48 protein-coding genes and 1 pseudogene (2 of these 49 cut by a window edge) are annotated in these 57671 nt (G+C 69.7%); 20 read left to right on the top strand and 29 right to left on the bottom strand.

Annotation, left to right across the window (positions count from 1 at the left end; translation table 11 throughout):
- A protein-coding gene (locus tag FMP39_RS03320; protein WP_141588561.1) for a class I SAM-dependent methyltransferase crosses the window boundary here: on the bottom strand, positions 1–199 show its beginning. Its footprint begins 545 nt before the window's first position; 199 of the gene's 744 nt are visible here — the first part of the coding sequence; its start codon is at positions 197–199; its stop codon lies beyond the left edge, outside the window.
- Positions 200–406: 207 nt separating this feature from the next.
- The gene (locus tag FMP39_RS03315) at positions 407–1252 is read right to left on the bottom strand and encodes a DUF1963 domain-containing protein (RefSeq protein ID WP_141588560.1); all 846 of its coding nucleotides are present in this window, start codon (positions 1250–1252) and stop codon (positions 407–409) included.
- A 126-nt stretch (positions 1253–1378) separates the two neighbouring features.
- Between FMP39_RS03315 and FMP39_RS03310 the strand changes: the two genes are divergently transcribed.
- Complete coding sequence (locus tag FMP39_RS03310) at positions 1379–2719, top strand: AHH domain-containing protein (protein WP_141588559.1); 1341 nt, start codon at positions 1379–1381, stop codon at positions 2717–2719.
- Positions 2720–2731: 12 nt separating this feature from the next.
- The gene (locus FMP39_RS03305; RefSeq protein WP_141588558.1) at positions 2732–3298 is read left to right on the top strand and encodes a DUF1629 domain-containing protein; all 567 of its coding nucleotides are present in this window, start codon (positions 2732–2734) and stop codon (positions 3296–3298) included.
- Between the two features lie 9 nt (positions 3299–3307).
- Here FMP39_RS03305 and epsA read toward each other — a convergent pair whose 3' ends face one another.
- The 5 genes from epsA to FMP39_RS03280 form a co-directional block, all read right to left on the bottom strand.
- Entirely contained in the window at positions 3308–4123 is an 816-nt protein-coding gene (gene epsA, locus FMP39_RS03300; protein WP_141588557.1) for an exopolysaccharide biosynthesis glycosyltransferase EpsA, read from the bottom strand.
- A complete protein-coding gene (gene epsB, locus FMP39_RS03295; RefSeq protein ID WP_141588556.1) occupies positions 4120–6300 on the bottom strand; it encodes a GH44 family glycoside hydrolase EpsB in 2181 nt (726 codons plus the stop codon). Before epsB ends, epsA begins: the two co-directional genes overlap by 4 nt.
- Before the next feature lie 102 nt (positions 6301–6402).
- Positions 6403–6960, bottom strand: coding sequence for a serine O-acetyltransferase EpsC (gene epsC, locus FMP39_RS03290; protein WP_020478618.1), 558 nt, complete (start codon positions 6958–6960; stop codon positions 6403–6405).
- Positions 6961–6969: 9 nt separating this feature from the next.
- Positions 6970–7983, bottom strand: coding sequence for an exopolysaccharide biosynthesis glycosyltransferase EpsD (epsD, locus tag FMP39_RS03285; RefSeq protein WP_011557356.1), 1014 nt, complete (start codon positions 7981–7983; stop codon positions 6970–6972).
- Positions 7980–8498: a hypothetical protein gene (locus FMP39_RS03280; protein WP_225888386.1), complete on the bottom strand. Its 519-nt coding sequence runs from the start codon at positions 8496–8498 to the stop codon at positions 7980–7982. Before FMP39_RS03280 ends, epsD begins: the two co-directional genes overlap by 4 nt.
- A gap of 274 nt (positions 8499–8772) precedes the next feature.
- On the opposite strand from FMP39_RS03280, the gene epsE reads away from it, so the two are divergent.
- The 3 genes from epsE to mgtE all read left to right on the top strand — a co-directional run bounded on the left by epsE (position 8773) and on the right by mgtE (position 13180).
- The gene (epsE, locus tag FMP39_RS03275) at positions 8773–9999 is read left to right on the top strand and encodes an exopolysaccharide biosynthesis GT4 family glycosyltransferase EpsE (RefSeq protein ID WP_228557613.1); all 1227 of its coding nucleotides are present in this window, start codon (positions 8773–8775) and stop codon (positions 9997–9999) included.
- A gap of 249 nt (positions 10000–10248) precedes the next feature.
- A complete protein-coding gene (gene epsF, locus FMP39_RS03270) occupies positions 10249–11814 on the top strand; it encodes a response regulator EpsF (RefSeq protein WP_141588615.1) in 1566 nt (521 codons plus the stop codon).
- 46 nt (positions 11815–11860) lie between these two features.
- Positions 11861–13180, top strand: a complete 1320-nt coding sequence (gene mgtE, locus FMP39_RS03265; RefSeq protein WP_141588554.1) for a magnesium transporter — start codon at positions 11861–11863, stop codon at positions 13178–13180.
- A gap of 9 nt (positions 13181–13189) precedes the next feature.
- Here mgtE and wzy read toward each other — a convergent pair whose 3' ends face one another.
- Positions 13190–14773 (bottom strand): exopolysaccharide repeat unit polymerase, encoded by a 1584-nt coding sequence (gene wzy, locus FMP39_RS03260; RefSeq protein WP_194858218.1) that lies wholly within the window; start codon positions 14771–14773, stop codon positions 13190–13192.
- Between the two features lie 57 nt (positions 14774–14830).
- Here wzy and epsH point away from each other — a divergent pair, with 57 nt between their 5' ends.
- The gene (gene epsH, locus FMP39_RS03255) at positions 14831–16138 is read left to right on the top strand and encodes an exopolysaccharide biosynthesis glycosyltransferase EpsH (RefSeq protein ID WP_141588553.1); all 1308 of its coding nucleotides are present in this window, start codon (positions 14831–14833) and stop codon (positions 16136–16138) included.
- 9 nt (positions 16139–16147) lie between these two features.
- Here the strand turns inward: epsH and FMP39_RS03250 are convergent, their stop codons facing one another.
- Both FMP39_RS03250 and FMP39_RS03245 read right to left on the bottom strand, forming a co-directional pair.
- Positions 16148–17500: a sigma-54 dependent transcriptional regulator gene (locus tag FMP39_RS03250; RefSeq protein WP_141588552.1), complete on the bottom strand. Its 1353-nt coding sequence runs from the start codon at positions 17498–17500 to the stop codon at positions 16148–16150.
- On the bottom strand, positions 17497–18993 hold the full coding sequence (locus FMP39_RS03245) for an ATP-binding protein (protein WP_228557612.1): 1497 nt from the start codon (positions 18991–18993) through the stop codon (positions 17497–17499). The genes FMP39_RS03250 and FMP39_RS03245 overlap by 4 nt, the downstream gene beginning before the upstream one ends.
- Positions 18994–19131: 138 nt before the next feature.
- Here FMP39_RS03245 and FMP39_RS03240 point away from each other — a divergent pair, with 138 nt between their 5' ends.
- The 3 genes from FMP39_RS03240 (at position 19132) to FMP39_RS03225 (ending at position 25326) form a co-directional block, all read left to right on the top strand.
- Positions 19132–20235, top strand: a complete 1104-nt coding sequence (locus FMP39_RS03240) for an efflux RND transporter periplasmic adaptor subunit (protein ID WP_141588551.1) — start codon at positions 19132–19134, stop codon at positions 20233–20235.
- A 21-nt stretch (positions 20236–20256) separates the two neighbouring features.
- Entirely contained in the window at positions 20257–23430 is a 3174-nt protein-coding gene (locus FMP39_RS03235) for an efflux RND transporter permease subunit (RefSeq protein ID WP_141588550.1), read from the top strand.
- Positions 23431–23856: 426 nt separating this feature from the next.
- Positions 23857–25326, top strand: coding sequence for a TolC family protein (locus FMP39_RS03225; RefSeq protein WP_228557611.1), 1470 nt, complete (start codon positions 23857–23859; stop codon positions 25324–25326).
- Between the two features lie 453 nt (positions 25327–25779).
- On the opposite strand, the gene FMP39_RS03215 is transcribed toward FMP39_RS03225, so the two are convergent.
- The 15 genes and pseudogenes from FMP39_RS03215 to glp form a co-directional block, all read right to left on the bottom strand.
- Positions 25780–26577, bottom strand: coding sequence for an alpha/beta fold hydrolase (locus tag FMP39_RS03215; protein ID WP_141588549.1), 798 nt, complete (start codon positions 26575–26577; stop codon positions 25780–25782).
- Between the two features lie 168 nt (positions 26578–26745).
- Positions 26746–28854 carry a von Willebrand factor type A domain-containing protein gene (locus FMP39_RS03210; RefSeq protein WP_141588548.1) on the bottom strand — a complete coding sequence of 703 codons (2109 nt, stop codon included), beginning with the start codon at positions 28852–28854 and terminating at the stop codon, positions 26746–26748.
- 347 nt (positions 28855–29201) lie between these two features.
- Positions 29202–29573 carry a hypothetical protein gene (locus tag FMP39_RS03205; protein WP_141588547.1) on the bottom strand — a complete coding sequence of 124 codons (372 nt, stop codon included), beginning with the start codon at positions 29571–29573 and terminating at the stop codon, positions 29202–29204.
- Positions 29574–29839: 266 nt separating this feature from the next.
- Positions 29840–30214: a DUSAM domain-containing protein gene (locus FMP39_RS03200; RefSeq protein ID WP_141588546.1), complete on the bottom strand. Its 375-nt coding sequence runs from the start codon at positions 30212–30214 to the stop codon at positions 29840–29842.
- A pseudogene (locus tag FMP39_RS03195) lies at positions 30214–30629 on the bottom strand (hypothetical protein). The gene FMP39_RS03200 and the pseudogene FMP39_RS03195 overlap by 1 nt, the downstream one beginning before the upstream one ends.
- A 209-nt stretch (positions 30630–30838) precedes the next feature.
- The gene (gene epsU / locus FMP39_RS03190) at positions 30839–32083 is read right to left on the bottom strand and encodes an exopolysaccharide biosynthesis GT2 family glycosyltransferase EpsU (protein ID WP_141588545.1); all 1245 of its coding nucleotides are present in this window, start codon (positions 32081–32083) and stop codon (positions 30839–30841) included.
- Positions 32084–32098: 15 nt separating this feature from the next.
- A complete protein-coding gene (gene epsV / locus FMP39_RS03185) occupies positions 32099–33622 on the bottom strand; it encodes a PCP family exopolysaccharide biosynthesis protein EpsV (protein WP_141588544.1) in 1524 nt (507 codons plus the stop codon).
- Positions 33619–34023 (bottom strand): exopolysaccharide biosynthesis response regulator EpsW, encoded by a 405-nt coding sequence (gene epsW / locus FMP39_RS03180; RefSeq protein WP_090491206.1) that lies wholly within the window; start codon positions 34021–34023, stop codon positions 33619–33621. Before epsW ends, epsV begins: the two co-directional genes overlap by 4 nt.
- Positions 34024–34049: 26 nt before the next feature.
- Complete coding sequence (locus FMP39_RS37315; protein WP_011557330.1) at positions 34050–34226, bottom strand: hypothetical protein; 177 nt, start codon at positions 34224–34226, stop codon at positions 34050–34052.
- 11 nt (positions 34227–34237) lie between these two features.
- Positions 34238–35488 (bottom strand): exopolysaccharide export protein EpsX, encoded by a 1251-nt coding sequence (epsX, locus tag FMP39_RS03175; protein WP_141588543.1) that lies wholly within the window; start codon positions 35486–35488, stop codon positions 34238–34240.
- A 3-nt stretch (positions 35489–35491) separates the two neighbouring features.
- Positions 35492–36133, bottom strand: a complete 642-nt coding sequence (gene epsY / locus FMP39_RS03170) for an exopolysaccharide export protein EpsY (RefSeq protein WP_194858217.1) — start codon at positions 36131–36133, stop codon at positions 35492–35494.
- Between the two features lie 17 nt (positions 36134–36150).
- Entirely contained in the window at positions 36151–37686 is a 1536-nt protein-coding gene (gene wzx, locus FMP39_RS03165) for an exopolysaccharide biosynthesis flippase (RefSeq protein WP_141588541.1), read from the bottom strand.
- A 111-nt stretch (positions 37687–37797) separates the two neighbouring features.
- Positions 37798–39282, bottom strand: coding sequence for an exopolysaccharide biosynthesis polyisoprenyl-phosphate hexose-1-phosphate transferase EpsZ (gene epsZ, locus FMP39_RS03160; protein WP_141588540.1), 1485 nt, complete (start codon positions 39280–39282; stop codon positions 37798–37800).
- 327 nt (positions 39283–39609) lie between these two features.
- Positions 39610–41103, bottom strand: coding sequence for a formate dehydrogenase accessory sulfurtransferase FdhD (gene fdhD / locus FMP39_RS03155; RefSeq protein ID WP_368667056.1), 1494 nt, complete (start codon positions 41101–41103; stop codon positions 39610–39612).
- Entirely contained in the window at positions 40998–42248 is a 1251-nt protein-coding gene (glp, locus tag FMP39_RS03150) for a gephyrin-like molybdotransferase Glp (RefSeq protein WP_141588538.1), read from the bottom strand. The genes fdhD and glp overlap by 106 nt, the downstream gene beginning before the upstream one ends.
- A 126-nt stretch (positions 42249–42374) precedes the next feature.
- Here glp and FMP39_RS03145 point away from each other — a divergent pair, with 126 nt between their 5' ends.
- The 6 genes from FMP39_RS03145 to FMP39_RS03120 all read left to right on the top strand — a co-directional run bounded on the left by FMP39_RS03145 (position 42375) and on the right by FMP39_RS03120 (position 46455).
- A complete protein-coding gene (locus FMP39_RS03145) occupies positions 42375–42995 on the top strand; it encodes a molybdenum cofactor guanylyltransferase (protein ID WP_141588537.1) in 621 nt (206 codons plus the stop codon).
- 71 nt (positions 42996–43066) lie between these two features.
- Positions 43067–43738, top strand: coding sequence for a TIGR02269 family lipoprotein (locus tag FMP39_RS03140; protein ID WP_141588536.1), 672 nt, complete (start codon positions 43067–43069; stop codon positions 43736–43738).
- Positions 43739–43744: 6 nt separating this feature from the next.
- Positions 43745–44467 (top strand): double-CXXCG motif protein, encoded by a 723-nt coding sequence (locus FMP39_RS03135; RefSeq protein WP_141588535.1) that lies wholly within the window; start codon positions 43745–43747, stop codon positions 44465–44467.
- A gap of 112 nt (positions 44468–44579) precedes the next feature.
- Positions 44580–44897 (top strand): DUF3817 domain-containing protein, encoded by a 318-nt coding sequence (locus tag FMP39_RS03130; RefSeq protein WP_140870138.1) that lies wholly within the window; start codon positions 44580–44582, stop codon positions 44895–44897.
- A gap of 115 nt (positions 44898–45012) precedes the next feature.
- Entirely contained in the window at positions 45013–45627 is a 615-nt protein-coding gene (locus FMP39_RS03125) for a DUF2378 family protein (protein ID WP_216612114.1), read from the top strand.
- Between the two features lie 270 nt (positions 45628–45897).
- Entirely contained in the window at positions 45898–46455 is a 558-nt protein-coding gene (locus FMP39_RS03120) for a hypothetical protein (RefSeq protein WP_171445032.1), read from the top strand.
- A gap of 140 nt (positions 46456–46595) precedes the next feature.
- On the opposite strand, the gene FMP39_RS03115 is transcribed toward FMP39_RS03120, so the two are convergent.
- The 4 genes from FMP39_RS03115 to FMP39_RS03100 all read right to left on the bottom strand — a co-directional run bounded on the left by FMP39_RS03115 (position 46596) and on the right by FMP39_RS03100 (position 51295).
- Positions 46596–48389 (bottom strand): glycoside hydrolase family 15 protein, encoded by a 1794-nt coding sequence (locus FMP39_RS03115; protein ID WP_141588532.1) that lies wholly within the window; start codon positions 48387–48389, stop codon positions 46596–46598.
- 355 nt (positions 48390–48744) lie between these two features.
- Positions 48745–49683, bottom strand: a complete 939-nt coding sequence (locus tag FMP39_RS03110) for a proline dehydrogenase family protein (RefSeq protein ID WP_141588531.1) — start codon at positions 49681–49683, stop codon at positions 48745–48747.
- A gap of 15 nt (positions 49684–49698) precedes the next feature.
- A complete protein-coding gene (locus tag FMP39_RS03105) occupies positions 49699–50580 on the bottom strand; it encodes an alpha/beta fold hydrolase (protein ID WP_141588530.1) in 882 nt (293 codons plus the stop codon).
- Positions 50573–51295 (bottom strand): lysophospholipid acyltransferase family protein, encoded by a 723-nt coding sequence (locus FMP39_RS03100; RefSeq protein WP_141588529.1) that lies wholly within the window; start codon positions 51293–51295, stop codon positions 50573–50575. Before FMP39_RS03100 ends, FMP39_RS03105 begins: the two co-directional genes overlap by 8 nt.
- Before the next feature lie 125 nt (positions 51296–51420).
- Here FMP39_RS03100 and FMP39_RS03095 point away from each other — a divergent pair, with 125 nt between their 5' ends.
- The 5 genes from FMP39_RS03095 to FMP39_RS03075 all read left to right on the top strand — a co-directional run.
- Positions 51421–51978 carry a hemerythrin domain-containing protein gene (locus tag FMP39_RS03095; RefSeq protein WP_141588528.1) on the top strand — a complete coding sequence of 186 codons (558 nt, stop codon included), beginning with the start codon at positions 51421–51423 and terminating at the stop codon, positions 51976–51978.
- A gap of 198 nt (positions 51979–52176) precedes the next feature.
- A complete protein-coding gene (locus FMP39_RS03090) occupies positions 52177–52713 on the top strand; it encodes a cell wall protein (protein ID WP_090491221.1) in 537 nt (178 codons plus the stop codon).
- 129 nt (positions 52714–52842) lie between these two features.
- Positions 52843–53718, top strand: coding sequence for a tryptophan 2,3-dioxygenase (locus FMP39_RS03085; protein ID WP_011557312.1), 876 nt, complete (start codon positions 52843–52845; stop codon positions 53716–53718).
- A 141-nt stretch (positions 53719–53859) separates the two neighbouring features.
- On the top strand, positions 53860–54981 hold the full coding sequence (locus FMP39_RS03080) for a hypothetical protein (protein WP_141588527.1): 1122 nt from the start codon (positions 53860–53862) through the stop codon (positions 54979–54981).
- 122 nt (positions 54982–55103) lie between these two features.
- A protein-coding gene (locus FMP39_RS03075; RefSeq protein WP_228557608.1) for a GAF domain-containing protein crosses the window boundary here: on the top strand, positions 55104–57671 show its 5' portion. Its footprint extends 348 nt past the window's final position; the window shows 2568 of its 2916 coding nt (coding positions 1–2568); its start codon is at positions 55104–55106; the stop codon falls past the right edge of the window.

The following is a 57671-nucleotide window of genomic DNA, read 5'->3' as shown; positions in this document are numbered from 1 at the left end:
AGGGCGAGACGCGCACCTCGCGCAGCCACAGGCCCAGGTAGGGCGGAAGCAACCGGGGCCGGCGCAGCAGCACCAGGACGTCACCGAGCCGGGTGAACAGCTCGATGAACACGATGCTGATGCGCAGGACGACCAGCGCCGGCAGGGACATGCCGTAGTCGTCTTCCTGCTCGGGCGGGCTGGAGGAGGGCTCCGTCATGTCCGTGGAGTCCGTGAGGATAGCACCCAGAGGAACAGCGCCTGTTGCTTCGCCTCAGTGGATGCGCAGCAGCGCCGGGGGCACCGCTCCCGCCACGCGGTTCCATGAGAACATGGGGGGCAGATATTGCACGTTCAGCGGGGGAGGTGGGAGGACCTGGCTGGCAGGTCGAACTCGCCTGACGTGCGAGCGTGCTTCCAAATCCACTCAGGCATTGGCCCAGGTCACCACCGCGCGCTCCAGCCGGCTCGCGGCGAGGTCCTCGGGGTGAATCAGCACGTAGGCCTGGTTCGTGCCCCAGTGGAATTCCGAGGCGTTGTCGAAGTCGATGGGCAAGAGTTGCGCATACGCACGAAGGGAACTGTCACGCCCGGGAGGCGGTACGAAGGAGTAGGGCTCGTCGAGCCCCGCGCTTCGGTGGCCGGACAGTCGGTGGAGGCCAGGGCGCTGCTCATCCTCCAGGTAGCCTGAAGGCGTCCACGCGTTCCATGCATCGTGGAGTTGCGTGGCCCCAGCAGGTAGCGGCGCTTCCCACTCAGCACCCCCAGGGAGTGACCAGCCGGGGATGAACTGCATCCGCGTTTCCCAGCGGCCGACGCATCGCGGCGGCGAGATAGAGCGGGCGCGCGCTTCGGTGGGGTCCGGATACCAGCGCACACGGAACGAGTTGGCGGTGCAGTCCGGTGCACGAAGATTGCGGTCGAGGGCGAAGAGGCCTCGGCGCGGCAATGTGGCAGGTGCGTCACTCAGTTGGGCGAAGTTGAGCTGCCCGAGGAAGTGGAAGCCATCCCACGTCAGGTCCACCTCTTCGACGTAGGGGATACCGCCGAACTTGCTGTCGAGCGCGGAGAGCACGGGCTTCGCGCCCCTGTGGCCCATCAGCCTGTGGAGGATGGAGGGCCGGAGGGGCGAGCGAGAGACGCGCTCCGAGCGGATGTACAGACACGGGGAAGGTGCCGTTTCGAGGAACCGCTCGATGTCGGACTCGAGTCCCGGTGCGTGGGAACGGAGCATCCGCCGGAGGTCCTCGGGGATTTCGAGTGGAGGTTTCATGGCATCGAGTCTCCCGTGGGGACGGCGCACGTGTTGATGCCTGGGGGAGCTTGCCCGATTCGAGTCAGCCACCGCCGCTAGTTTGACGGGGCGCCTCGCATGGCATCGAGGCCACGGGGGATGCCCATGCGGCTGTCTTGGATACTCTTGTTGCTGCTCATCGGGCCAGCGTGCTCGACGGTGCGTGTGGTCCGTCTGGACACGGGAGACGTGGCGCCCATCATACACACACCACGTGATGCGGAAGGCGCCAACTCCGTGGAACTGGACGATGAGGTGTTCGAGGCCGCCGTGGTGTCATTGGCCCGGGACGTGCGGCCCTCCCTGCATCCACTGCGCGATGCGCGACACCGCTTCGGTGTGCCGGACAGGAGCGGCGTCTATGTGTACGAGCGCCGAGGCCAAAGGCTGATTCCCGTGGAGGAGCGCGCGGACGGTCCGCGCCTGTTGATGGCTTATGCGGACGAGAGACTGACGCGCGACTACGGTCAATGGTGCGCGCGGAAGCGGCAACCGGGTGACTGCCTTCGGCTGCTGGATGAAGGCCCTCTGCTGGCCAGCGATGGAAAGTACACGCTGGCGATGGCCATCGCCATGGACTCGGTCTGGGACGAGACGGTTGAGGCTCTGCGCGACATGGCAGACCCACAAGCCGTGATGGCGACGGTGACAGCGGCCGTCAGCATGTACTTGCTGCTGTGGGCCTTGCCGGAGCCGGTGAGCAAGGGCGTTGCCGCCCTCGTGACGGCCACCGCGATTGCGCACCTCGGCGTGGACACGGTGTGGCGATTGCTGGATGGGTGGGTTGCGCTGGTGCGTCAGGTGGACCGGGCCACGACCTTCGCGCAGCTCAGCGATGCGGGTGAGGCTTATGGAGAGGTGCTCGGGGAGAACGCCGCGCGCATCTTCGTCATGCTGGCCACGGCGGCCATCGGAAACACGGCGGGCCTGGCGGCGAAAGCGCCCGGGCTCCCAGGTTCCTCGCAGGCGGCGCTGACCGTCGAGGCGCAGGCGGGCTATCGCTACGCGGCCCTGGGACGCGTGGAATTTGTGGCGATGACGGCCGATGGCTTCACCGTCGCGCTGGCGCCGCATGCCGTGGCGATGACGGCCGGTGGCGCGGACGGCGCGAGCCGCACGCAGCGGCATCACATCGCCACGAACAAGAACGAGGTTTCGACTGCACGTGGTGGGCCGTGGACGCCGAGATTCAAGGCCATCTTCAGACGGGCTGGGATGGAGCTGAAGGACCCCGAGAACATCGTCCCCGTCCCAGCGCACCGCGGACCACATCCACGCGAGTACCATGAGCAGGTCCTCTTCACGCTCGAAGAGGCCACGAGCACCTGTCGTGGCGTCGTCCAATGCCGCGAGGCATTGACCCGGGCCCTGAACCGCTTGGCGCGTGAAGTCTCGACACCCGGCACGCGGCTCAACACACTGGTGACTTCGGGCTCGCGGCGCTAGGAGCGTTCCATCATGCCGACGCGGTACTTCCAGCTCACGGATGACATGTATCTGCCCAGTCGCTGGGAGTTGGGAACCCTCGACGGACCGGATGGAGTCCCGGTGCAGCCGGCGCTGCTCAGGAGCGGAACACCTCTATCGCTGAAGGGCCGCTTGAAGGTTGCCATCGAGGAACCCGGAGGCCCGCTCGATTTCACCCACGCGCCGTACAGCATTCCCATCGTGCATGTTCGGGTGGCATCCCTGCTCACGGAGCAGAGCCCAGACGAGGTCCAGTTCCTGCCGGTCGACATTCCCTCGCAGCCCGACCAGTACCTTGTGCTGAACGCTCTTCGGCTCATCCGGTGCATCGATGACGCCCGCTCCTCCGAGGTCCGCTACTGGGAACCGGAGGACGGCATGCCCGAGAAGCTCGGGACCTACTTTTCCATCGCGGGTCTGCGCATCGACCCCACGAAGGCCGGAGATGCTCGGATGTTTCGCACCTGGGGTTGGACGGGCGCCCTCATCATCTCCGAGGACCTCAAGGCCGCCCTGGAACAGTCCGGCGCCACGGGGATGAAGTTCACCCCCGTGTGACGCGGTTGGCTACTCCGGCTTCTTCGCGCCTGTCCGCTGCCAGAACTCGCGCAGCAGAATCGTGGCGAAGCGGGAGTCATTCAGGATGTACCGCCGCCATAGGCGCTTGGGCTCGTTCACCAGGCGGTACAGCCATTCGAAGCCCGCGCGCGAAATCCACACGGGCGCGCGCTTCGCCGTCCCGGCGATGAAGTCCAACCCCGCGCCAATGCCAATGGCCACCGTGGGGCCCAGCTTGGAGGCCACCTGCGAAATCCACACCTCCTGCTTCGGGCTGCCCAGCGCCACCAGGAGCAGGTGCGGGTCCTTCTCGCGAATCTTCGCGACAATCGGGTCGTTCTGCGCGTCGCCGCCGTCCACGCGCACCATGGGCGAATCCCAGCCCACCACCTCCACGCCGTACTGCTCGCTGACGATGCGGCCTACCTTCTCCGCCACGCCGGGGCCCGCGCCCAGCAGGAACACGCGCCACTTGCGCTCCGCCCCCAGCTTCATCAGCGGGAGGATGAGGTCCGAACCGGCGATGCGCTCGGGCAGCGGCACGTCCATGGCGCGCGAGGCCCAGACGATGGGCATCCCGTCCACCACCGAAATCGTGGCGCGTGAGTACGCCTCGCGGAACTGCGCGTGGTCCTCGGCCAGCACCACGTGGTCCACGTTGGCGGTGAACACGTAGCCGCCCTGGCGCGAGTCCACCAGCCGGCCAATCTCCGTCACCGCCTCCTCGAAGGTGAGCTGGTCGATGGCGAGCTGGCCGATGTTCAGGCGCGCTCGGCCAGTGGTGAACGGGGTCTGCGGGGGGACGGGCGTCGCGGCGGAGCTCATGGCTTCTTCACCGTCAGGTCGAGCACGGTCATGGAATAGGGCGGCAGCCGCTGGGTCAGGGAACCCGCGGCCTTCGCACCGGGAGTCTGCTCGGTGAACCCCCCAGGTGCGCCCGAGTAGCCCAGCACGCGCACGCTGTCGAGTGTCCCGCAGCCCTTGAGTTGAATCTGCGCCTGGGCGGCCTGGTCCGGGTCGAAGTTGAGCACCACCGCCACCATCTTCCCGCCCGCCTCGTCGCGCGAGGCGAACACGCTGGTGCCCTCGGCGGCCTTCGCGGGCACCCACCAGTCCTGGAAGCGACTCCCCTTGCCGTCGAAGTTCCGGAACGCGCGGAACGCCCAGAACACCGGCGAGCCCTCGGTGGGGTACTGCCAGAAGTAGGCGGAGTAGATGTTCTCCTGCGCGAAGCGGCCCAGCGCCTCGGCCTGGGCCAGTCCGCCGCTCATGTGCCGGAAGGCGCCGAAGTTGTACTCGCCAATGGAGATGCGCAGGCCCGGGTAGTGGTCGGCGATCCACTCCTTCATGCGCGGGATGAGGCGCACGGGCTCGCCAATCCAGGACTCGTCCTTGTACGTGGGGTCCCACAGCCCGCGCGTGGAGCGGATGCGGCGCGCGTTGGTGGCCGGGTCCGTGTTGCCCTCCAGGCCGACACCGACGTTCGTCTGTGGATAGAAGTGCAGGTCCACGATGTCGAGCAGCCGCACGCCCGTCTTCTTCTCGTGCTCGCGAAGCTGTCGCAGGTACCAGGGCAGCAGCGGCATGTTGCCGTGCGCGCGCCGGTCGGAGTGCGGCATCTTCCCCGGCGCGAAGTCCGCCGCGGACCACAGGTAGTTCGTCCAGCCCCACTCGGCCGGGCCCGCGATGAGGCCCTCCGGGTCTTCCTTCCGCACCACCGTGCCGTAGGCAATCGTGCGCTCCAGCAGCCCGTCATACGACAGCGGCTCCGGGTGCACGTCGCGGTGCGTGGAGTTCCAGAGCATGGGCTCGTTGTCCAGGATGTACGTCTGGACGCTGCGCTGGCCCCGCTCCTGGTCCTTCTTCCGGATGGCGCGGATCCACTCGGCGATGAACTCCGGTGGGGCCTCGGTGCTGGTGAGCGTCGGCGCGCCGGGCTTCAGCGGCGTGCCATCCCGGGCGAGCCCGTTGCCCGAGCCGTTGTCCTCCTGCTGCTGCGGGCCGAAGCGCGACACGGGGAAGCCCACCGACTTCGCGTCCTTGGCCACCCAGCCCAGGATGGGCACCGTCAGCGCGGACGTCATGCCGTGCTTGCGGTTGGACTCCAGGAAGTCGTCGTAGCTCAGGCCGATGTCGACGTTCTGGTAGAACCAGTCGTTCGCGGTGTTCCACGCGCCGCCCAGCTTCCAGTTGTAGCGGGACGTGGGGTTGCCGCCCCAGCGGCGCGTGGTGGCGCCCACCTCGTACTGGTGCTTGTCGCGCTTCTCCGTCAACCCGTCGAAGGCGATGCCGTAGATGAGCGGGCTGATGCGGTGGCTCGGCGCGGTGCAGTCGATGGTCATGGGCGCTTCGCGGCCACTGCCCTGGCCCGTGCGTCCGCCCCCCGCGGCCAGCGCGGCGGCGAGGTCCGGTGGCAGCGGCACCAGCGCCACCTTGTCGAACAGCACCCATTCACGGCCCACGCTCTTGGACGCGCGCAGCACCACGCGGTCGAACGGCTGGCCGCGCGGGTTGAGCTGCTCCATGGGGATGACAATCTCCGACCACTCGCCGTCCTTGCGGACCTGGAGCTCGGGGATGATGGGGACGCGTGGGAAGCTGGCGGCGCCCGGAGCGTCCAGGCGGACCTCCAGGAACTCGCCGAAGGACTCTGGCGCGCTGAACCGGAACGTCAGCGCGCCGAAGGTGCCCTCCAGCTTGGGCCGGTAGAGAATCCACCCGGCGTAGTTGAACAGGCGCATGCGCGCCGGCGCGCCCTTGGGGAGCTTGCGCTGCGCCCAGCCGAGGTCCTTCCAATCGGGGGACAGGCCTCCGTCGTACAGCATCACCGGCGCGGTCTGTTCGGTGCCGGTGCCTGGCGTCGTGGCCGCGGCGCCGCTCGCATCCGCCGCGTTGCTCGTGCCCGGCGCTTCCGCGCCGACGGCCCGCGCCACCGTCACGGTGCCACCGGCCAGCAGCGCACCTGCCAGTACAGCGGCGCCAACCATCGTCCGCGAACGCATCACTCCGTCCTCCCTGTGGGCGCCGCCGTCACCGCGGCACAACGCGCCTTCGTCCGCGAACGCATCACTTCATCCTCCAGGGGCGGCGCCCGCCCCGCCGCGCTAGAGCGCGACTTCGTCCGTGTCCTTGCGCGGGAAGATGCGGGCGGGAATCCCCACGGCCACGCTGTCCGGCGGCACGTCCTGGAGCACCACCGCGTTGGCGCCGATGCGCGAGCGCGCGCCGATGCGCACCGGTCCCAGGATGCGGGCCCCCGCGCCAATCCAGACGTCATCCTCGATGACGGGATAGCCGTTGTCCTTCGCGGTGCCCACGGTGTTGTTCCCGTAGAAGCGCACGCGGTCGCCAATGCGCGCGTCGCCGCCGATGACGACGCCCAGGCTGTGCACGAAGTACACGCCCTTGCCGAGCGTGACGTCCTTGCCAATCTCAATCCCCATCACCGCCGTCTGCGCCACGCGCAGCACGTGGTTGACCAGGGGGATGCGGTAGGCCAGCGCGGCCTCGCGGGCGCGGTTGAGCGCGGTGATGCGGTACGAATCACTGGTCAGCACCACCTTGGCGATGGACTTCGCGTCCGAGTTGCCATTGGCGGCCTTCGCCAGCTCCAGCGCATCCGTGACGAGCGAGCCAATCATCGATTCCCTGGCCTTCAGCATGGTGTGTGACTACTCCCCCCGGCCCTGCAGGTAGCGGGCGACCTCGCGGGCAATGCCCGTCCAGCCGCCGGCCTCGCCGCGCGCGCCGCGCAGATACTCCATCCCGTACACCACGGAGGTGCCGGCGAAGGCGGCCTTCTCCAGACCCAGCTTGTCCGCGGCGTTGGCGGCGTGCATCACCGCGCGCGTCAGCACGCGTGACGCGTCCGGCGCCACCAGGGTGGCGGCCAGCAGCGGGCGGGTCAGGGGGTTGGTCTGGAAGAGCAGCCGCCACGGATTGACGTCACGCACGTCCGGGTGCTTCCGGGCCACCTGCGTGTCGAACATGCCGTAGCGGTGCGCGCGCTTCAGCCAGCGCTCGAAGGACACGTGGTCACTGCCGTGCAGCACGTACGCGTCACGCGCGAAGACGAAGGCGCAGCCGGCCTTCTCCAGCCGCACGCCCAGCTCCACGTCCTCCGACTGTCCCAATGACTTGTCGAAGCCGCCCACGCCCACGTAGTCCGCGCGGGGGAAGGACACGTTGCCGGTGAACAGGTGGACGCCGCGGGCGCGGGCGCCGGGCGTGGAGAGCTCCTCGGCCATGCGGTTGTTGAGGTACGCGTACCAACGCTCGAACAACGGCATGTCGCCAATGGACGGGTCCGGCCGGATGCGGCCCAGCACCACGGTGCGCGAGCCCTCCGGATGGTGCGCCAGGTGCCGCTCCAGGAAGTCCGGGGCCACCTGCATGTCGTCATCCGTGACGAGCACCACGTCGCCCCGGGCGGCCATGACGCCCCGGTGCCGGGCGGCGGCGGCGCCCGCGTTCTGCTGCACCTCCACGCGCAGGGTGTAGGGCAGGGCCAGGGCCTGCAGCGGCTCGCGGGTGGGCTCCTTGGAGCCGTCGTCCACCACCACGACTTCGAACTGCTCGGGCGGCAGCGTCTGCCCGGCCAACTGCCACAGCAGCCGGGTGATGAGGGGCAGCCGGTTGTACGTGGCGATGACGACGCTGAGCCGGGGCGCGGAGGTGGAGCTCATGCCTTCTTCTTCTGGGACGCCGCCCGGCGCTGCTTCTTCGTCAGCCGGGGAAAGGTGACGCTGCCGAGGAAGCGCTCGCGGCCCACGAACTCCAGGGTCTTGCTGGCGGCGCCGAAGTCCGTCTCGCCCAGGGTGACGCAGAGGAGGCAGCCGTCGGCGGCCAGCGCCAGTGGCAGGCTGGCCGGATGGGTCATCAACGAGTCGATGACGGCGACGACACGCTCGCCCCGGGACACGCGCTCGCGCAGCTCCAGCACCTTCTGCGCGGCGGCCGTGGGCGATAGGCCGGTGGCGTCTTCCAGGTGGACCTTCTGCGTGTAGGCGTAGGGCGCGCCCGCCTCCAGCACCGCCGTGGCGGCTTCCAACGCCGGAGCACCCGGGTGGGCCGGCACCACCGTGAGGAAGCTCCACGCGTGGCGCTCCAAGGCGAACCACAGCCGTTGCAACGCCGGGGACGGAATGGCGCTGTCGGTCGAGGTGGCGTCGGCGGGAGGTGCGCTGGAATCGGCTGCCATGGGGAGGGGCTCGGTATAGCGCAACGCGTGGCGCCGGCCCAACGGCCTCTCCGGGCAGTCCGGGGCGCGGCGGCCCGCCTGGCTGCCGCGGAGCGCGCCGGTGACGCGCGACAGTCACCGCCTCCCAAACCGTGCGTTCCGCCGCGCGCTCCCCAAGCGGTCCGGCGGGGTTCGCGAAGCCCTCTCCACCGCGAGCGTGAAGGGCGTGTGACGGGCTGGGTACGCGCCTACCCACGCCGTGGCAGGGGCAGGCAGGCGTGTTATGCCATCCAGTGTGCAGAAGATTGGCTATTTGATTCCCGAGTTCCCCGGACAGACTCACATCTTCTTCTGGCGCGAGCTGCAGGCGCTCCAGGGGAAGGGCGTGACGCCGGAGCTGGTGTCCACGCGTCCGCCTCCCGCGCGCATCATCTCGCACAGCTGGGCGCGCGAGGCCATGTCGCGCACGGAGTACCTGACGCCGCCGGGGCCGCTGGGGGTCGCCAAGGCCGCCGCGGAGGTGGCCCGCGCCATGCCCACGGGCTGGGCCCGGTGCCTGGCCTCCATCGCCCGAGCGGAGGGGCTGGACGCGAAGGGCCGCGCGCAGTTGTTGGCCTTCGCCGTCATGGGCGGCCGGCTGGCGTCGCTGGCGCGGGAGCGGGGCTGGACGCACGTCCACGTCCATTCATGCGCCAACGCCGCGCACGTGGCGCTCTTCGCGAACCTCCTGTCCGGGTTGCCCTACAGCCTGACGTTGCACGGGCCGCTGGACGATTACGGCCCCAACCAGCGCGAGAAGTGGCGGCACGCGCGGTTCGCCTTCGTGATTACGAAGAAGCTGCTCAAGGAAGTGAATGACGAACTGGCCGGCGCGCTGCCGTCGCGCATCGAGCTGGCGCCCATGGGCGTGGAGCTGCGCAAGTTCAACCGCTCCGTGCCCTACGCGGCGTGGACGGGTGAAGGCCCGCTGCGCATCTTCTCCTGCGGCCGCCTCAACCCCTGCAAGGGCCACGCGGACCTCATCGACGCGGTGGGGATGTTGCGCGCGAAGGGAATGGACGCGCGGCTGTCCATCGCGGGCGAGGACGAGGCCGGCGGCACCACGTACCGCAAGGTGCTGGAGGCCAAAATCCAGGAGACGGGCCTGGGCGACGCGGTGACGTTGCTGGGCGCGGTGAGCGAGGACACGGTGCGGGGTGAAATCGAGCGCGCGCACATCTTCGCGCTGGCCAGCCTCCAGGAGCCGTTGGGTGTGGCCATCATGGAGGCCATGGCCATGCGCGTGCCCGTGGTGGTGACGGGCGCGGGTGGGGTGCCGGAGTTGGTGGATGACGGTGTGGATGGAATCCTCGTGCCCCCGCAGCAGCCCCGCACCCTGGCGGACAAGCTGGAGGCCGTGGCGCGCGACGCCCAGGAGGCCCACCGGCTGGGTGAGGCGGGCCGCCGCAAGGTGGAGACGACGTTCAGCAGCGAGCGCAGCGCGGACATGCTCGCGCAGATGCTCCAGCGGGCGGTGGTGTAGCGGGCCACACGGTAGGGAGTCCCGCCGCGCTGGCAGGTGTTGCCAGGCCGTCACTGGCCCGGTGCGGGCCTTCCGCGGACTGGTGGGAGTCCTGGGGCGGCACCATGATGGGGCCGTCCTGACCGGGGGGCGTTGGGTTCGCCCGCCTGGCGGAGACCCGCGGGCACGGCGGGTTGGACCCGTTGCCAAATCCCCCCTCGGGGCATTACCGCCTGGGGTCAGGCACGAAGGGAGGCATCGCGGGTGAAATTGCCCGAGCAACCCACGTTCCATGCGCTCACCCGGCTGGAGCCGCTCGCTACGAGTGTCCTGCTGGTGGACGACAACGCGGCCAACCTGCTCGCGCTGGAGGCCGTCCTGGAGCCGCTGGGTCAACGGTTGGTGAGGGCGTCTTCAGGCCCCGAGGCCCTGCGATGGCTGCTTCGGGACGAGTTCGCCGTCATCCTGCTGGACGTGCAGATGCCCGGCGTGGACGGCTTCGAGACGGCCCGCCTCATCCGCCAGCGCCAGCGCACCCGCTACACGCCCATCATCTTCCTCACCGCGCACAGCCGCGACGAAGCCCACCTGGTGCACGGCTACGCGGTGGGCGCGGCGGACTACGTGGTGAAGCCCTTCCATCCGGACGTGCTGCGCTGGAAGGTGGAGGCCTTCGTCGGGCTGTACCTCCAGCAGCAACGGCTCCAGCGGCATGAATCCGCGCTGTGGGCGCGCGAGCGCCGGATGCTGGAGCAGCAGGGCGAGCTGCGCTTCCGCCGGCTGGTGGACACCATGCCCCAGTTCGTCTGGGAGCTGCTGCTGGACGGCACCATCGGCTACGCCAACCGGGGCTGGCTGGACTACGCGGGGCTGTCACCGGAGCAGGGGCGGAAGTGGAAGGACACGCTGTACTGCCTGCACCCGGAGGACGTTCCCGGCCTTCGGAGCGCCTGGCAGGAAGCCCAGCGCGAGGGCCACCCGCTGGAGCAGGAATGCCGGCTGCGGCGGGCGGATGGCGAGTACCGCTGGTTCCTGACGCGCACCATTCCAGAGCGCGACGAGCAGGGGCAGCTCGCGGGTTGGGTCTCCACGGCGACGGACATCGACGACGCGCGCCGGGCGGTGGAGACGCTGCGGGCGGCCAGTGAGGCGAAGGACATGTTCCTCACCATGGCGGCGCACGAGCTGCGCACGCCGCTGCAGGCCGCGCGGGGGTATGCGCACCTGGCCTCGGTGAAGGGGGACGGCACGCTGGCGCCGGGCGTGGACAAGGCGCTGCACGGCATCCACCGCAGCGTGAATCGCATGGCGAAGCTGGTGGAGAACCTGCTCGACGTGGGGCGCATCCAGCGGGGCGAGCTGCACCTGGAGCCGAAGTCGCTGGACGTGGGCGCGCTGCTGCGCGACGTGGCCGAGCACTTCGAGCCGCTGCCCGAGGGCCAGCACATCGAACTGGACGCCCCCGAGGGACTGGTGGTTCCGGGAGACCGCGAGCGGCTGGACCAGGTGTTCAGCAACCTGGTGTCGAACGCGCTGCGCTACTCACCGGAGGGCGGGCGCATCCGGCTCGCCGCCCGCGAGGAGGCGGGGCGCGTGCACGTGGAGGTGGTGGACCACGGGCTGGGCATCCCCGGCGAGAAGCTGGAGGACATCTTCGAGCGCTTCGGCCGCGCGCACGGGATTTCCTACGGCGGGCTGGGCCTGGGGCTGTCGATTGCGCGGGGCATCGTCGAACGCCACGGCGGGCGCATCTGGGCGGAGTCTCCCGGCAGCCAGGGCATGGGCAGCACCTTCCACGTCGTGCTGCCGGTGGCGCCGGGCAAGCCCGCGCCATGACGCCGCAGGGCCGCCTGCCTGGGTTGGCGGAAGAGGGGGGAGGCGGATGGAGCCCGAGGCCGAGCCGGTCCACGAAGACGAGCTGCGTGACGCGTGGCCGGCGCTGTCGGCGCAAGAGCGGGTGGATGGTTTCCACCTGCTGCCGCCCGAGCGCGCGCGGGACTTCTTCGCCACCCTGAATGCGCCAGCGCAACTGGGGCTGCTCGAGGCGCTCTCGCCCGGGGAGCGGGGCACGTGGCTGCGGGCGATGGCGCCGGATGACGCGGCGGATGTCGTGCAGCGGCTGTCTCCCGAGGCGCGGGAGGCCTGGCTGGCCCTGCTCGACGCGCCGTCCCTGCGTGAGGTGCGGGCGCTGCTGGCGTATGGCGAGGACGCCGCGGGTGGGCTGATGAACCCGCGCTTCGTCCGCGTGCGGCCGGAGCTGCGCATCGACGAGGCCCTCAGCTACCTGCGCCGCCAGGCCCGCGAGCAGGTGGAGACCGTCTACTACGCCTATGTGCTGGACGAGGCACAGCGGCTGGAGGGCGTGGTCTCCCTGCGCCAGCTCTTCCAGGCCACGCCGGACAAGGCGGTGCGGGAGGTGATGCGCACGGAGTTGATTCGCGTGCGGGAGGACACGGACCAGGAGGAGGTGGGGCGCCTCTTCGCCCGGTACGGCCTGGGGGCCATCCCCGTGGTGGACGACCAGGGGCGGATGAAGGGCATCGTCACCGTGGATGACATCGTCAGCGTGGTGCAGGCGGAGGCCACCGAGGACATCCAGAAGGTGGGTGGCACGGAGGCCCTGGGGGCGCCGTACCTGGAGGTGGGCCTGCCCGCCATGCTGAAGAAGCGCGCGGGCTGGCTGCTGGTGCTCTTCCTGTCGGAGATGCTCACCGCCACCGCCATGACGCGCTACCAGGATGAGATTGCCCGCGCGGTGGTGCTCAGCCTCTTCGTGCCGCTCATCATCTCCGCGGGAGGCAACGCCGGCAGTCAGGCCTCCACGCTGGTCATCCGCGCGTTGGCGTTGGCGCAGGTGCGCCTGCGGGACGTGGTCCGCGTGCTGCGGCGGGAGCTGCTGTCCGGCCTGTCACTGGGGCTGGTCTTGGGCTCGGTGGGCGTGGCGCGCATCCTGCTCTGGCATGTGCTGTTCCACCTCTACGGCGAGCACGCCTTCCGGGTGGCCCTCACGGTGGGGCTGGCGGTGCTGGGCGTGGTGACGTGGGGGACGCTGGCGGGTTCGATGCTGCCGTTCCTGCTGCGGCGGCTGGGCTTCGACCCCGCGAGCGCGTCCGCGCCCTTCGTGGCCACGCTGGTGGACGTCAGCGGGCTGGTCATCTACTTCACCACGGCGGAGCTCATCCTCCGTGGCACCCTGCTGTAGGCGCCGCGTTCAGCGCGGGTTCGCGGCGGAGGATGGGGCATCCTCGTTGGGATAGGTGATGGCGCCCGGCGGTGGCACGGGCGCCGCGGGCGCGGGGCCCAGCAGCCGGCTGTGAGGCATGGGCCACGCGCCGGTGTGCACGGCGAGCTTCCCCGTCATGGCCACGGCCAGCGATATCTGGAACGTGCAGATGTACGAGATGATGCCCATGTCCCCGAACACCTGGTTGATGTACGTGGCCACCAGTCCCACGATGATGAGCGCGGCGGCGCGGTACTCCGAGACGTCGGTGCGGTGATACGAGCGCACCACCAGGTAGATGGTGACGGCCAGGTACATCCACACGCCCGTGTAGCCCAGCAGCCCTCCGAACGCGAACAGCCCCAGCAGTGAGTTGTGCGGGTGGAAGCGGTACTGCGGGAAGACGAAGGCGATGTCCGGCAGTGGGATGGGCTCCAGGAACTCATGCCCGTAGCCGGTGCCCAGGATGGGGAACTGGGCCCACGTGGCAATCATGTCCAGGTTCTCGATGTCGCGGTAGTCCAGGTTGCCTTCGCCGCCCTGGCCGTCAATCAGCGAGCGGATGGTCTGCACCGGCGCGAAGACGGACGAGCCGGAGTTCCACCCCGCCGCGATGTACACGATGACGAAGGGCGCGAAGAACGGCAGCGTCCGCACCAGGAACCGCTTCAGCGGCGTCCACGGGTTGATGAGGAAGGCCGCCAGCAGACAGCCGGCGAAGCTGACATAGGCCAGGCGCCGGTCGTTGAAAATCATCCCAATGCCAATGAAGGCGATGATGGCGAGGCCGCGCAGCATGTGCGCGGACTTGGGCTTCTCGACGAAGCGCAGCGTCGCCACCAGCAGGGCGAAGACGAACGTCATCGAGTCGGAGTGGGACGTGGTGTACTCCACCTCCACGCCCAGCTCGTGCACCACCACCATGGCGAAGTAGGTGCTCACCGCGGACTTGGTGAGGCCCGCCAGGATGATGGTCTTCGCGAAGGCGGGCCAGTCCTCCGGGCCCCGCATGGCGTAGTGATACATCGCCACGATGAAGGGCATCATCGCGGCCTGGTGCCATTGCCACAGCGAGTTCTTGATGTCCCCGCCCCGGGCGATGCCGCGCACCTCCATCCAGAGGATGGCGACCAGGGACAGCGCCACCACGGCGATGAGCGGCCGGGGCATGGGCAGCGGCTCCGGGTCGATGGTGGACTTCGTCACCCGCCGGTACATCGCCAGCGCCATCAACCCGAGGATGAGCACGTCCACCAGCGGGAAGCGCAGCGCCCCGATTTTGGTGATGTAGCTGAGCTGCGCGAACATCAGCTCGCCCAGCGGGTGGAGCGGCGAGGGCCACAGGCCGGACTGGGGCCGCTCTGGCACGTAGTCCACCGCCAGGACGAGCCAGGTCACCACCAACACCGGGTACTTCACCGGCACCTTCAGGATGACCCACACCACCCCCACGCACAGCACAGGGGCCAACGCGACCACGGGGTGGATGACGGCGCCGCCCACGGTGGCCAGCACCAGGAAAGCAAGCAGTGCGCCGTAGCGCAGGTAGGGCGGCCGGTCGGGTGCGTACATCGAGACCCGGAGGAGGCTACATCCGGAGAGCGGGTTGGGATAGATGGAGTGGCACGTATGCCTGCTCCCCGCCCACGCGTCCTTCTGATTGCCGAGCTGTGCAACCCCGACTGGGTGAGTGTCCCGCTCGAAGGCTGGTCGCTCTACCGCGCTCTGGCCGACGTGGCGGACGTGCACCTGGTCACCCACGTCCGCAACCGGGAGAACATCCTCAAGCAGGGCGTGCAGGAGGGCTCGCAGTTCACCGCGCTGGACTCCACGCCGGTGGAGAAGCCGCTCGACAAGGTGGGCGAGGTGCTGCGGGGAAAGACAGGGGTGGGCTGGACGACGGCCACCGCGCTGAGCGCGCTGCCCTACTACTACTTCGAGGAGGTGCTCTGGCGCCGCTTCGGCCCGCGCATCGAGGCGGGTGAGTTCGACCTGGTGCACCGCTACACGCCCATCAGCCCCACCACGCCCAGCACGCTGGCGGCGCGGTGCAAGAAGGCGGGGGTGCCCTTCGTCATGGGGCCGCTCAACGGCGGTCTGCCCTGGCCCAAGGGCTTTGGCGGCGCGCGGCGGCGGGAGAAGGAGTGGCTGAGCTACATCCGTGACGTCTACAAGCTGATGCCCTTCTACAAGTCCACGCGGGAGAACGCGTCCGCCATCATCACCGGCTCGCGCGCCACGCGGGGGCAGGTGTCGGGGCAGTGGCAGGGCAAGACGGTGTACGTGCCGGAGAACGCCATCGACACCCGGCGCTTCGGCACGGAGAAGTCGGAGGGCCCGGTGGAGCTGCCCCTGCGCGTGGCCTTCGTGGGCCGCTTCGTGCCGTACAAGGGCATGGCCATGCTGATGGAGGCCGCCGCGCCGCTCATCCGCGAGGGCAAGGTGGTGCTGGAGTACATCGGTGACGGTCAGGAGATGGCCAACCTCCGGGCGCAGGCGGCGCGCGAGGGCATCGAGTCCGGCGTCACCTTCGCCGGCTGGGTGAAGCACCAGGAGCTCCAGGGCCGGCTGGCGAAGAACCACATCTTCGGGTTCCCCAGCGTGCGCGAGTTCGGCGGCGCGGTGGTGTGCGAGGCCATGGCGCTGGGGCTGGTGCCCATCGTCATGGACTACGGCGGCCCGGGGGAAATCGTGAGCCCGGCCACCGGCTTCGCCATCCAGATGGGGACGCCGGAGGAAATCGTCCTGCGCGTGCGCGACGTGCTGACGAAGCTGGCCGCGGACCCGTCCGTCATCCGCCCCATGGGCGAGCGCGCCCGGGAGCGCATCTTCAAGTACTTCACCTGGAAGGCGAAGGCGGAGCAGGTGCTGGAGGTGTACCGCTGGGTGAAGGGCGAGCGCGGCCAGCCGGATTGGGGCATGCCGCTGGCGGACTGAGGCACAGCCTCACTCGTCCAGGTCCAGCTTGCGGTACAGCGTGCGCCGGTTGATGCCCAGGATGCGCGCGGCGGCGGCCTTGTTGCCACCCTGCGCCTCCACCACCCGGCGCACATAGGCGCGCTCCACCTCTTCCAGGGGCGCGTCCTCGCCCGAGGCACGGCTGAGCAGCGACGTCAGGCCGCTGTCGCCGCCCGGCAGGTCGAAGTCCTCCGGCACCAGCGTGTCGTGGTCCGCCAGGGCCACCGCGCGCTCCAGCAGGTTGGCCAGCTCGCGCACGTTGCCGGGCCACGCGTGGGCCAGCAGCCGCTTCAGCGCGCTGGCGGACACGCCCAGCACCTCGCGCTGCTGCTGCTCGCCCAGGCGCCCGAGGAAGAAGTCCACCAGGGGCAGGATGTCCTCGCGCCGCTCGCGCAGCGGGGGCACCTCGATGCGGATGACGTTGAGGCGGTAGTAGAGGTCCGCGCGGAAGCGGCCTTCACGCAGCAGCACCTCCAGCGGCTGGTTGGTGGCGGCCAGCACGCGGGCGCGCACGGGTATCTCCGTGCTCGAGCCCAGGGGCCGCACGCGTCCCGTCTCCAGGGCCTGGAGCAGCTTGGCCTGCACCTCCAGCGACAGCTCGCCCACTTCGTCCAGGAAAAGCGTCCCGCCGCCGGCCGACACGAAGACGCCGGCCCGGTCCTCGCGCGCGTCGGTGTAGGCGCCGCGCCTGGCGCCGAACAGCTCGCTCTCCGCCAGCCCCGAGGGCAGGGCCGCGCAGTTGAGCTGGAGGAAGGGCTGGGTGCGCCGGCTGCTGGATTCGTGGATGAAGCGCGCCAGGGCGCTCTTGCCGGTGCCTGTCTCGCCGGTGAGCAGCACGGTGGCGTCGCTGCGCGCCGCGCGGCGGGACACCTCCAGCGCCTTCTGCATGGCGGGGCTGCGAGCCACCAGCCCGCCGGGCGTGTCGCCGGGGACGGCCGCGCGCAGGCGCACGATTTCGCGGCGCAGTTGCCGCTCCCGGAAGGCGCGCTCCAGCGTGAGGACGAGCGCGTCGATGTTGAAGGGCTTGGTGACGAAGTCGCAGGCGCCGGCCTTCACCGCCGCCACCGCCAGCTCCACGCTGCCGAAGGCGGTGATGAGCACCACCAACTGGCCCGGCTTGCGCGTCAGCAGCGCCTCCAGCACCTCCGTGCCGCGCATGCGGGGCATCTCCACGTCGGTGATGACCAGGTCGAAGGACTCGCGCTCGAAGAGGGCCAGCGCCTCCTCGGGCGAGGTGCGTCCCACCGCCTCGTAGCCTCGCGCGTCCAGGGCTTCGCAGAGGAAGTCCACCACCCCCGCGTCATCATCCAGGATGAGCAGGCGCTTTCTGGGAGTGCTCATATCGCCCCCGTTCCTTCTTCCTTCTCGGAAGGAATGTGCACGATGAAGTGAGTGCCCTGTCCCGGGCGCGACGTCACCGTCACGGCGCCGCCGTGCTCCGCGACAATGGCCTTCACCACCGGCAGGCCCAGGCCCGTGCCGCCGTGGGCGCTCCAGGTGGTGAAGAAGGGCTCGAAGAAGCGCTCCAGCGCCGCGTCATCCATGCCCACGCCGGTGTCCTCCACGGACAGGCGCACGCCGTGGCGCTCGCGCAGGCCGGGGGCGGGCTGGAAGGTGGACGGCGCCAGCGTCACCCGCACCTCGCCGCCTCGGGGCGTGGCGCGCAGCGCGTTGGTGAGCAGGTTGAGCGCCACCTGTTGCAGCCCGTCTCCGTCCGCCAGCACGCGAGGGAGCGGCTCCTCGGAATGGAACGTCAGCCGGACGTCGCGCTTGCGCGCGTCGAACTCCAGCAGCTCCACCACCGCGCGCACGGAGGCGAGCGCGTCCAGGGACTCCAGCTTCGAGGGTTTGCGGCGGGCCAGGTCCAGGAGCTGGCGGACGATGCGCTCGATGCGCTCCGACTGCTCCACCAGGATGCGCGCGTTGCGCCGCACGTCGTCGGGCAGCTCGGCGCGCGCGGCCAGGGCCTGGGCCCGTCCGTTGAGGATGAGCAGGGGGGAGCCGATTTCGTGTGCCAGCCCCGCGGACAACTGTCCCACGGCGGCCAGCTTGTCCACGCGCCGCAGGCCCGCCTCCAGTGCCAACCGGGACTCGGCCTCGGCCGACAGCCGCTGCCGCGCCTCGCCCAGCTCCTTCACCATGCCGTTGAAGGCGTGGACGACCTCGCCCACCTCGTCGTCACTGCCGGGCGTCACGGTGGCCGTGAAGTCGCCGCCGCGCACCGCGCGCATCGCCCCCACCACGCGCTCCAGGGGACGCCGGAGGTAGAGCATCAGCAGCAGCCAGCCCACCAGGGAGATGCCAGTGATGAGCGTCAGCACCGACAGCACGGTGGCGCGGCTGGTGGACTCCAGGTCCTGCCGCAGCCCGTCCAGCGGCTTCACCACGGCGAGCGCTCCCACCACGACGGTGCTGTCGTCGCTGTGCAGGGGCAGGACGATGAGCAGGTGCGACAGCTTCTGGGGGCCCGTGAAGCGGGTGAGGGAGTGGTGCGTCTTCAGCACCTGCCGGGCGGCATCCTCCACCAGGTGCAGCGTCTGCGAGCTGCCCGGGGAGCGCACTACCGGCACGGCCTGGGCATCGAAGACGAAGACGTCCACGGTCGGATCCCGGTGGTCCAACGACTCGAGGATTTCGTTCACGTCCGCCGCCTGCCCGTCCCGCAGCGCGTTCTCCATGGCCACCTGGAGCGCCGTAGCCAGCAGCCGCGCTGCGTGCTCGGTGGCCGTCCGCAGGTCGTGCTCCTCCTTCTGGAGTTGGCTGTAGCCGTAGGCGCCCAGGATGACGGCGCTCGTCAGCGTCAGGCCCAGGCCCAGCTTCGTGGAGATGCGCACGCTGGGCACTGTGGCGAAAGTGCACAGGTGGTTCAATAAGCACCAGCTCCGCCTGCTCGCTGAGCGTCACCATCCTCAATGATTCTCGTGGGTTGAACGTCTGGCGCGGTGGACCGGGACTTGCCCAGGGGCTGGGGCATGAACAGGACCCTGCTCCTTGGCCTCTGGGCCTTCTCCGCCGCCTGCTCGGGCGCGGGCACCCCCTCCGCTCCCGCCGAGCGCGCCACGCCCGCCCCCCTGAAGGAAGGTGTGGTGCAGCTCGCCGAGGCCTCGCGGGCCTTCATCACCGTCACCCCGGTGAAGGCGGACGCCAGCAGCGCGGCGCTCCAGGCCCCCGCGCGCGTGGCCTTCCGGGATGGGGCGTTGTCGCGGCTGGTGGCGCCCCTGGCGGGACGGGTGGTGAGCGTCCACGTGCGCACGGGCGACACGGTGAAGCCGGGCGACGCGCTGGTGACGCTGGACTGTCCCGAGGCCGCGGCGGCGCGCACGGCGGTGGCCACCGCGACGGCGGCGCTGCGCGAAGCCCAGTCCGCCTTCGAGCGCGAGGCGCGCATGTTCGAGCAGGGCGTCACGACGGAGCGTGAGCGCCTGTCCGCGGAGACGCGGCTGGCGGAGGCGCGTGCGGAGCTGGCGCGGGCGCAGGCGTCCGTGGGCTTCGTGGGCACCGGCAGCGGCACAACCGTGGTGCTGCGCGCGCCGATGGCGGGCACGGTGCTGAGCCGGAGCGCGGCGGAGGGCATCGCCGTGCAGCCGGGCGGGGACGTGCTGGTGGAGGTGGGAGACCCTTCGGCGCTGTGGGTGATGGCGGACGTGTTCGAGCGCGACCTGCCGCTGGTGCGTGAGGGCGCGCGGGTGCGGGTGACGATGCCGTCGGTGCACGCGCCGCTGGAGGGGAAGGTGGACTCGGTTGGCGCGGTGGTGGCGAGCGGCTCGCGGACGGCGCCGGTGCGCATCACCCTGGACACGCAGGCGCGGGGACTGCGGCCCGGCATGTTCGGGCGCGTGCGCATCGACTCGCCGGACGCCAGCCTGACGCTGCCGGTGGAGGCGGTGCTGCTGCGCAACGGCAAGGACTCGGTGGTGTACGTGCAGCAGGACGCGGGCACCTTCGAGCGGCGGCCCGTCGTCGTGGCGCAGCCGGTGGAGGGACGGGTGCAGGTCATCGCGGGCCTGTCACCGGGGGATCTGGTCGTCACCCGGGGCGCGCTGCTGCTGGATGGCGCGGCGGATCAGCTCCTCTAGGCGCGGCGAGGACACCTACCCATGTTGCGAGCACTCATCGCGTTCTGTGTCCGAAGCCGCCTGCCCGTCCTGTTGCTGACACTGGGCATCGGCCTCTTCGGTGTGAAGGCCTATCTCGAAACGCCCGTGGAGGCGTTTCCGGATGTCACCAACCTCCAGGTGAATGTCATCGCGCAGATGCCCGGGCTGGCGCCCGAGGAAATCGAGCGGCAGGTGACGGTGCCCCTGGAGCGTGTGCTCAACGGCACGCCGGGCATGGTGCAGATGCGCAGCGAGAGCCTCTTCGGGCTGTCGCTCATCTTCCTCACCTTCGATGACGGCGTGGACCCGTTCAAGGCGCGCACCATCGTCGGGGAGCGCATGTCCAACGCGGACATGCCGGACGGCGCGGACGTGCGGCTGGCGCCCGAGGCCACGCCGCTGGGCAAAATCTACCAGTTCCGCGTGCTGAGCGACCGGCACACCCTCACCGAGACGCGCTCGGAGATGGAGTGGAACATCGCGCGGCACCTGCGCCAGGTGCCCGGCGTGGCGGACGTGCTCAGCCTGGGCGGCTTCCTCAAGGAGTTCCACGTCCAGGTGGACCCGTCGCGGCTGCTCGCGCACGAGCTGACGCTGGCGGACGTCACCGAGGCGCTGGAGCGCTCCAACCGCAACGTGGGCGGCGGCTTCTTGCGCCAGGGCGACCAGGAGTTGCTCATCCGCGGCGTGGGCTACCTGCGCGGCGCGCAGGACGTGCAGAGCATCGTCCTCAAGAGCGAGGACGGCACGCCGGTGACGGTGGGCGACGTGGCGCGGGTGGTGGCGTCGCACACGCCGCGCCGCGGGTCGGTGAGCCACAACCTGGACATGGATGTCACCGAGGGCGTCGTCCTGCTGCGCCGGGGAGAGAACCCCAGCACGGTGCTGGAGGGCGTGCACGCCAAGGTGGAGGAGCTGAACTCGCGGGTGCTGCCCAAGGGCATGCGCATCGAGCCCTTCTATGACCGGAACGACCTGGTGGGGCACACGCTGTCCACGGTGCACCACAACCTGCTGCACGGCGCGCTGCTGGTGGTGGCGGTGGCGTGGCTGTTCCTGCGCAGCCTGCGCTGCTCGCTCATCGTCGCGTCCGTCATCCCCCTGGCGCTGCTGACGGCCTTCATCGGCCTGAAGATGGTGGGCCTGCCCGCGAACCTCATCTCCATGGGCGCCATCGACTTCGGCATCCTGGTGGATGGCGCGGTGGTGCTGGTGGAGAACGTGCTGCACGAGGCGGGCGTGCAGCGTCCCCGGCGGCGCAAGGAGATGCTGGGGCTCATCCTGCGCTCGGCGCTGGATGTGGCGCGGCCGACGTTCTTCGCGATGGCCATCATCATCGCCGCGCTCATCCCCGTCTTCACGCTGGAGCGCGTGGAGGGCCGCATCTTCCGGCCGCTGTCGCTGACGTACAGCTTCGCGCTGGTGGGCGCGCTCGTCTTCGCGCTGACGGTGGTGCCCGCGCTGTGCGCGCTGCTGCTTCGGCCGAAGGACGCGGAGGTGAAGGAGCCGAAGCTGCTCACCACCCTGCGGGAGGGCTACGGCCGCGCGGTGACGTGGCTGATGCCGCGCAAGCCGCTGGTGTTCGCGAGCATGGCGGCGCTGGTGCTCTTCACCGGCGTGGTGGGCTCGCGGGTGGGCAGTGAGTTCCTGCCGGAGTTGGATGAGGGCGACATCAACATCTTCGTGGAGATGCCGGCCAGCATCTCCCTGGGCAAGGGCGCGGACCTCCTCCTGGAGGTGCGGCGCAGGCTGCTGGACTTCCCCGAGGTGAAGGAGGTGCTCGTCGAGCAGGGCCGCCCGGAGGACGGCACGGACAACGAGGCCGTCAACATGGGCAAGACGTTCGTCCGCTTCATGCCCGAGGAGACGTGGCGCAAGGGCTGGGACAAGGAGCGACTGGTGCGGGAGATGCGCGCCTCACTGCTGGAGATTCCGGGCGTCAGCTTCAACTTCTCGCAGCCCATCAAGGACAGCGTGGAGGAGGCCATCAGCGGTGTGCGCGGCAAGGTGGTGCTGAAGATTTTCGGCACGGACCTGGCGGCCATGCGCGGCACGCTGGAGCAGGCCGTCACGTCGCTGCAGAACGTGGAGGGTGTGGTGGACCTGGGGCTCTACCGCGATTCGAGTGTGCCGCAGCTCCAGGTGGTGCTGGACCGTCCCGCGCTGGCGCGTGCCGGCATCGACGTGTCCACCGCGCAGGACCTGGTGGAGACGGCCCTGGGCGGTCGGGTGGTGACGGAGCTGTGGGAGCAGGAGCGGCCCGTCCCGGTGCGCGTCATCCTGCCGGGCACGGAGCGTGACGACGAGGCGCGCATCGGCGGCATCCTGGTGCCCACGGCTAGCGGAGGCCATGTCCCGCTGCGCGAGGTGGCGCGGCTGGAGAAGGCGCTGGGCCGCGCGAGCATCAACCGCGAGGCGAACAGCCGCACCCTGGCGCTGAAGTTCAACGTGGAGGGGCGCGACATGGGCTCCACCATCCAGGAGGCCATGGCCACCGTGGAGCGCGAGGTGACGGTGCCGGAGGGCACGTTCCTCAAGTGGGGCGGCGAGTTCGAGAACCAGGAGCGCGCGCTGGGACGGCTGGCGGTCATCGTGCCCATCTCCTTCCTGGTGGTGTTCGCGTTGCTCTACGCGGCGCTGGGCTCCATGCGGAGCGCGAGCGCGGTGCTGGCGGGGGCGCCCTTCGCGATGTGCGGCGGCGTGCTGGCGCTGGCCGTCACGGGCATCCCGCTGTCGGTGAGCGCGGCGGTGGGCTTCATCACGCTGCTGGGGCAGGTGTGTCTGGCGTCGCTGCTGGTGGTGAGCGCGGTGGATGACCGGCGGAAGGCGGGTGAATCCCTGGAGGCAGCGCTGCCGGCGGGCGCGGCTAGCCGCTTCCGCGCGGTGCTGATGACGGCGCTGCTGGCAATGCTGGGGTTGATGCCGGCGGCGCTCTCCAGCGGAGCGGGCAGCGAGACGCAGCGGCCCTTCGCGGTGGTCATCATCGGCGGACTGGTGACGGCGGTGCTGGTGTCGCTGTTCGCGCTGCCGGCCTTCTACTCCGTCATCGTGGGGAAGCATGTCGCCTCCACGGGCTCGCGGGACGAGGAGGACGAGGACCTGGACTCCGGCGTGGAGCACATCGGGCCGAAGGGGCACGGCCCGGAGCAGGGCACCGCGGGGGTGGCGGCGTGAGGCGCTTCAACGGGACGGGCGCTCAGCAGGCGTCAGTGGCGGGGCCGCCAGGCGGGAGCGGTGGTGAGGCACGGTTCGGAGGACTCGTTGGTGGTCATTGGCGTCAGGGTGAGGTGGCGGCATGAGGCGCTTCATTGGGACGAGAGTCCGGAGGTCTCCTGGTGGTGCACGGCGAGGCATGGCGGGCCGAAAGGCCCGGCACCGCTGGAGCATCGATGCTCTTCGGAGAGACACCGTCTTTGGACCCGTTCTGCGAAGCGGTGTGCGTTCAGCGAACGGTGGCCTGAAGCGCTTCCTGCCGGTGCGTGCCCACTGGGCGGTGCCGGAGACGGAGCCATGCGGCGCCAAGCGAGGTTTCAGCACAGAGGGAGTTCCATGGCTGTCGTTGGTGTCGGAAGGCGATCAGGGCGAGGCGGAGGTGACGGAATGAGGCACTTCACCGCATGGGGTGTGCTGTGTCTGTTGATGGCCGGGCCTGCCCGAGCGGAGCAGGCCGATACTCCGTTGCCGGAGCGACTCACGCAGGAGCAGATGCGGTCCGAGGCGACATCACCGGACCGGCTCACGCAGGAGCAGCGGCGGTTCGATACGCCGCCTCCAGGTCGATTCGCGCTGGCGCAGAACCGGTCGGATACCCCGCCGGACCGACTCCTGCTCGCACAGACGCGGTCCGATAACCCACGGGACTCACTCACGCAGGAGCAGAAACGGATCGAGGAGGCGCCTCAGGAGCACATCACTCTGGAGCAGGCGCTGTCGTTGCTGGACGAGCGCAGCCCGTGGGCCGCGGCGGAGCGCTCGCGCATTGACGTGGCGGCGGCGGACCGCGTCGAGGCGAGCATCCTGCCCAACCCCTCGTTCAGCTATGGAACGCAGCTCCTGGCCGCGGGCGTGAACACCGGTTCGTCGGTGGTGCACGAGCTGTCGCTGGAGCAGCCCCTGATGATTTTCGGGCAGCGCAGCGTGCGCCGCGAGCTGGCGGAGCGCAACGTGTCCGCCGAGCAGGCGCGCGTGAAAGCCTCACTGGCGGAGCGCGTGCTGGCCGTGCGCGAGGCCTTCGCGGTGCTGCTGACGAACCAGGAGGAACTGCGCGTGCTGGAGGAGACGGCGGTGGACCTGGGGCGCGTGGAGAAGGTGGTGAAGGGCCGGGCGGCGGCGGGTGACTCCAGCCGGTATGACGTGGAGCGCATCGAGGTGGAGAGCCGCGCGCTGGAGGTGGAGGTGCTGAATGCTCGCGCCAACGTGGCCGACGCCTCCGGACGGCTGGCCGCGTTGCTCGGCATGGAAGGGTGGCACCCGAAGGCGCAGGGCTCGTTGCGGACCACCGAATCCCTGCCGGACCTGCCGCTCCTGTGGGAGTCCGCCCAGCAGCGTCGGCCGTCGCTGGTGGCGGCGCGCGCGCGGCAGGCCGTGGCACGAGGCGGTCTGGACGTGGCCCGCAGGGAGCGGCTGCCAGTGCCGTCCGTGGCGGCGGGTGTCATGTTCACCCGGAATGAGCAGAGCACCATCGCCCTGGTGGGCGTGGGACTGCCATTGCCGCTCTTCGACCGGAACCAGGGCGCCGTGGCCCGCGCGTCCGCGGAGATGCAGGCCGAGGCCCGCGCACTGGAAGCGGAGCTGGCCGAGGCCCGCGCGGAGCTGTCCCGGGCTCACGCCGTCCTGGAGGGCCGCAAGGGCGCGTTGGCGCGGCTGGAGCATGACGTGGTGGAGCGGCTGCCCACGGTGCGCCGGATGGCCGAGGACGCCTACCGAGAGGGGCGCGGAGGCATTCTGGAGTTGCTGGACGCGTTCCGCTCGCTCAAGGACATGCGAGTGCTTCACCTGAAGCAGCAGGAGACGGTGAAGCTCGCTGAGGCCTCGGTGCTCTTCGCGGCGGGGCTGGACACGGCGCCCTGACGGGAGCTTGCGCTCGCGCCTGGCGGAAGTGCCCCGGCATGGCGGGGCATCACGCCAGGCGCGGGCGCGGGGCTCAGGGCAGGGTGGGCACGCGGTCGAAGTCGATGGTGCTCACGGGCGCGAAGGACTCGAAGCGGTCCTCGCGGTGCTCTGAAGTAGGTCGCCAGAAGCATGCACAACTTCTGGGGGATGCGACCGGCAAGGCGCCCTGCCGAATTGGGGCTGACAGCAGACAACAGGCGGAAGCTGGAGTGGGCGCTGCGGCAGGCACGCGACGCTCGCCACTTCCGTCGCCTTCTGGCCATCCAGCTCATCGCCGAGGGCAAGGGCCCTGGCGAAGCTGCGCACCTGGCGGCTGCTGAATCTCTCGCCCCAGGAAGTCCTCCGCAAGGCAGGTTGCCTCGCCGAGGGTTTTGGGCTGCGCGATTGGTTAGAGAATTGCTGGAGACCTCCTTAGGTCAGCTCGCGCAAGAACTGCACGACCACGGCTCCCAGTCGCTCGGGTTGGTCAAACGGAAGACCGTGGGCGGCGTTCTGTACCTGTTCGATTCGCACACGTGGGTTGAGGCTCCGCAGTTCCATTGCCATCTCGAGCGTGACGACGGGGCTGCGGTCTCCAATGACGAGGAGGGTCGGGACGTCAATCGCGCTCATCACGTCGCGATACTCGGGGTTGGGCGGCGTGAGAACGTCGAAGGCGCCCAGCCGGGTGTTCAGTCGCGCCTCGGCAAGAAGGTCGATGATTTCGGGCGAGCGATGCGGGTTGCGGGCTCGGGCCTGTGCAACGAGGTCAGACTTGTGCAAGCCGAGGGCCCGGCGGTGTTGGTCGGCGACGTCGCTGTCGCGCACCTCGCGTTGGCGCTCGGGGCTCAAGAATGTCGGGTCGACCAGGATGAGGCGGCGGAGGCCCCCCATCCCTCGACTCGCCACCACCGCGGCGGTCATTCCGCCCATCGAGTGGCCAAGCAGCACCGGACGAGAGAGCTCCAGACCGCGGATGAGGCCCACGACGTCGTTCGCGTGGTCGTCGTACCGGTAGCCGTGGTGCGGCGTGCTCGAACCGCCGTGCCCTCTGGCGTCGGGCATGACGACGTCGAATTCACCTTCGAGCACACGCGCCAGGGGAGTCCAGCAGGCGCCGTTCCCCATCAGTCCATGGAGCAGAACGACGGGAGGGTTGGCACCTCCGGTTCGGAGGTAGTGGATGTTGATGCCGTTCGTTTCGCAGACTCCACTCATCCAGGTCGTCATGGAGCCGTTCCTACCTGATCGCGAGGCCAGCTTCCCGCGAGTCAGCGTCATGAATGCTCCGCTGGCGGAGGACTCGGTGCTGTTCGCTGCCGGCTTGGACTCAGTGCCCTGAGGAATGGGAGCCGCTCGCGCCTGGCGAAAGGACCGCGCCAGGCGCGGGCGCGGGGTTCAGGGCAGGGTGGGCACGCGGTCGAAGTCCATGGTGCTCACGGGCGCGAAGGCCTCGAAGCGGTCCTCGCGGTAGTCCAGGGCGCGGGCCTTCTGGATGAGGGCGCCCAGCTCCGCCACGTCATCGCGGGCCTTCAGCGGCTGGCCGACTTCCTCCCAGAAAGAGAACAGGGCGTCATAGGTCAGCGGTCGTACCCAGTAGGAACCGCGCAGCTTCTCGGCGAAGGCGGCGGCCACGTAGGACAGCCGCGTGGGCGGTGTGGCGCGGTCGTAGGCGGGGCGGAGGACGCTCGACGGCAGCGGCTTCTCGATGAGCTTCGAGTCCCCACCCTCCGGCGCCTTGTAGCGGATGCGCAGCGTGCCGAAGGACGCGGAGGGCTCGGTCAGCTTCACCTCGTAGAGCGCGGTGACGGCGTGGCCCGCGCCGATTTCACCCGCGTCCACGCGGTCATCGGCGAACTGCTCCTTGGTGAGCATGCGGTTCTCGTAGCCGAGCAGGCGGTAGTGGGACACGGCCTTCGGGTTGAACTCCATCTGGAGCTTCACGTCCTTGGCCACCACCTGGAGCGTGCCGGTGAGGTTGCGCACGAAGATGCGGTGCGCTTCTTCAATCCGGTCCACGTAGGCGTAGTTGCCCTCACCCACCTGGGACAGGCGCTCCATCAACACGTCGTTGTAGTTGCCCATGCCGAAGCCGACGGTGGACAGGGTGATGCCCTTCGCCGCGCGCGCACGGATGCGCTCCCAGATGCTGTTGGCATCCGTGAGCCCGGTGTTGGCCACGCCATCCGAGCAGAGGATGACGCGGTTGATGCCGCCCTCCACGAGGTGGGAGGCCGCGAGCGAATAGCCCATCTCCAGGCCCGCCTGGGCGTTGGTGGAGCCCTCGGTGTGCAGGCTGTCGATGGCGGCGCGGATGACGTGTGCGTGCACGGCGCTGGTGGGCTCCAGCACCAGACGCGCGGTGGAGCCGTACACGACGATGGAGACCTGGTCGCGCTCATCCAGTTCGTTCACGAGCAGGTGCAGTGCGCGCTTCACCAGGCCCAGCCGGTTCTCCAGGTTCATGGAGCCGGACACGTCGATGACGAAGACGAGGTGGCTCGGCTTGCGCTCCGGGCGGCTGACCTCCCGCGCTTTCACGCCGACGTGGACCACGTGGTAGCCCTTGCGAACGGGAGACGGGAAGCCTTCCACCTGGACGCTGAAGGGCGCGCTGCCCTGGTGCGCGTAGCCGTAGTCGAAGGTGTTGACGAACTCCTCCACCCGGACGGCCTGCTCGTTGGGAAGGCTGCCGCGCTCCAAGTAGGCCCGCGTCAGCGTGTACGACGCGGAATCCGTGTCGACGGAGAAGGTGGAGAAGCGCTCCTCCTCCGTGTTGATGGTGGGATTGACGCCGTACCCCTGGAAATACATGTGGAAGGGGGAGACCGGCGCGGGCGTCACGGCGGGGGCAGGGGGCTCGACATCTCTGCGGGCGAGCCGGGGCGCGCTCGGAGGCGTCGGAGGCGCCGAACGGCCAAGGGACTGCGAGGGCAGGATGGAGGACGGTGGGCCGTTGATGGCGATGCCGGCGTGGCCGCTGGTGGGGCGCTCTGCCAGGCTTTCGTAGGAGCGGGTAGCGCCGCCCTTGCTACCCGGACGGGCGACGGCGATGCGCTTGATGAACTCCTGGTCGATGTTCACGCCCATGGTCGTGGAGCCCACGTCGATGGTCGGCGGAGCGGCGATGACACGTCCCGGCTCCTCCGATGCAGCGGCGAGGAGTTCCACGTCGACCCGGGTGGTCCGGTTGAGACGCAGTTGAATGGCGGAGCGTGTGTAGGGCTTGAACCCTTCCTTCTCGAACGTCAGCGTGTAGTCGCCCGGTGGGAGCTGCGGGATGCGGTAGCTCCCTTGTGCATCGGTCGAGACTCTCAATTCCCCCTGAAGGTTGGGGGAACTCGCGGTCACGACAGCATTGGAGACGGGAACGCGCCGATATGCGTTACGCACCGTCCCGATGACGGTGCTGGTGTTCGGATGTCCGCCGGCATCGGGCTGAGCCAGCGAGGGAAAGGCGAACAGCAGCAGGAAGACGCACAGCACACTGCGAGCGACGGAATGCATCGTGGGCCACCTCGGAGGAACAAGAGGTGGCCATCTTCCAGAGAGCGCTCGTGAAGAACTTCATGAGCGCCTCGCCTCTTCATCACGGTTCCAGCATCAATCGCGCGCCAGGATGCCGGGGCTAGAACGGGTCCGGGTGGGCTGACCAGGCAGTCGCCACGTCGAGAATTTCCGTGGCCTCCGTGTTGAACCCGAGCCGTTGGAGGAGCAGGCCGGTCGACACCGGTGGACGTCGAGAGCTGTTGGCAACGCTCGATACCTCGCGTGAAGGCATCGCCCGCGAGCAGGTCCGAGCTCCATCCACGCATCACGATGCCGAGGTCATCGCCGCGTTGATGTCCGGCAGGTCAATGGGAAGGGGCATCGCCGCCTTCCTCGGGCTTGCCGCGCCAATCCACCCGAAGGAGCGGCTTGTCCGGCGTCAACGCCCAGTCGATGAGGCGGCGAACGAAGCCGGGGCCCACGGCGGTGGAGTCCCAGGTCGGGACTCGCACTCGAATCCAGCAACTGCCTGCGTCTGGGAGTCCTGGAAACTCCCGGCCGACGACGGCCAGGAAGCCCTCCTCGGCGGGTTGCTCCAGCGGATACTGGACGTGGAACCGCTTGTCGTCCGCGATGACGTGCAGGACTTTTTCCGGTCCATCCGCTGCGTCCACCCACCAGATGAAGAGGCGGCCTTCCCGGTGGAGCTTACGTCGTCCCTTGCTACGCACGCCCATCCGCGTTGCCTCCTCCGCACAGCCGCATCGGCTGCCCGCGCCGCGCCATTCCTACACACGAAACTAAAGTCCAACTCGAGTCTCATGCAAGACAGCCTGCGCAACTGCGCCCGTCCTCCCAGCGCTGACGTTGTGCGCGGCCTTGGCGGTGGCGCGGGACTCGGCGCGGCCTGCCGCGGCGTGCGGCAGGGTGGCTCCGCCCCGTGTTGGTGACGGTGGCTCCTGAGTACGAGGGGGGCGCGGCGTCAGTCTCGCTCCCGTCGTCGTTACGGCTCGTCGTCGAGGTCTTCGAGCTGCCCGGCTGCAACGTCGCGGTAGAAGGGCACCACTTCTTCGGCGAGCACGTCTCTCATTTCCTGGCGGGCGCTGTCGAAGTCACCCGCGCGCTTGTCCTGGTACATGCGGTGAAGCGCACGCATCAGGCGCCAGGAGCCATCCTTGATTCGGCGCATGGCTTCCCGCAGAAGTTCCGTTGCGCCCGCTTCGGTCTGTAGCGCGGTGTCCGCGTCGCTGATGGCAACCTCTCGCGCGGTGCGCCTGAGCAAGCTCCGCACGTCATCCGTCAGCTCCAGCGGGATGCCTTGATTCAACACGCCATGTGCGAGGGCGCGCACCGGGTCCCAGTCGGGGCTGTCGTCCATTACTTCCTCCGCGTCTTTCTTCCGGGCTTGCACATCGATACGGGCCACTCTTCTTGGGCCTCGCAGCGGCGCAGGCACTCGTAGCAAGGGCCCGTCCACCCAGGCTCCGTCTTGCAGTCGCCGTAGAACCGAATGCACTCGCGCCGCCATTCGGGAAGGTCCCCGTTGTGGGCGTCGTCCCAGATGACGGGTGCCTCTTCTTCCTTGGCGGCCTCGTCCATGGCTGCCTTGACGCCTGCCATGTACATGGCGGCTTCGCTCGCCGTGAGGCCGCACGCTTCGGGGACGCCAGGGTTGCGCTGGATGCAGCACGACACGGTGTCAGAGCAGGTCGCGAGCGCGTACGCATCGCGACGGCTGGCGGTGCCGGTGGCGTGCTGGAGCAACCTGGCGCGAGGGTGGCGAAGAGGCACATCTATCACCCTGCATAGGTAGTCGGCAGGGGTAGAGCCACCCCTCAATTTCTACGTAGCGCAGTTGGTGGCACGGCGTCTTAGGGGCGTTGGGCCGCACTCTGAATGCCCACTAGGTCTGACGTGAGAATGCGCCCGCTCTGGCTGCCCGCGCCGCGCCGTTCCCATGCACGAAACTCAAGTCCAACTTGAGTTCTGTGCACACGGCCCGCTACCGGTTCTCGCCCTCACGCGAGGTCCGCACCCACTCACCGCGCTTCTCCGCGCCGGGGCCGCGCAGCATGAGCCACACCTTCCACACCACGTAGACAGGCGCCCAGGCCAGGTCCAGCAGGCCGCGAATGCCCACGCCAGACACCCACCAGCCGCGCAGGACATACGCCCCCAGGCTGGCCACGCTGAAGCCCGCCACGCCCAGCGCCCATGGCATCGGGTTGTGGGACCACCAGGCGAACGCCCCGGCCATCACCGCGCAACCCACCGCCGCCAGCACCAACTGGCTCAGCGGCGGCACCAGCACGTCCATGGCGATGTCCAACAGCGTGCCGTCCCTCTTCCGGAGGCCGTCCTTCAGCAGCGGCCACCCGTGCAGCTTGCGCATCTGCGCGCGGCCACCCTCCCAGCGCTGGCGCTGCGAGCGGCTCTGCTTCTCGCCGGACACCATCTCCCCCAGCACCTCCGCCTCCCAGACGTAGTGCACGCGGAAGCCGTTGTGGGCCAGGCGGATGCCGTACTCCAGGTCCTCCACCACGCTGAAGGCGTCATGCGGCACCTGGGCCAGCGCGTGGTGCGTGAAGCACATGCCGTTGCCGCGCAGGCCGCACGACACGCCCAGGGCCTCGCGGCCCTGTGAGCGCACCTTGTGGAACATGCCCAGGGCAATGGTCATCAACCGCGTGCGCCAGGACGCCGTGGGGTTCATCACCCCGTAGTGCGCCTGCATGGCGTGCGCCCCTTCGGCTCCGGCCTTCGAACCCTCGACACCCTCGATGCGCTTCGCGAAGGCGGTCAGCAGGTTGGGCGACACCACCGTGTCCGCGTCCACCACCACCACCGCCTCGGCGAAGCCGTCCTGCTGGCTGAACTCGAAGGCGTGGGCCAGCGCGTAGCCCTTGCCCCGCTTCGTCGTGTCCTGCCGCTCCAGGACGAAGGCGCCGGCCTCGCGCGCCTTCTGCGCCGTCGCGTCAGAACAGTTGTCCGCCACCACGATGATGCGCCGCAGGTGCGCCGGGTAGTCGACCTCGGACAGGTTCTTCACCGTCCGGGCGATGCCCAGCTCCTCGTTGTGCGCGGGGATGATGATGTCGAACTTCCGCGGCCCGATGCGCGTCGTCGGCGGCTGGGGCCGATAGGAGAGCAGCGTCAGCGTCAGCAGATAGCCACACGCCACCGCCACGGGAAGCTGCGCCACGCACAGCGCCACGTCCAGCCACGTCCACGATGTCACGACATGCACCCCCGAGCGCGCTGTTCAGCGCCGCTCCAGCTCCGCCAGCACGGGTAGCTTCAGAATCCGCTCGACCTGCCACTTCTCCAGAATGCGCCGGCGGATGATGTCCAGCGCCAGCGCCGCGAAGATGCCCATGCCGATTCCGCCCACCACGCCCGCGGCGACGATGAGCTTCACCTTCGGCTTGGACGGCCGCTCCGGGAAGGTGGGCGGCGACAGCACGCTGAAGCGGTGCTTCATGGACGCGCGGGAAATCTCCAGCTCCGTGCGCGCCTGGTCCAACCGCCGCATCTTCTCCTGGTGCCGCATCACCAGCATGCGCACCCGGTCCGCCGCCACCGACACCTCCGGGTCATCCGACGTGGCCGGCCCGCCGAACGTCGCGCCGCCCATGGCCACCGTCGCCAGCCCGGACTCCAGCTCACCTGGGTCACCGCCGTTGCGCACGTACTCGTTGATGAGCTCCGTCATCTCCGAGCGCAGCGCAATCAACTGCGGCGAATCCTCCTGGAGCGAGGAGATGCGCTGCTCCAGGTCGGTGATGATGGGGTGCTGCGGCGAATAGATGACGCGCTGCTCGGACAGCTGGTTGCGCAGCTCCGTCAGCCGCCGCGAGCGGAAGTCCTCCACGTCGCCAATGGCCCGGCGCTTCGTCTGAATCATGAAGCGCATCTGCGCCAGCAGGTGGTCGGTGTTGATGCCCAGCGCGGCGTTGGCCGCGGCCGCGGCACCGCCCCGCCGTCCCTTCTTCTCCTCCTCCTTCTTCTGCCGGGCCTCCACGCGCTTCACCGCCGCGTTGAGCTGGCCAATGGCCTGCTGGATGCCCGCGGCCTCCTCCACCACCTGCTTCTCCAGGATGGTGATGGCCTCCTGCACCGCGCCCATCTCCGCCGCCTGGCGCATGTCGAGGAAGTTCTGCTGCGCGGCCTGCACGATGTTGAGCGCAAGCTGCGGGTCGGTCCACTCCACGCCGATGGAGACGGTGCCCGTGCCGCCCTCCACGCCGACAATCATCGCCTGCTCCAGCATGGCGGTGAGCGCGTCGCGCTTGTCGTCGTCCGACATGGCCACCGGCGGCTTGCGCAGCACCTTCTCCTTCAGCCGGTTCAGCGGCGAGCGCTGCAGCTCCCAGTACTCCACCAGCTTCGCCTGCGCGACGATGGACTTGAGGTTGTCGTGCTTCATCACCATCTCCCACGCGGCGCGCGTGGGCTGGTCCGCGTCCACGGGGATGGAGCGCCCGGGGTTGGCCAGCGAGGAGATGATGAAGTTGCGCTGCGTCAGCATCCGCGTCTCCACGCGGTACTTGCGCGGCATGATTTTGCTGACGCCCACCGCCATGGCGGACACCGCGCCCATCACCATCAGGGCGAGGAACCAGTGCCGCATTACCGCGTTCTTCAAGAAGAAGACCGCGTCGATGGCGAAGCCCCAGTCGATGAGGTCCGCGGGCGCGTTCGTCTCCGGGCGCTCCGGAGTGAACGCGGGCCGCGGCGGCACCAACTGGGGGCGCGGCCCGGGAGCCCCGGGCGCGGGGACCGTCACGGCGCCCTCCTGGCCCCAGTGCTCTTGAGGAGCGATTGCACCCGTCGGGTGAACTCCTCCTGGGTGAAGGGCTTGCCCAGGTAGCCGTTGGCGCCGGCCTCCTCGGCGTGCGCCTTGTCCTCCGGCAAGTCCCGGGCGCTCACCACCAGCACGGGCACGTCCGCCATCGTCGCCGAGCGGCGGATGTGCTCGCAGAGGTCATAGCCGGAGATGTCCGGCAGCGTCAGGTCCAGACACACGAGGTCGGGACGCGCGGCCGTCTCCAGGTGCTTGAGCGCGGCGCGGCCACTGGGCAGCTCCACGACCTCCTTGAACCCCATGTCCCGCAGGTAGTCGCCCAGCATCTTCCGGAAGAAGGGGGCGTCCTCCACCAAGAGGACCGTGTGCAGGTCGGACTCCATCCGTCGTCAACCTTTCTGAAACTCGCTCAGCCGAACCCGAGCCGTGGCACCCAGACGAGGACGCCATACGTGTATGCCGCGTTGAAGAGGACGAACCAGAGGATGGCCTTCTTCAGCCCCCGCATCGGATGCGGATCCCTCGCCGCCTTGGCTGGCAGGGCGATGGTGAGGATGAGGACGGACATCAAGATGAGCTTCGCCATGGCGCCAGCCCTCAGAGAATACCAGTTTGCCGCACGGAGAGGCCCAGCGTCGCGGCCCACGTCAGCCGGGCCGCCGGCAGTTCGGGCGAGCGGCTCCACGTCCCGCGGAGGTCGGTATCCACGGACACCCACCGTGTGAGAATCCAGGAACCAGTGAAGCCTCCGGAAAGGATGGTGTCCCCACTACTTCCGCCCACGGCCGCGGCGCCGCCGCCAATGGCGGACACGCGCACGCGGGGCCCCAGGGCCCAGGTCCCCGTCAGCGTCAGGTCCGCCCGAGGGTAGACGCGCGCCGTGAGCCGGTCCGTGAAGGGGACGAGCCGCAGGTCCGCCCGGCCGTTGAAGTCCGCGGTGCGCGAGGGAATCCGGTGGCTCACCCCGACATTCAGGTTGGGGAGCAGCTCCGTCCGGGGCGCGTCCAGCGGGCCGGGCTCGGGCTCGCCTTCGCCGGGGGGCACGGGGATGGTGTGCACCACGCTCACGCCCGCTCCGGCTTCCAGGGAGGTGCGCCTGTCCACCCGGTGCCCCCAGGCCTCCCGCAGCGTGACGATGGTGTTGTTCGCCCCGGTGGAGAAGCGCGCAGAGTTGAAGGCCACGGAGGTGGTGATGGCGCTCAGGGGTGACAGCGCATGGCTGAGGGACACGTCCGCGCGCGGGCCATACTGCATGGGCACCGCTTCGCGGGCGGGCCCGTCCAGGCCGCCGCTGATGGAGAAGCCGCCGGAGCCGGTGAGGTTCCACCGCCGCCCCAGCCAGCCGGTGTCCGCCGTCAGCGTCGTCGCGGAGGAGAGGAAGTAGACGGTGTCCGCCTGGGGCAGGGGCTGCAGGGGCCCGCCGCTTCCGGGAGGCCGCTGCGGCCCGTCGGGGTCCGTGCCCGGTGTGCCGCCGGGCAGGGAGCCCAGGTCCGTGGTGAGGAGGTTGACGCTGCCCAGCACCAGCTCCTCCGACAGGCGCAGGGACAGGCCGCGCTCGGGGCGCCACAGGCCGGCCAGGCGGCCCATGTGCTGGATTTCGGTGCGCGCGCGGGCGGTGACTTCGCGCAGGCTGATGCGCGGGGTGTACTCCACCTGGAGCGCGGCGTTGCCGTCGCGAATCTCCAGGCCCAGGAGCGGGGTGACGTCGGTGTCGCCCGCGACACGGGGGGCCTCGGGGGCGGGGGCCTCGTTGGAGCGCAGGCGCGAATCGACGCGCGCGGCCGTGGCGTAGCTGACGGAGGCGGAGGACACCTCCAGCAACGCGACGGTGAGGACCGTCCCCAGCACGGGTTATTCCACCACCACCACGTCACCGGGGCGCAGGCGGAAGGTGGGCGCGCGCCCCTCGGCGTGGATGAGGTCGTCGTAGCGGAAGCGGATGCGCTCGGGCGCGGCGCCCTCTTCCTGGCGCATGACGAAGATGCGGTCCTTGTGGGCGTACTCGGTGAAGCCGCCCGCGCCGGCCAGGGCCTGCAGCAGGCTGGCGCCCGGGTCGATTTCCAGCGGACCGATGCGGTTGACCTCGCCCACCATGGTCACCTTGATGGGGCGCGCCATCTCCAGCGCGACGGTGACGACGGGGTGGTTGATGTAGTCCTTCAGCCGCGTCTGGATTTGCTGCGACAGCATGGCCGGCGTGTGGCCGGCGGCCTCCACGTCGTCCAGGAAGAGCAGGCTGATGCGGCCGTCCTCGCGCACGCGGGCCTGCGTGGTGAGCGACTCCTGGTTCCACACGCGGATGTTGAGCAGGTCACCCGCGGCGATGCGGTACGCCGAGTCCACCGGGGGCGGCTTCTCCTGGTAGTCATCCACCCAGGTGTACTTGCCCAGGCCCCGGCAAGCGGGCGCCAGCAGCAGCAGCAGCGCGGCGCAGGCGAACGAGCGCCAGGGATGGCGCGGGGCGGAAGGCGGCTGGCGGTGCGTGGACGGCATGAGCGGCGGAACTCTCCTCACGGGGTGGGCGCGGCCTCGGGCGCGGGGTTTCCACGGCGGCGGGCGATGCGCACCACCTGGAGCACCTCGCCGGGGCGCACCGCGCCGGTGGCCAGCACCGCGACGATGTACAGCACGGCCTCCACGGTGATGCGCACCCACGGGTTCAGGAAGGCCAGCAGCGTCTGGTCCAGCACGGCGATGGCCGCGCAGATGACGGCCGTCTTGGCCATCATGGACACCAAGCGCGCGTCGAAGGCCGCCTTGCCCATGCGCCCCAGCAGGCTGATGGTGACGCAGATTTCCATGAGCAGCATGGACAGCGCCGTGCCCGCCGCGCCGCCGCCGTTGCCCAGCGCCGAAAGCATCAGCGGAATCAGCAGCAGGTTGAGGAGGGGGATCAGCACCACGCTGCCAATGACGCTGGTGATGGTCACCCACCACTCGCGGTTCGTCATGGTCAGCCACAGGCCGGCGTTCATCGTCACGAAGGCCAGCACGAACAGCGGCGACATCAGCCGCAGCGGCATGGCGGATTCGGAGAACGCGCCGCCCATCAGCCCCACCCACAGCGGGGCGCCCAGGACAATGAGCATCATCATGGGCACGGTGACGGCCAGCGTGCCCTCCAGCGAGCGGCGCGTCAGGTTCGTCAGCTCCGCCTCGGAGCGCTCGGCCGCGCGGGACGCCAGCGGCATCAGCACCCAGCCGAACACCGGGTTGAGGAAGAAGGTGAGGCCCGCGATGTTCCACGCCGCGCCGTACCAGCCCACCTCTTCGTGGCTGGAGACCATGCCCAGAATCATCACGTCCAGGCGCCCGTTGGCCGCCAGCGCCGCGCCGGTGATGAAGAAGGGCAGGCTGGCCTTGAGCACCTTCAGCGTGGCCGGCACGTCCACCTTGAAGGTGAGGCCCATGTGCTCGCGGGCCAGGTACCAGCCCACGCCCAGCTTCACGGCTTCCGACGCCACCAGCGGCACCGCCAGCCACGGCAGCGGGAGGCCCGCCACGGCGACGGCCAGCAGGCCTCCGCCCCACACCAGCTTGGTGACGATGTTGGAGACGGACAGCCCCGCCACCTTGCCCTTGGCGTGCAGCAGCGCGGCCACGGAGGCGTTGATGATGATGAGCGACTGGGCCAGCGCGAAGACGTAGACGAGCTGGCGCACCTCGGGCGGCTCATCGAAGTGGGCCATCACCAGCGCCATGGCGCCCATCAGCGCCGCGGTGAGGCCCAGCCGCAGCAGCAGCGTGCTGCCGAAGAAGTCGCTGGCGTGCTCGGGCCGGCGCGACACCTCCTTGCGGATGTACATCTCCAGGCCCAGGTGGGTGGCGATGAAGAAGACGGCGGAGAAGCTGTCGGCGTAGTTGAAGCGCCCGAAGCTCTCCGGTCCCAGGTGGGCTGGCAGCAGGAAGCGCACGCCCATGGCGATGGCGTACGTGGCCAGCAGCGAGCCACCGAGTTGGAGCCCGTTGCGCACCGCGCCCATCGCCTCATGCGAGCGCTCGCGCTCGCCCGCGTCCTGCGAAATGGAATGGCTGGGACTGTTCACGGTGGGAGCGTGCGGACCCGGCGCCGGCCAGGACTGCCCGGGTGCATAGAAAACGAGCGGGGGCGGCACGTCAATGCCGCCCCCGCAAAGGTTGGGTTGCCTGAAGGCTTGCTAGCTGGCGCCGCGGCCCGTGAGCACCACCGGCACCGTCTGCAGCAGCAGGCGCAGGTCGCTCGTCAGGCTCCAGTGGTCGATGTACTGCATGTCCAGGTACATCCACTCCTCGAAGGAGATCTGGTTCCGTCCTGACACCTGCCAGATGCAGGTGAGTCCAGGACGCACCGACAGGCGGCGGCGCTGCCACGTCTCGTACTTGGCCACCTCGGTGGGCACCGGCGGGCGCGGCCCGACGATGCTCATCTCCCCGCGCAGCACGTTGATGAACTGGGGCAGCTCATCAATCGAGAACTTGCGGATGAAGCGGCCGATGCCGGTGATGCGCGGGTCGTGCTTCATCTTGAAGACGGGGCCCGTCTGCTCGTTGAGCGCGGCCAGCTTCTCCTTCAGCTCCTCGGCGTTCACCACCATGGAGCGGAACTTCAGCATGTAGAAGGGCTTGCCGTTCTGCCCCACGCGCAGCTGCTTGAAGAAGATGGGGCCCTTGGAGGTGAACTTCACCGCCAGCGCCACCATGCCCAGCAGCGGCAGCAGCGCCCATAGCGCCGCAGCGGACACGCAGATGTCGAACAGGCGCTTCATCGCCATCTGGTGCGGCTTGGGGCTCACCGCCGCGAAGTGCAGGAAGCCGTCCGCCACCGCGCGGCGCTCCACCGGGCGGGCGCGGTCCAGGCGGAAGCTGTGCGCGGGCAGCGCGAAGGGCACGCCGAAGCGCTCGGCCAGCTTGATGGCCGCCTGCATGGACTCGCCCTGCTTCAGCGTGTTGCCGGCGATGTACACCTCATCCACCGCGGTGTTGCGGAGGATGTGCTCCAGGTCGTCCACCGAACCCATGACCGGGCCGGGCAGCTCTCCCACGGAGCCGTTGTCGTCGTGGAAGCGCACGTAGCCCAGAATCTGCCGGCGGCCCCGGTTGGCCAGGTCCTCACCGGTGTAGCGGCCCATGGCGCCCGTGCCCACGATGAGCACCGCGTCCATGGGGCGCTCCTGCGAGGCCACCGGGCGGAAGACGAACAGGCGCAGGAGCAGCGTCACCGGCCAGAAGATGAACAGCAGCGGGCCCACCACCGGCGACGTCACCACCGCCGGCATCGCCACGCTGCCCAGCGTCAGCACCGTCACCACCGCCAGCGTCGTCACCGACACCAGCGCCACGTGGTCCAGCTTGCTGCGCTCGGCGAAGCGCGAGTCGTACAGGCACAGCGCGGTGCCCGTCACAATCCACACCACCCACGCCGCGAGCACCAGCCCAGACACCTTCCAACCGGACTCCGCCGACAGCTCGCCGCTCAGCCACGCCGAGCCCACCAGCACCGACGACAGCAGCACGAGGTCCACCGTGAGGTTCAGCTTCGCCGCGAACCCTGGGGCCAGCTTGGGCGGCCCCTGCACCTCTTCAATTGCTTGTCCCTGAGCGTTGGCCGACCCAGGAGCACCGACCACCGCCGCACTTGCCGTTGCGCCGCTCATCGTGTCCACCCCCCTCTGCTCACTTTCGTGCAGTTGAAGCAGAGGTCGCCGTTGAGGCTATAAATGTTCAAGTCGGAAGGAAACCAGTTTTGCCTGATATCGCGGCGAGGTGCAACCCCTGCCGCGTCACTAAGACGTGACCGCAGGTGAAATCTTGCGATCGCCCTACCCAGGTTCGAGTTCACCGAGCGCCGCCAACACATTGTGCTTCACCGCGGCTCCCCGCGTTTCCTTCGTCACGGTTTCTTTGCATTTACGGTGCCGCTCTGACGCGAAGGCACGGCTGATGCCAGTCGCCGGGGGGCGCCCTGGAAGGATGCCTGGGGTTTCAAGAGGTTACACCTGCGACAGGCGTTCGAGCCCGGTGTAGACGTTGAAGCGCTCGTTCCGGGCGAACGCGGCCAGCGTCATGCCCGAACGCAGGGCCAGATCCACTGCGAGGGAGCTGGCGGCGGAGACGCCCGCGACGATGGGAATGCGGGCCATGGCGGCTTTCTGCACGATCTCAAAGCTGACGCGTCCACTGACGGCGAGCACTGCGGGCTGACGCGTCAGCGGGAGGCGGGGGGCCCGGGGGCCCCGCACGGTGCCGGCCAGCACCAGCGTCCCGACCACCTTGTCCACGGCGTTGTGGCGGCCCACGTCCTCATGGGCGGCCAGGAGGTGGCCGTCGGCGTCGAGCACGGCGGCGGCGTGGACGCCTCCGGTGCGGGCGAAGTTGCGCTGCACGTCGCGCAGGCGCTCGGTGGCGCGGGCCACGGCGTCGGGGTGGAGCACCGGGCCGGGCGGCAGGGCCGGGCACACGGCGAGCAGGTCATCCACGCTGCGCCGGCCGCACACGCCGCAGGCGGAGGTGGTGAGGGTGCCCCTGCGGGCGGTGCTCACGCGCTCCACGTCGAGGAAGGCGCCGGGGGCGGGGGTGACTTCGATGACGTTGCCGAAGCCCTCCTCGCCGGGCCGTCCGCAGTGTGCCAGCCCGCCCAGGTCGTCCACGCTCTGGAGGATGCCCTCGGCGAAGAGGAAGCCGGTGGCCAACTCGCGGTCATGTCCTGGCGTGCGCATGGTGGTGGCCACCGAGTCTCCGCTGACGCGAATCTCCAGAGGCTCCTCCACCGCGATGTCGTCCTCCTGGGCCGGGAGCAGCGTGGCGCCGTTCCACCGCTGGACGAAGCGGCGCGTGACGCCGCGCGCATCCACGGGGGGCAGGGGCGCGGGGCGGCTCGGGCGCAGGTGGGCCAGGATGAGGTCCGCCACGGCGCGCACGTCGTCGGGGTGCAGCACGCGCAGGCCGGGTGGGAAGTCCGTGGGGAGTGCGGGCTCGGAGGAGAGCACCGCGAGGACCTCCGGGCGCGAGGGCGCCAGCGGCGGGCCCAGACCCTCCCGCCAGACCTCCAGCTTGGGGAGGGGGCCGTCCTTCCAGCCTTCGACGAGCACCAACTCCACGGCGCCCGCGGAGCGCTCGAGCAGCGATGGAAGCGCGTCCGAGAGGGCGGTGTCCGTCGTGAGCTGGATGCCCGCGGGCGTGGTGAAGCCGGTGAGCACGGCGCCCGCGTCCTGGTAGCGAGCGGTGTCGCTGCCGGGCCGGTGCAGCGGATGGGCGTCGGAGGAGTGCTTCACCACGGCCACGCGCAGGCCTCGCGCGGCGAGCTCGGGAACGAGCCGGGTGAGCAGCGTCGTCTTGCCGGCGCCGGACCAGCCCACCACGCTGAGCGCGGGTACGCGGCTCATGCCAGTGCGCCCACGGAGGTGAAGGAGGGCCGGTCGAAGAGCTCGACGTCGACGAGGTCGTCTTCGGCGAAGTCCGCGCGGCCCGGTGGGAGGAGGGCCCAGCCCTCGCCGTGGACGTTCTGGAGGATCTGCCCGGCGCCCTGGGGGCGGAGCACGGCGCGCGGCGCAAGGCCGTCCCGGGCTTCCAGGGTGGTGGTGATGAGGTAGGTGAGGCCCGCCTGCTTGCGGCGTGCTTCGGAGAGGTGGGCGCGGACGCGGCGGCGCGTCTCCAGCACACCTTGGTGCTTGAGCAGGAGCGGGCGCGCGAACTGGTCGAACGCCACGGTGGCCGCGCCGGGATTGCCGGGCAGCACGACGACGGCGGTGTCACCCAGCCGGGCCACGGCCACGGGCTTGCCGGGCTTGAGCGCGACGCCGTCCACGAAGAAGCGGGCGCCGAGCGCGGCGAGCACGCGTTTCACCAGGTCCTTGTCGCCCACGGAGGCGCCTCCGGTGGTGATGAGGACATCCACCTGCGGGGCCAGTCGCGAGAGTGCATCGCGCAGGGCGCTCTCGTCATCGCGGGCGCGGTCGAGCTGGCGGACATCCGCGCCGGCCTCGCGGGCGAGCGCGGCCACGAGGACGAGGTTGCTCTCGTACACCTGATGGGGCAGGGCCGGCGTGCCAGGAGGGACGAGCTCATCGCCGGTGGCGAGCACGGCGACGCGCGGCGCGGGGCGCACCCAGACGTCCGTGGCGCCCATGGACGCGAGCACGCCGAGCACGGCGGCGCCCACGCGTTGGCCCGCGTCGAAGAGGGGGGGGCCGGTGAGGACTTCCTCTCCGGTGCGGCGGATGTCGTTGCCGGGCGGCACGGTGATGAAGACGTCCACGCAGGCGCCGTCCTCGGCGGCGCGTGCGGCCTCCTGGCGGACGATGGCGTCTGCGCCGGGGGGCAGGGGCGCGCCGGTGAAGACGCGCGCGGCTTCTCCGGGCCGGAGGGGCGTGGAGGGGAGGGTGCCGGCGCAGACCGTGCTGGTGACGCGCAGGCGCGCGGGCCGGTCACGGGAGGCGCTCTGGGTCTCCTCGGCGTGCACGGCCCAGCCGTCCATGGCGGAGTTGTCACAGCCGGGCAGCGAGCGGGAAGCCGTGACGGGGGTGGCGAGGAACCGGCCCTGGGCATCGAGGAGCGGCACGCGCTCAGGTACCGCCGGGGCGATGGCGTCGAGCGCGGCTTGCCGGGCGGAGTCGAGGGGCGTGAGGGGCATGGAAGCGCCGCAGCCTATGTCGTGGAGCGCCCGCTGTGTCCACGGGGGCAAGGGCCACTTCGTCTGGGGGCGTGCGTGGGCGGACAGATAAAGTGGCCGCGGCAGGCGCGCGAACGGGGCACGAGCATGGAGCGGATCCGCACGGAGTTCCCGGAGGTGACGCTGGCCATCCTCGCGGGAGGGCAGGGCCGGCGCCTGTCTGGCGTGCCCAAGGGGCTGTTGGAAGTGGAGGGGCGCACGGTGCTGGAGCGGCTCCTGGCGCTGGCCCCGTGCTTCGAGGACGTCTTGCTGGTGGCGAACGTGCCCGGGCCCTACGCGCGCTTCGGGTTGCGCACGGTGGCGGACGTGGTGCCAGGCAAGGGAGCGCCTGGCGGTGTCCACGCGGCGCTGGTGGCCGCGCGCACGCCCTGGGTGGTGGCGGTGGCGTGCGACATGCCGTTCATCACGACGGAGGTCCTGCGGGTCTTGCTGGGCGCGCGGGATGACGGCGTGGACGCGGTGTGCTTCGAGGCGCGGGGCAGGCTGGAGCCGTTGCTCGCGGCGTACCGGTCGGCGCTGGCACCAGCGTGGGGGACGACACTGGCGACGGATCCGTCGATGCGGGAGCTGTTGTCCGGAGTGCGCACGCGGCTGTTGGCCGAGGCCGTGCTGCGCGCGGTGGATCCGTCACTCCGGTCCCTGGCGAACGTGAACACCCCAGAGGACCTGGCGCGCTACGGTGTGGCGCTGCCGTCGTGGCGGGGGTGAAGGGAGCGTGTCTCCCCGAGGATGGCGCTCAAGAAAGGGATTGGGAGCGCCCAGAACTATACTGACAGGCTGTGCGACCCTTCCTGTGCGTATGGCTTCTGGTGCTTGCCTTGTTCTGGGGCGGTTGCGCCTCCGCCTCGAATGCACCGCTCCAAAGTGGAGGGGCTGACGCGGAGAAGGAGTGTCGCTCGCCCGATGAAGACAGGTGCGTCGCACTCCTGTGCCAGGGGGACGCATGTGGCTTCTACCTCTGTGAGGACATGCCCGGTGCGGTGTCGCTGGCGCGCTTTCCTCCTGCGCGTCCGCCTGCTGCGGCCGCCACGCCCGGCAGAGGGCCTCGGAGGCATTGGGGAGGTGGGCACCATCTTCCTCGTGGGGCCGTCATGGTCTTCCCCAACTGGAATGGCGCGCCCGAGCGGATCATCCCTCCGTCACGCCAGCTCACGCCCGGGCGCTGGGAAAAGCATCACATCTTTCCCCAGGCAGAAGACCTCTCGATGTGGTTCGGAATCCGAGGCGTCAAGATCCACGACTACACCATGCCGATTCCGCGTGACGTCCATCGGCGTATTCACGGTGGAGACGGACGCGGTGGCGCGTGGAACCAGGCCTGGCGCGACTTCAAGGCGGCAAAGCCGGGCGCCAGTCCCACGGACATCTACAGGTTCGCGGGGGAACTCATACATCGCTTCCAACTCATGGGCGGTCCGATTCAGCCCTACTATTCGCGCCCGGGAGTGTGAGGACGGATGAGCCGTTTCTTCTGGATGCACGAGGACAAGGCCGCGGCGGCAAAGTACGGAGGGGAGATCAACGCCTGGCACAAGCTGTCGCTCCCCGGCGTGAGCTGCGGCACTTGCGGCGAGACATGGGCCCATACGGGACACGAGTATCCGTGCGTCGACCTGGCTCAACTACCGGAGCGCCACGAGTTCGCGCGTCCCAGGCCCGAGCCCTTCCCTGAATTCGCGCGTCTCCGTGAGTTGGTCCGGCCTCTGGTTCCTCCAGGTGCCGAATTGCCGCCCGGTACGGGCTTCGGTCCCTTGGTCGGGCGTGCCACGGGCGTATTCGGTCCCATTGCCTGGGTATGGGGGCAGAAGCTGCTCGTGCAGCGCGACGCCCTGTCGCGGTTGCATTCGGAGGGCGTACAAGGACTCCTGGCCTGCCCGACGCAGCTTCGTTTCCGGCAGAAAGACCCGCCAGAATTGCTGGAGCTACAGATTGAGCCCCACGGCAGGCTGCATCCGGACTGCATCCCGCCTGATGAGCCGCCACCGTGCGTGACCTGTGGCCGCTTCGGCCTGACGCGGCCGGATGCGCCCATTCTCGACGCGGCCTCCCTCCCCACGGGCCTGGACCTGTTCCGGGTCGGGAACTTCTCCACGATGATTGTCGGCACGGAGCGCTTCATGGAGGCCGTGCGCCGGCTGGACCTGGATGGCATCACCTTCCAAGCGCTGCCCGCGCACTGACGGCCGGCGCGCCAGGACTCGAGCCTGAGCAAGCAACCAGGCAGCACCCCTGCGTCACCATGACTCATGGACCACCGCGGCCGGGAGTGGGAAACAGGCGGGGGAGAACCTCATGCTGAAGACCCCTCTTGGACGTTTCCGTGCAGTGGCCCTCGCGGAGGGCCTGTCCGTCATCGCGCTCTTCTTCATCGCCATGCCCTTGAAGTACGCCGCGGGCATGCCGCAGGCCGTGAAGTTCACCGGCTGGGTCCACGGCCTGCTCTTCGTGCTCTACCTCTTCGCGCTCATGGAGGCGGCCATCACCTACCGCTGGTCCTTCGTGCGCGTGGTGGGCGGCGTCTTCGCCTCGCTGCTTCCCTTCGGCACCTTCGTCTTCGAAGCGCGCCTGCGCCGTGAAGCGGCCGAGCCGGCCGTCGAGCCCGCACCCTGAGCCACGTCGCGCACCGGACGTGACAGGTGGGACGCTCCGCACCGAGGCTGCCCGGAGTTCGCGCGGGCGGCCAAGCTGTGCCAGCATCCCGCGCGTTCTCCGACGGGAGGTCAGCATGGAGCGCGGCAAGTGGGACACGCCAGAGGATGTGGAGCGCGAGCTGAGCTCGCGGCTCGCGCTCGTGGAGGCGTCCGAGGGCATTCGCGGCATGCACTTCGCGGCCGTCCTCGACACCGTGCGTTTCCTCGGCGGTGAGCAGGCGGTGGCTCCCATCCAGCAGGGCGGTGACTACCCCGCCGACCTGGACACCACCGAGCTCTACCCCGTCCCGCCCTTCATGCGCGTGTTCTTCTCCGCGGCCCGGCTGCTGGCACCGCAGCTCGGCGGCGTCGAGGAGGCCATGCGGCAGCTCGGCGTCCAGGGCACGCTGGCCTTCATCAACTCCATGTTCGGCGCCGAGGTCCGGCAGCAGGTGGGCGGCGAGCCCAAGCGCCTCGTGGAGATGCTCCCCGAGGCCTACCGCATGGCCATCAACTTCGGAGAGCTGCAGGTGGCGTGGACGGGCCCGCGCTCAGGCCGCATCCACATGCGCCGCATCTTCACCCCCGTGGCCTACAACGAGGGCATGCTCGAAGGCGCGCTGCTGGCCGTGGGCGCCCAGGACATCCAGGTGCGCGGCGGACAGACGTCCCTGCTGGACAGCGAGTACACGCTGTCCTGGGACTCGTGACCTGCTGCGTGTCGCGGATGCGGTAGGCCGCAGTGCGTGCCGCGGTTTCTCGCCTCGCGAGAATGGGCCACCGCCAGTGGTGCTGGCCCGTACACATCTGCTGGATGAATCGTGGTGGGCTCTCTGTCACGCGGCTGATCCACGCATGACATCGACGCGACTGTTCACAACCATGACGAAATAAATGATGTTCCTCCGCGCCCATTGGTTAGAAGTGGGCGCCGAGCGCCCGGACATGTGCGCCGGGCCTACGCAACGGAGGGACGTCTCATGAAGGCAAACAACTGGAAGAACCTGGCCGCAGTGGCGGGCGTCATGGTGTCGGTGAGCGCTGGCGCTCAGGAGTCGTCGGGGAGCTTCGGTTCGGAGGGGCAGTTCGTCATCAGCACGGATGCCTCCGCGAGCCTGGGTTACTCCACGCAGGGCAGCGGCGTCGGCTACATCTTCCTGGAGCCCGGCGCGGACTACTTCCTCAAGAAGAACCTGTCCGTCGGTAGCGGCCTCCAGGTCCGCGCGCTCTTCGGCAGCGGTGACACGATTGCCGCCTTCGGCCTGAACGCGCGCGTCGGCTACAACATCCCGCTCTCCGACCGCATCTCCGTGTGGCCCAAGGGCCAGGTGTCGCTGTACATCGGCGACGACATCCTGCCCTTCGCCAACTCGGCGCTCCCCGCCGACGTCACCGTCATCCTGGAAGGCTACGCGCCCTTCCTCTTCCACGTGACGCCGCACTTCTTCGTGGGCGGTGGCCCGCGCCTGGCCTTCGGCCTGGGCAATGACGTGGAGGTGAACTTCAGCGTCGCCTCCACCATCGGCGGCTACTTCTAGTCTCCGCTCCGCCGCGTCCCTCGAGGACGTGGACGTGCGTGTGGTGCATCAGGGGCCTCGGACGAGGTGGGACGCTGCTCCCACAGCGTGCCGGGGCCTGCTTCACTTCCAGCCAAGGGCCCGGGCCGCCGCCGCCGCCGTCAGTGGCTCCGCTGCTGAACGGGGCCGCCCTCGCGCGACAGGTTCAGCGCGGTGCCCACCAGCGCGAGGTGGCTGAAGGCCTGCGGGAAGTTGCCCACCATCTTGTGGGCCACCGGGTCGTATTCCTCGGACAGCAGGCCCACGTCGTTGCACAGGCCCAGCAGGCGCTCGAACAGCGCGCGCGCCTCGTCCTCGCGGCCCATCAGCGCCAGCGCGTCCGCCAGCCAGAAGCTGCACGCCAGGAAGACGCCTTCGCCCGGAGGGAGGCCGTCCCGCGTCTCGTGCGTGTGGTAGCGGCGCACCAGGCCGTCGTGGCACAGCTCGCGGCGGATGGCCTCCACGGTGCCGCGCACGCGGACGTCGTCGGGTGGGAGGAATCCCACCATGGGAATCAACAGCAGGCTGGCGTCCAGGGCCTGGCTGCCAAAGGCCTGGGTGAAGGTGTTGCGGCGCGCGTCGTAGCCTCGCGCGCAGATGTCCGCGTGCATCTGCGCTCGCAGCGCCTTCCAGTGCTCCACCTGCGCGCCGCGCATGCCGCGCAGGTCCGCCGTCTTCACCATCCGGTCCATGGCCACCCAGGCCATGACCTTGGAGTGGGTGAACTGCTGTCGCCCGCCGCGCACCTCCCAGATGCCCTCGTCGGGCTGGTCCCAGTGGCGCTCCACGAAGCGCAGCAGGTGCACGCTCACGTCCCAGGCCTCGGCGTCCGAGCAGACGCCGTGACGGAGCGCGTGGTAGAGGCAGTCGGCAATCTCGCCGAAGACGTCCAACTGGAACTGGCCCACGGCGGCGTTGCCGATGCGCACCGGGCGCGAGCTCGCGAAGCCCGGCAGCCACGGCAGCTCCAGCTCGGTGACGCGGCGCTCTCCGGCCACGCCGTAGAGGATTTGGAGCTCGTCGGGCTCGCCAGCCACCGCGCGCAGCAGCCAGTCCCGCCAGGCCTGGGCTTCCTGGGTGTAGCCGGCGTCCAGCAGGGTCAGCAGCGTCAGCGTGGCATCCCGCAGCCAGCAGTAGCGGTAGTCCCAGTTGCGCACGCCGCCCATCCGCTCCGGCAGGGACGTGGTGGGCGCGGCGACCACGCCGCCGGTGGGGGAGTAGGTGAGCGCCTTGAGGGTGATGAGCGAGCGCAGCACCTGCGCGCGCCAGGGGCTCTCATGGATGCAGCGGCGCGCCCAGGCGCGCCACCACCGCTCCGTGTCCGCGCGCGTGAGGAAGGGGTCCGGCGGCTGCCGGGGCGGAGGCAGGTGCGAAGGATGCCAGGACAGGACGAAGGCCAGGCGCTGCCCTTCCGGCACGGCGAAGTCCGCGAGCACATGGCTGTGCTCCAGACGCAGCGGCAGCTCCGTGGACAGGTAGAGCGCGTCCGGGCCGGCCTTGGTGCTGACGCCGCCCGGAATCAGGCGGGCCCAGGGCGTGCGGTCGCCGTAGCCGAAGCAGGGGGCGAACTCCAGGTGGAGCGGCACCTGTCCGGTGCGGGCCTCCACGATGCGAATCAACTGCGGCGTGTCCTCGCGCAGCGGCATGAAGTCGCACAGGCGCACGGTGCCGGCGTCGGTGTGGAACTCCGTCTCCAGTACCAGCGTGTCGCGCACGTAGCGGCGGTGGACGCGCCGCACGGGCACGGTGGGGGCGATGCGCCAGAAGCCATGCCGCGGCTCACCCAGCAGCGCCGCGAAGCACGCGTCCGAGTCGAAGCGCGGCCAGCACAGCCAGTCGACGGCGCCGTCATTCGCCACCAGCGCGGCGCTGTGCGTGTCTCCAATGAGGGCATGGGCTTCGATGGGCAGCGCCATGCGGGAAAGCTAGGGACGCCTCCCGCGGCGTGTCCCTCCAGGAGCACCCGGAGCGGCGGGCCGTCCACGGGCCCCGCGGATGGCGGAGGAGGGGGCAGCCGCCCGCTCGCGACGCATCGACGCCATGCGACAAGACATGGGGCATGAACAGGGAATGCCGCGGCGCGCGAACCACTCCCGGTATGGGGTTGCCCGGACATGACTGTCCATGCGGGCCGGCCATTCTCGATTGGCGTTGGTCCTCCGCGCGGGGTTCCCGAGGGGGGCGCGGTCTGGTGTTTCATCCGCATGTTTCACCCGCATGCGGGCCTCGCGGCGGCCCCGCGCGCCAGGCGGGGGGGGCGCGTACTGCTTCCTACCCACGTACCAGGTTGCGCAGCAGGAAGGCCAGATTGGCGGGGCGCTCGGCCAGCCGGCGCATGAAGTACGGGTACCAGTGCCGTCCGTATGGCACGTAGATGCGTACCGGGTGACCCTCCCTCACGAGTCGCTCCTGCAAGTCCCTGCGGATGCCGTACAGCATCTGGAACTCGAAGGCGCCGCGCGGCAGTCCGCGCTTCGCCGCGTGGTCCAGTGTCGCTTCAATCATCCGTTCATCGTGCGTGGCGATGCCGTGATACATGCCGCTGTCCAGCAGCACCCGCATGGTGCGGACGAAGCTGGCATCCACGTCCCGCTTGTCTGGGAAGGCCACGTCGGGCTTCTCCAGATAGGCACCCTTGCAGAGACGGATGCGGATGCGCTGTGCGCACAGTGCCTTCGCGTCCTGCTCCGTGCGCCGCAAGGCGCTTTGCAACACGGCGCCGACATGGGGCTCGCCGAACTCCGCGCGCAGCTGTCGCACGATGTCCAGCGTCACCTGCGTCACCGAGCTGTCCTCCATGTCGATGCGCACGAAGGAGTCGCGGGCCGCGGCCTCGGCCACCACCGTGCGCGCGTTCTCCAGGGCCAGGGCTTCATCGAACAGCAGCCCGCACTGGGTGAGCTTCAGCGACACGTTGGCCCGCACGCCCACCGCGTCGATGCGGGCCAGCAGCCGCTGGTACTGGCGCACCTCCTCCCGCGTCTCCTCGGGCGTCTGGACGGCCTCGTTGAGGTGGTCGAACGACGCCATGAGCCCGCGCGCGGACAGCGCCTTCACGGCGTCCACGGCCTCTTCCAGCGTCTCTCCGGCGATGAAGCGCGAGGCCAGCCGCCGGAAGGGGCGCAGGCGCATGGCGGCGGTCTCCAGTCCAGGGCGGCGGGCCAGGAACAGCAGGGCGGAGCGGGGCAGGTGGGTGGCGTCGGTGGTCATGGTGTGGGTGGCGGCTCAGTCCAGGTGCTGCCGGAGGAAGTCCCCGGCCAGCGTGTTGAAGGCATCGGGGTGGCTCATGTAGGGCAGGTGGCTGGCGCCCCGGATGAGCGCCACCCGGGCTCCGGGAATGTGCTGGGCCACGTCGCGGGCGGCGCGGGGCGGCACCAGCAAGTCCTGGCCGCCCTGGATGACGAGCGTGGGCACCTGGAGCTCATGGAGCCGGGGCATCAGGTCCGTGGCCAGGATGTCCCGCAGCCGGCGCAGCAGCTCCACCGGGGACATGCGCCGGGCCTCGCGCACGATTTCGGCCCGGCCCTCCAGCGGCAACCGCTGGCCTCCCAGCACCCGGGCCACGGTGGGCGCCAGCAGGTACGCCAGGGGCCGGGGCGCGCGCACCAGGGTGGACAGCGTCAGGGCCAGCCGGCGGATGCGGTGCACGCTGGCCACCGGTGACACCAGCACCAGCGCCTTCACCCGCTCCGGGTGGGCCAGGGCATAGGCCATGGCCAGCAGGCTGCCGTAGGACGACCCCAGCAGGGCGAAGCGCCCCGGCAGCAGGGCCTCCGCGTGGTCCAGCACCGCCAGGTTCCACAAGAGCGGGGTGTGGGTGGCGGGGGTGCGCAGGGGCGGCGTCCAGAGCAGCAGCCTCAGCGCGTCCGTCAGTGGCTCCATGGGCGCGAAGGAACGGCCACTGGCCCCCAGCCCCGGAAGACACACCACGGTGCGTGATTCGTCCGTGTTGCCCGCTGGAAAGGTGAACAGGCGTACCGGTGTGCCTCGCACGGGACGTCGTTCACAAGGCAGGTGGGCATAGCCCTGCTGGATGTCGTCCACATCCGGGACGAGCGGCGGGCCGTGGGGATGTCTCCCCGGGCGGGATGACAGGGCTTCACGCATGGGAATGCCTCATCAGGAGCCGCCGCACGCTGGCGGCCACGGCGTCCCGGAAGGCCTGGAGGCGGGATTCACTGGCATCCGGAGGCGGCGGGGCGTGAGGCGTCCCCAGGTGGAAGGTAAGCCGCACGGGCCAGGGGAGGGGCCCCATGCCCATCACCAACGGCATCCGGTATTTGTCATCGTTCGTCAGGCGCACGCGCAGGCGGTCCTCGCCCGGGGGCCACCGGAAGGTGTCATCCACCCCCTGGCCGGCGAAGGGCACCACCGGCACGCCGGCGCGGGCCGCCAGCCGCGCGAAGCCCAGCGACTGCTCCCAGCGCAGCCGGTAGCGCCCGTGGCTGTGCTTGAAGGTCTCCCACGCGCCCCCCGGATAGCAGACGACCAGTGAGCCCGCCCGAAGCGCCGTCATGGCGTTCTCCCGCGTCCCCTCCACGCCGCCCAGCCATGGCAACACCGTGCGGATCAACGGGATGCGGAAGAACCCCCGTTCCGTCAGGCCCAATGGATAGCGGCCGGTGCCCTGGTGGATCAGATGAAAGAAGGCAGGTGTCTCGTAACCCCAGACGCCGTGGTTCCCCACCAGCAGCACCGGGCCTTTCAATGGCAGGTGCTCGCAGCCCAGCAGCTGCGCCCGGTGGTACAGGGCCGACAGCGCCGCGCCCTGCTCGGCGAGGCGGAATACGGCCCGGCGCAGGCTGGCGAGCGGGGCATCCATGCTGGAAAAACATGGGGATGCGTGGCGTCCCCTGCCGACGGCGCCCTCCTCCTGGCCGCCGGGCAGCCGGGCGCCCCTGAGCCGGCGGGGGGGCCGGTCAGTGGGGGTTCGTAGGAGTTTGAGTAATGTCAGCTCGCAGGCATGCTCAGGTTGTCTGCTTCCAGGTGCATGCCGAACGTTCAGGCATGGGCAGCCCGTTCGACATCCTCATCGACCAGCATCGGGAACTGGAAGAGCGTCTCGAGCGTCTGGCATCGGGTGTGGAACCCGATGAGCTGAGGGGATTGACGGCGGAGCTGCTGGCATTGCTGAGGCTTCACTCACGACTGGAGGAGCGTTGCCTCTACCCGGTGATGGCTGGGGTGGAGGGCCGCGAGTCTTGTCGTGAGCAGACGGAAGACCATCTCACGATGCGTGAGCTGATGGCTGAGCTGGAAGAGCTGCCCTCGGGCCATTCCGAGTGGCAGGCGCGTCTGTTGACGCTGGAAGACCTGGCGGTGGCTCATTTCCAAGAAGAGGAGAATGCACGACTGCCGCAGCTCATGACTGCCCTGGATTCCCTGTCGTTGGACGACCTGCGTCGTGATTTATCGGCCACTTGGGACGAGCTGCTGTCACGCCCCCAGGTGTCCCAGGCGGCGGGGGAGGCCCCCCTGCTGGAGTCCCTGTACTGGGACGGCTAGGCCACGGCTGCCGCCGGGAAACAGGTGAGACCTGCGACAACGGGGCGAATGGTCCGTTGCTCAGTCACAACTTTTATCTCTTCCTTTAGACAAAACCTTTTTTGGAAGGTAAGGGTATGGGCAGCATCACAAGCATCGAGCATCAGCCCCCCCTAGTACTGCATTACTCTTGTCGTTCCCCAGGTGAGGATTCAACGAATGTCCGTGGATAAAGCGTTTCGCGACATGATCCGCAATGAAATCGAGGTCCAGCTCAAGCCGCTGCGTGACGTGGTCGCGCGGCTGGAGGAGGGCACGGCGGACTTGGACGCGCTCCGCAACGTGGCCGAGCGCCTGGCCCCGCTGGCCGAGGTCGTCGGGCCCCTGTTCGGCGCCCAGATTCCCGCGGCCGCCAAGGCCGGCCGTCGTGGCCCGGGTCGCCCTCCCGCGGCGCGCAGCTCCGTGACGGCGGCTCCCGCGGCCGTGGGTGGCAAGCGTCGTGGCCGCAAGCCGGCGGCGGCGGGTGCTGACGGCTCGCGCGCGTGCGCCATCATCGGCTGCGGCAAGCCCAGCCGCACCAAGGGCTACTGCGCGGCCCACTACCAGAAGCTCCGCATGCTGGAGAAGACCAACCGCCGCCCGAGCGACTGGAAGGACTACGCCGACCCGGACAGCGTGGACGACATCAAGCTGCCGCGTGGACGCGCCGCGTCCAAGGCGTTGGCGGCTGCCGCTCAGGCTGGGCACGCAGGCTAGCCAGCGGCACGCTGCCCCGGCCCGGGCAGAGAGTGACCGCGCCCCCGTCGTCCCGCTCTGTTGTCGAGAGAGGAATCGGGGTCCGCCCATGCGGGAGAGACTTGCCCGTGGGGGCTTGCACGAGCATGAATGCCCGGGCCCATGAACAAACGCGATTTGGAGCCTGGAATCATCACCGACCTGGCCGGAAGGACCACGTACGGTGATTATCTGCAGCTCGACCGGCTCTTGTCGGCGCAGGTGACGCGCTCTCAGCCGCCTCACCACGACGAGCTGTTGTTCATCATCCAGCATCAGACGAGCGAGCTGTGGATGAAGCTGCTCATCCACGAGCTGGGCGCCTGCATCCGTTACGTGCAGGCGGACCGGCTGGAGCCGTCGTTCAAGATTTTCGCGCGCGTGGCGCACATCCAACGGATGCTCTTCGAACAGTGGAGCGTGTTGGAGACGCTCACGCCGAACGAGTACCTGGAGTTCCGCGACACGCTGGGTAGCTCCTCTGGCTTCCAGAGCTTCCAGTACCGTGCGGTGGAGTTCCTGCTGGGCAACAAGGACGCGCAGGCGTTGATGCCCTTCCGCCACGTCCCCGCCATCCACGGCGAGTTGGAGCGGCTGTTCGAATCCCCCAGCCTGTATGACGAGTTCCTGCGCCACCTGTCGCGCATGGGGCATCCGGTGCCGCAGAGCCACGTGCAGCGTGACTGGCGCAAGCCCTACGAGAAGAGCCCGGAGGTGGTGGAGGTGTTCCGGCGCATCTACCAGGACGCCGAGGCGCACTGGGATGCGTATGAGATGTGCGAGAAGCTGGTGGACACCGAGGAGCGTTTCCAGCTCTGGCGCTACCGCCACATGATGACGGTGATGCGCATCATCGGCTTCAAGCAGGGCACGGGTGGCTCCTCGGGCGTGGGCTTCCTGCGCAAGGCGTTGGACCTGCGCTTCTTCCCGGAGCTGTGGGACGTGCGCACGGAGCTGACGCCGCCTCCTCCGCGCCACCGGCCCTGAACGTTCGCTCGGCTGAAGACAGTCCAGCGCCTCCCGGGGCCGTCCATTCCGGTACGGCTCCGCGGAGGGAATGACGACTGTCTGGCATGCCAGGGTGGCCGGCCACGGATTGTCATGGGCGCGGGTTAGGCTTCACGCACCATGGACGCTGCCGAACCGCTGCTCTTCGACAAGGCGTACGTCCTCTGTTACCGCACCTTCGACATCGCGGAGGAGCTGGACCTGGAGCGCGCGCGCCGGGTGCTCACGGAGGACTCGCGCCGGCTCAAGCTGTCACGGGAGAACAGTCAGTACATCCAACTGCCCAACCCGCCGCTGGCCTATGAGCTGGGCCGCCGGCCCCTGGCACTGCGGGACGGTCCCGTCACGGTGGATGTCACCGCGCGCCTGTTCGACCATGGCGCCGTGTCCATCATCCTCCAGGTGCCTGTCGTTCCGGGCACCTCGTTGAAAGCGCTCACGCGCATGGCGGATGAGCTCTATGACAGCCAGGCGCTGGAGGACCTGGCGTTGGAGTTGGTGGAAGGGGTGCGCCGCACCATCGCCCCCGCCGCGCAGGCGCCGCACCTGTGGGAGCAGAACGAGAGCTACACCGTCATCTTCGCCGAGCACATCCGGGGCAATCCCACCGCGGATGAGCTGATGACGCGCGCGGACCTGGCCCGGCTGCTCCTGGGCGAAAGCGGCACGGTGCCGCTGTCTCCGCGTGAGAGCGAATCCGTGCTCCAGTCGCGCTTCAGCTACACCATCCAGGACCTGGTCGTCATCGACTGGAACAGCGCCTTCGTCTACGAGCCGTCCGGCTCGCGAGACATCCCCGACCTGCTGGAAATCGCCAACGCGCAGTTGTTGGAGTTCCGCTACTACGACGAGCGGTTGGACGCGCACATCACCCGCATCCACGAGAAGGTGCAGGCCGCGCGGCATGGGTGGGCCACGTTGTTCCGCAGCCCCTACCGCAGCCTGGCCCGGCAGACGCTCTCCACGCTGGTGGACCTCAACGAGTTCATCGAGCGCGTGGAGAACAGTCTCAAAATCATCGGCGACTTCTACCTGGCCAAGGTCTACGAGAGCGCCGTGCGCCGCATGCGCATCCCGCCGTGGCAGGCCGCCGTCACCCGCAAGCAGCAGTTGCTGGCCCAGACGTATGGCCTGCTCAAGGGCGACGTGGACATCGACCGCTCCCACACGTTGGAGGCCGTCATCGTCCTGCTCATCGTGCTGGAAATCTTCTTCGCCTTCTTCCGCGTCTTCGAGCACTGAGGCACCCGAGGGGAATCCCGTACTTCAGGGCAACGCGCTGTGCGGTTTCCACGCTTCGTCTGGCATGGGAGAATGAGGCTTCGAGGCAGGGAGCCATGCGTCCGTGCCGGGGGGAGTGGGGCATGAATGTGCCCGGAAAAAACGTGGGAGCCGCGGTGGACCGCATGTCGCGGGCCCTGGAGCGGCTGTCCGCAGCACCGCCGGTGGTGGCGGTGCTGGAGGAATTGCTTTGCCAGGCGTCCGCCACGCTGGGGGCTTCAGGTGCCTTCCTGTGCTGGTGGGGCGGGACGGGCGACTTGAGCACGCTCACCACGCACGGCGTGGACGCGGAGGCGGCCGCCATCTGGGCTCAGCAACTGCTGGCCCAGGCGCCCGCGCCAGGTGAGCCGCGCCTGCCCCGGGTGGCGGAGGACGTGTCGCGAGACGCGCTGCTGGCCTCCGAACCGGACGCCCTGCTCCGCCTGGGGGCCACGGCCTTGCTGTCCCAGCCGCTCTTCTTCGCCTCCGGCCTGGGCGCCGCCGGTGTGCTGGGCGTGCTCTTCCGCGAGGCGTGGCGGCCACGGGAGGAGGACCTGCGGCGCTTCGGCCTCTCGGTGAAGCTGGCGGCGCTGGCGCTGGAGCGCGAGCGCATGGCGGAGACGCTGCGCCAGTCCGTGCTGTCCGCGCGAGCGGAGGTGGAGGAGTCGGAGGTGCTGCGGCTGCGCCGCTTCCAGGCGGTGACGGAGGCCTTGGGCGGCGCGCTGTCCTCGGACGAGGTGGCGCGCGTGGTGCTGGAGCAGGGGCTTCCCGCGGTGGGCGCGGGCGTGGGCCTGGTGCACCTGATGGAGCCGGACGGGACGCTGGCGTTGAAGGCCGCGCTGGGGGTGTCCAACGCGCAACGGGAGGCGCTCCGGGTGCCGCCCTGGCGAAGCGGTGGTGTGCCGGGGCACGGCGCGGGGGCGCCCGTGCGGCTGGAGACGCCCGCCGCGGCGCGAGACGGGGTGGCCGTGCTGGGGGCGCCGGTGTGGCTGGAGACGCCCTCCGCGGTGCGGGACGTGGTCCCCTCGCTGGGGGCACTGCGCGCGCTGGTGCTGCTGCCCTTGCAGGTGGAAGGGCATGTCTTTGGCACGTTGTGCCTCGGCTTCCCGGAGGCGCGGCGCTTCTCGGTGCTGGAGCGGGCGTCCATCACCGGCCTGGGGCACGCGTGTGGTCAGGCGCTGGAGCGCGCGCGGCTGTACGCGCGGGAGCGCACCGCGCGGCTTCAGGCGGAGGCGGCGGGACAGCGCCTGCGGCTCCTGGCGGACGCGAGCGCGCTCGTGTCGGCGTCGCTGGATTGGGAGGAGACGGTGGCGGGCGTGGCGCGGCTGGCGCTGGGGCACTTCGCGGATGGCTGCGCGGTGGATTCGTACGAGGACGGCGTGGTGCGGCGGCTGGCCGTGCTCTATGAGAATCCGCAATCGGCGCCGCGCGGGTTGGAGCTCCTGCGCTTCGCTCCGCAGGAAGGCAGCCCCACGTTGCTGGCGGAGGTGCTCGCCTCGGGGCGTCCGTGGATGATGGCGCGCCCCACCGCGGAGCCCGGGGACACCCGTACGGCGGCGGCGCGGCTGTACGCGGCCGCGCGCGAGCTGGGCGTGGGCTCGCTCATCCTGACGCCGCTGGTGGCGCGGCAGCGCACGCTGGGGGTGCTCACCTTCATGCGGAGCGAGACCTCCGCGCCCTTCGACATCCCGGACCTGTCCCTGGCCGAGGAGCTGGCGGGGCGCGCGGCGCTGGCCATCGACAACGCGGACCTGTTCCGCAAGGCGCGCGCGGCGGAGGAGGAGAGCCGGCGCGGGGCGGCGCGGCTCCACGTCCTGGTGCAGGTCAGCCACCTCATCGCGGAGGCGGGGTTGGACCTGTCCATGGTGCTGGAGGTGCTGGTGCGCAAGGTGTCGGAGGCGCTCGGAGACGCGTGCGTGCTCCAACTGCTCTCCGAGGACACGACGCGCTTGGAGCTGGTGACGGTGCACCATCCCAACGCGGAGGCCCGCGCGGTGCTGGACGCGTCCATGCGGCGCTGCCCGGGGCGCGTGGGAGAAGGGCTGTCGGGCCGGGTGGCGGCGACGGGGAAGCCGCTCTTCGTCCCGCGCCTTCAGGCCGAGGACCTGCGGGATGAGCGCGTGCCGGAGGGCATGCCCTTCCTCCAGCACTACGGGCCCCACAGCGTCATCGTCGTCCCGCTGGGCGTGCGCGGCCGGGTGCTGGGCACGCTGGGGGTGATGCGCGAGGCGCAGGGCCGCGAGTATTCGGTGGAGGAGCGCGCGCTGCTGGAGAGCCTGGCGGCGCGCGCGGCGTTGGCCATTGAAGACGCGCGGCGATACGGCGCGGCCACGCAGGCGGTGAAGGCGCGGGACGAGCTGCTGTCGGTGGCGGGACACGAGCTGAAGTCGCCGCTCAACGCGCTCCAGCTCCAGATTCACCTGTTGGCGCGCATGGCCCGCGAGGCGATGGCCGTGGACGGGCTGGCGGAGCGCGCGGAGCGGGCGGCGAAGGCGGGCCAGCGGCTGGGGCTGCTCATCGATGACCTGCTGGATGTCTCGCGCCTCAGCTCGGGGCGGCTGGGGCTGAAGCGTGAAGAGGTGGACCTGGCGGCGCTGACGCGCGAGCTGGTGGGCCGCATGTCCGAGGAGCTGGCGCTGGCGGGCAACGAGGTGCGGCTGCTGCTGGACAGG

It is taken from the genome of Myxococcus sp. AB056, from assembly GCF_006547365.1.
Taxonomy (GTDB): domain Bacteria; phylum Myxococcota; class Myxococcia; order Myxococcales; family Myxococcaceae; genus Myxococcus; species Myxococcus virescens.
Note: the sequence above shows the minus strand (reverse complement) of the source record. Positions and strands in the feature narration are given on the sequence as shown.

Coding starts and splice junctions, on each gene's coding strand:
- FMP39_RS03100 (WP_141588529.1), bottom strand. CDS start 51,295: ATGGATGCCCCGCTCGCCAGCCTGCGCCGGGCCGTATTCCGCCTCGCC.
- FMP39_RS03310 (WP_141588559.1), top strand. CDS start 1,379: ATGCGGCTGTCTTGGATACTCTTGTTGCTGCTCATCGGGCCAGCGTGC.
- epsC (WP_020478618.1), bottom strand. CDS start 6,960: ATGCTGAAGGCCAGGGAATCGATGATTGGCTCGCTCGTCACGGATGCG.
- FMP39_RS03305 (WP_141588558.1), top strand. CDS start 2,732: ATGCCGACGCGGTACTTCCAGCTCACGGATGACATGTATCTGCCCAGT.
- epsA (WP_141588557.1), bottom strand. CDS start 4,123: ATGAGCTCCGCCGCGACGCCCGTCCCCCCGCAGACCCCGTTCACCACT.
- epsD (WP_011557356.1), bottom strand. CDS start 7,983: ATGAGCTCCACCTCCGCGCCCCGGCTCAGCGTCGTCATCGCCACGTAC.
- FMP39_RS03225 (WP_228557611.1), top strand. CDS start 23,857: ATGAGGCACTTCACCGCATGGGGTGTGCTGTGTCTGTTGATGGCCGGG.
- FMP39_RS03250 (WP_141588552.1), bottom strand. CDS start 17,500: ATGAGCACTCCCAGAAAGCGCCTGCTCATCCTGGATGATGACGCGGGG.
- FMP39_RS03315 (WP_141588560.1), bottom strand. CDS start 1,252: ATGAAACCTCCACTCGAAATCCCCGAGGACCTCCGGCGGATGCTCCGT.
- FMP39_RS03125 (WP_216612114.1), top strand. CDS start 45,013: ATGGAGCGCGGCAAGTGGGACACGCCAGAGGATGTGGAGCGCGAGCTG.
- FMP39_RS03280 (WP_225888386.1), bottom strand. CDS start 8,498: ATGGCAGCCGATTCCAGCGCACCTCCCGCCGACGCCACCTCGACCGAC.
- epsB (WP_141588556.1), bottom strand. CDS start 6,300: ATGCGTTCGCGGACGATGGTTGGCGCCGCTGTACTGGCAGGTGCGCTG.
- FMP39_RS03090 (WP_090491221.1), top strand. CDS start 52,177: ATGTCCGTGGATAAAGCGTTTCGCGACATGATCCGCAATGAAATCGAG.
- FMP39_RS37315 (WP_011557330.1), bottom strand. CDS start 34,226: ATGGCGAAGCTCATCTTGATGTCCGTCCTCATCCTCACCATCGCCCTG.
- FMP39_RS03205 (WP_141588547.1), bottom strand. CDS start 29,573: ATGGGCGTGCGTAGCAAGGGACGACGTAAGCTCCACCGGGAAGGCCGC.
- FMP39_RS03135 (WP_141588535.1), top strand. CDS start 43,745: ATGAGCCGTTTCTTCTGGATGCACGAGGACAAGGCCGCGGCGGCAAAG.
- FMP39_RS03115 (WP_141588532.1), bottom strand. CDS start 48,389: ATGGCGCTGCCCATCGAAGCCCATGCCCTCATTGGAGACACGCACAGC.
- FMP39_RS03235 (WP_141588550.1), top strand. CDS start 20,257: ATGTTGCGAGCACTCATCGCGTTCTGTGTCCGAAGCCGCCTGCCCGTC.
- mgtE (WP_141588554.1), top strand. CDS start 11,861: ATGGAGCCCGAGGCCGAGCCGGTCCACGAAGACGAGCTGCGTGACGCG.
- FMP39_RS03200 (WP_141588546.1), bottom strand. CDS start 30,214: ATGGACGACAGCCCCGACTGGGACCCGGTGCGCGCCCTCGCACATGGC.
- FMP39_RS03110 (WP_141588531.1), bottom strand. CDS start 49,683: ATGACCACCGACGCCACCCACCTGCCCCGCTCCGCCCTGCTGTTCCTG.
- epsY (WP_194858217.1), bottom strand. CDS start 36,133: ATGCCGTCCACGCACCGCCAGCCGCCTTCCGCCCCGCGCCATCCCTGG.
- glp (WP_141588538.1), bottom strand. CDS start 42,248: ATGCCCCTCACGCCCCTCGACTCCGCCCGGCAAGCCGCGCTCGACGCC.
- FMP39_RS03105 (WP_141588530.1), bottom strand. CDS start 50,580: ATGCGTGAAGCCCTGTCATCCCGCCCGGGGAGACATCCCCACGGCCCG.
- FMP39_RS03130 (WP_140870138.1), top strand. CDS start 44,580: ATGCTGAAGACCCCTCTTGGACGTTTCCGTGCAGTGGCCCTCGCGGAG.
- epsW (WP_090491206.1), bottom strand. CDS start 34,023: ATGGAGTCCGACCTGCACACGGTCCTCTTGGTGGAGGACGCCCCCTTC.
- FMP39_RS03120 (WP_171445032.1), top strand. CDS start 45,898: ATGAAGGCAAACAACTGGAAGAACCTGGCCGCAGTGGCGGGCGTCATG.
- FMP39_RS03240 (WP_141588551.1), top strand. CDS start 19,132: ATGAACAGGACCCTGCTCCTTGGCCTCTGGGCCTTCTCCGCCGCCTGC.
- FMP39_RS03145 (WP_141588537.1), top strand. CDS start 42,375: ATGGAGCGGATCCGCACGGAGTTCCCGGAGGTGACGCTGGCCATCCTC.
- wzy (WP_194858218.1), bottom strand. CDS start 14,773: ATGTACGCACCCGACCGGCCGCCCTACCTGCGCTACGGCGCACTGCTT.
- FMP39_RS03085 (WP_011557312.1), top strand. CDS start 52,843: ATGCCCGGGCCCATGAACAAACGCGATTTGGAGCCTGGAATCATCACC.
- FMP39_RS03210 (WP_141588548.1), bottom strand. CDS start 28,854: ATGCATTCCGTCGCTCGCAGTGTGCTGTGCGTCTTCCTGCTGCTGTTC.
- epsH (WP_141588553.1), top strand. CDS start 14,831: ATGCCTGCTCCCCGCCCACGCGTCCTTCTGATTGCCGAGCTGTGCAAC.
- FMP39_RS03095 (WP_141588528.1), top strand. CDS start 51,421: ATGTCAGCTCGCAGGCATGCTCAGGTTGTCTGCTTCCAGGTGCATGCC.
- FMP39_RS03080 (WP_141588527.1), top strand. CDS start 53,860: ATGGACGCTGCCGAACCGCTGCTCTTCGACAAGGCGTACGTCCTCTGT.
- FMP39_RS03215 (WP_141588549.1), bottom strand. CDS start 26,577: ATGACGACCTGGATGAGTGGAGTCTGCGAAACGAACGGCATCAACATC.